Origin of the sequence: Specibacter sp. AOP5-B1-6, assembly GCF_052376555.1 — a bacterium.
Taxonomy (GTDB): Bacteria; Actinomycetota; Actinomycetes; order Actinomycetales; family Micrococcaceae; genus Specibacter.
Genome location: NZ_JBQSVT010000023.1, coordinates 1 through 56,770, shown reverse-complemented (window position 1 = coordinate 56,770; position 56,770 = coordinate 1). Strand labels below are relative to the sequence as shown.

Annotated in this window: 50 protein-coding genes; 29 read left to right on the top strand and 21 right to left on the bottom strand. The window is 65.0% G+C overall.

What is annotated here, in order from left to right; genetic code table 11:
• The first annotated feature begins 44 nt into the window (after positions 1-44).
• The 6 genes from bcp to ACT3TS_RS12700 all read left to right on the top strand — a co-directional run bounded on the left by bcp (position 45) and on the right by ACT3TS_RS12700 (position 6,084).
• A complete protein-coding gene (bcp, locus tag ACT3TS_RS12725; RefSeq protein ID WP_444531888.1) occupies positions 45-512 on the top strand; it encodes a thioredoxin-dependent thiol peroxidase in 468 nt (155 codons plus the stop codon).
• 138 nt (positions 513-650) lie between these two features.
• Complete coding sequence (gene uraD, locus ACT3TS_RS12720; protein WP_444531887.1) at positions 651-1,148, top strand: 2-oxo-4-hydroxy-4-carboxy-5-ureidoimidazoline decarboxylase; 498 nt, start codon at positions 651-653, stop codon at positions 1,146-1,148.
• On the top strand, positions 1,145-1,483 hold the full coding sequence (gene uraH, locus ACT3TS_RS12715) for a hydroxyisourate hydrolase (RefSeq protein WP_444531886.1): 339 nt from the start codon (positions 1,145-1,147) through the stop codon (positions 1,481-1,483). The genes uraD and uraH overlap by 4 nt, the downstream gene beginning before the upstream one ends.
• A 2-nt stretch (positions 1,484-1,485) precedes the next feature.
• Complete coding sequence (pucL, locus tag ACT3TS_RS12710; RefSeq protein ID WP_444531885.1) at positions 1,486-2,391, top strand: factor-independent urate hydroxylase; 906 nt, start codon at positions 1,486-1,488, stop codon at positions 2,389-2,391.
• 110 nt (positions 2,392-2,501) lie between these two features.
• Positions 2,502-3,980 (top strand): nucleobase:cation symporter-2 family protein, encoded by a 1,479-nt coding sequence (locus tag ACT3TS_RS12705; protein WP_444531884.1) that lies wholly within the window; start codon positions 2,502-2,504, stop codon positions 3,978-3,980.
• Between the two features lie 712 nt (positions 3,981-4,692).
• On the top strand, positions 4,693-6,084 hold the full coding sequence (locus ACT3TS_RS12700) for an 8-oxoguanine deaminase (protein ID WP_444531883.1): 1,392 nt from the start codon (positions 4,693-4,695) through the stop codon (positions 6,082-6,084).
• Positions 6,085-6,135: 51 nt separating this feature from the next.
• Here the strand turns inward: ACT3TS_RS12700 and ACT3TS_RS12695 are convergent, their stop codons facing one another.
• The gene (locus ACT3TS_RS12695) at positions 6,136-6,891 is read right to left on the bottom strand and encodes an IclR family transcriptional regulator (protein WP_444531882.1); all 756 of its coding nucleotides are present in this window, start codon (positions 6,889-6,891) and stop codon (positions 6,136-6,138) included.
• Positions 6,892-7,105: 214 nt separating this feature from the next.
• Between ACT3TS_RS12695 and ACT3TS_RS12690 the strand changes: the two genes are divergently transcribed.
• The 9 genes from ACT3TS_RS12690 to allB all read left to right on the top strand — a co-directional run bounded on the left by ACT3TS_RS12690 (position 7,106) and on the right by allB (position 18,778).
• On the top strand, positions 7,106-8,509 hold the full coding sequence (locus ACT3TS_RS12690) for an NAD-dependent malic enzyme (RefSeq protein WP_444531881.1): 1,404 nt from the start codon (positions 7,106-7,108) through the stop codon (positions 8,507-8,509).
• Positions 8,506-10,125, top strand: coding sequence for a malate synthase A (gene aceB / locus ACT3TS_RS12685; protein ID WP_444531880.1), 1,620 nt, complete (start codon positions 8,506-8,508; stop codon positions 10,123-10,125). Before ACT3TS_RS12690 ends, aceB begins: the two co-directional genes overlap by 4 nt.
• Entirely contained in the window at positions 10,122-11,393 is a 1,272-nt protein-coding gene (locus tag ACT3TS_RS12680; RefSeq protein WP_444531879.1) for a DUF6986 family protein, read from the top strand. Before aceB ends, ACT3TS_RS12680 begins: the two co-directional genes overlap by 4 nt.
• 10 nt (positions 11,394-11,403) lie before the next feature.
• Positions 11,404-12,219 (top strand): bifunctional allantoicase/(S)-ureidoglycine aminohydrolase, encoded by an 816-nt coding sequence (locus ACT3TS_RS12675; protein WP_444531878.1) that lies wholly within the window; start codon positions 11,404-11,406, stop codon positions 12,217-12,219.
• Between the two features lie 267 nt (positions 12,220-12,486).
• Positions 12,487-13,281 carry a hydroxypyruvate isomerase family protein gene (locus ACT3TS_RS12670; protein ID WP_444531877.1) on the top strand — a complete coding sequence of 265 codons (795 nt, stop codon included), beginning with the start codon at positions 12,487-12,489 and terminating at the stop codon, positions 13,279-13,281.
• Between the two features lie 137 nt (positions 13,282-13,418).
• Positions 13,419-14,297, top strand: coding sequence for a 2-hydroxy-3-oxopropionate reductase (locus ACT3TS_RS12665; RefSeq protein WP_444531876.1), 879 nt, complete (start codon positions 13,419-13,421; stop codon positions 14,295-14,297).
• Between the two features lie 171 nt (positions 14,298-14,468).
• Complete coding sequence (gene gcl, locus ACT3TS_RS12660; protein ID WP_444531875.1) at positions 14,469-16,247, top strand: glyoxylate carboligase; 1,779 nt, start codon at positions 14,469-14,471, stop codon at positions 16,245-16,247.
• A gap of 7 nt (positions 16,248-16,254) precedes the next feature.
• Positions 16,255-17,421 carry a glycerate kinase gene (locus ACT3TS_RS12655; protein ID WP_444531874.1) on the top strand — a complete coding sequence of 389 codons (1,167 nt, stop codon included), beginning with the start codon at positions 16,255-16,257 and terminating at the stop codon, positions 17,419-17,421.
• Complete coding sequence (allB, locus tag ACT3TS_RS12650) at positions 17,414-18,778, top strand: allantoinase AllB (protein WP_444531873.1); 1,365 nt, start codon at positions 17,414-17,416, stop codon at positions 18,776-18,778. Before ACT3TS_RS12655 ends, allB begins: the two co-directional genes overlap by 8 nt.
• A 259-nt stretch (positions 18,779-19,037) precedes the next feature.
• Here allB and ACT3TS_RS12645 read toward each other — a convergent pair whose 3' ends face one another.
• Positions 19,038-20,507 (bottom strand): NCS2 family permease, encoded by a 1,470-nt coding sequence (locus ACT3TS_RS12645; RefSeq protein WP_444531872.1) that lies wholly within the window; start codon positions 20,505-20,507, stop codon positions 19,038-19,040.
• A 10-nt stretch (positions 20,508-20,517) separates the two neighbouring features.
• The gene (locus ACT3TS_RS12640) at positions 20,518-21,003 is read right to left on the bottom strand and encodes a nucleoside deaminase (RefSeq protein WP_444531871.1); all 486 of its coding nucleotides are present in this window, start codon (positions 21,001-21,003) and stop codon (positions 20,518-20,520) included.
• A 420-nt stretch (positions 21,004-21,423) separates the two neighbouring features.
• Here ACT3TS_RS12640 and ACT3TS_RS12635 point away from each other — a divergent pair, with 420 nt between their 5' ends.
• From ACT3TS_RS12635 to ACT3TS_RS12615, 5 genes are all read left to right on the top strand, one after another.
• Positions 21,424-22,899 (top strand): xanthine dehydrogenase small subunit, encoded by a 1,476-nt coding sequence (locus ACT3TS_RS12635; RefSeq protein ID WP_444531870.1) that lies wholly within the window; start codon positions 21,424-21,426, stop codon positions 22,897-22,899.
• Positions 22,896-25,292 carry a xanthine dehydrogenase molybdopterin binding subunit gene (xdhB, locus tag ACT3TS_RS12630; protein WP_444531869.1) on the top strand — a complete coding sequence of 799 codons (2,397 nt, stop codon included), beginning with the start codon at positions 22,896-22,898 and terminating at the stop codon, positions 25,290-25,292. Before ACT3TS_RS12635 ends, xdhB begins: the two co-directional genes overlap by 4 nt.
• A gap of 9 nt (positions 25,293-25,301) precedes the next feature.
• Entirely contained in the window at positions 25,302-26,108 is an 807-nt protein-coding gene (gene xdhC / locus ACT3TS_RS12625) for a xanthine dehydrogenase accessory protein XdhC (protein WP_444531868.1), read from the top strand.
• 97 nt (positions 26,109-26,205) lie between these two features.
• On the top strand, positions 26,206-26,496 hold the full coding sequence (locus ACT3TS_RS12620) for a DUF4287 domain-containing protein (RefSeq protein WP_444531867.1): 291 nt from the start codon (positions 26,206-26,208) through the stop codon (positions 26,494-26,496).
• A gap of 73 nt (positions 26,497-26,569) precedes the next feature.
• Positions 26,570-27,139 carry a mycothiol transferase gene (locus tag ACT3TS_RS12615; protein WP_444531866.1) on the top strand — a complete coding sequence of 190 codons (570 nt, stop codon included), beginning with the start codon at positions 26,570-26,572 and terminating at the stop codon, positions 27,137-27,139.
• Between the two features lie 45 nt (positions 27,140-27,184).
• Here the strand turns inward: ACT3TS_RS12615 and ACT3TS_RS12610 are convergent, their stop codons facing one another.
• Both ACT3TS_RS12610 and ACT3TS_RS12605 read right to left on the bottom strand, forming a co-directional pair.
• Positions 27,185-27,730 carry a YdeI/OmpD-associated family protein gene (locus tag ACT3TS_RS12610; RefSeq protein WP_444531865.1) on the bottom strand — a complete coding sequence of 182 codons (546 nt, stop codon included), beginning with the start codon at positions 27,728-27,730 and terminating at the stop codon, positions 27,185-27,187.
• Between the two features lie 375 nt (positions 27,731-28,105).
• Positions 28,106-28,237: a hypothetical protein gene (locus tag ACT3TS_RS12605; protein WP_444531864.1), complete on the bottom strand. Its 132-nt coding sequence runs from the start codon at positions 28,235-28,237 to the stop codon at positions 28,106-28,108.
• A 681-nt stretch (positions 28,238-28,918) separates the two neighbouring features.
• On the opposite strand from ACT3TS_RS12605, the gene ACT3TS_RS12600 reads away from it, so the two are divergent.
• The gene (locus tag ACT3TS_RS12600; RefSeq protein ID WP_444531863.1) at positions 28,919-29,212 is read left to right on the top strand and encodes a DUF1905 domain-containing protein; all 294 of its coding nucleotides are present in this window, start codon (positions 28,919-28,921) and stop codon (positions 29,210-29,212) included.
• A gap of 64 nt (positions 29,213-29,276) precedes the next feature.
• Here ACT3TS_RS12600 and bioD read toward each other — a convergent pair whose 3' ends face one another.
• From bioD to bioB, 5 genes are read right to left on the bottom strand one after another with little or no spacing between them, the layout of a single operon-like run.
• Positions 29,277-29,987, bottom strand: coding sequence for a dethiobiotin synthase (gene bioD / locus ACT3TS_RS12595; RefSeq protein ID WP_444531862.1), 711 nt, complete (start codon positions 29,985-29,987; stop codon positions 29,277-29,279).
• Entirely contained in the window at positions 29,984-31,081 is a 1,098-nt protein-coding gene (locus ACT3TS_RS12590; RefSeq protein ID WP_444531861.1) for a cytochrome P450, read from the bottom strand. The genes bioD and ACT3TS_RS12590 overlap by 4 nt, the downstream gene beginning before the upstream one ends.
• Positions 31,078-32,382, bottom strand: coding sequence for an 8-amino-7-oxononanoate synthase (locus tag ACT3TS_RS12585; protein ID WP_444531860.1), 1,305 nt, complete (start codon positions 32,380-32,382; stop codon positions 31,078-31,080). Before ACT3TS_RS12585 ends, ACT3TS_RS12590 begins: the two co-directional genes overlap by 4 nt.
• Entirely contained in the window at positions 32,382-33,764 is a 1,383-nt protein-coding gene (locus ACT3TS_RS12580) for an adenosylmethionine--8-amino-7-oxononanoate transaminase (RefSeq protein ID WP_444531859.1), read from the bottom strand. Before ACT3TS_RS12580 ends, ACT3TS_RS12585 begins: the two co-directional genes overlap by 1 nt.
• Positions 33,757-34,863 (bottom strand): biotin synthase BioB, encoded by a 1,107-nt coding sequence (gene bioB / locus ACT3TS_RS12575; protein WP_444531858.1) that lies wholly within the window; start codon positions 34,861-34,863, stop codon positions 33,757-33,759. The genes ACT3TS_RS12580 and bioB overlap by 8 nt, the downstream gene beginning before the upstream one ends.
• Before the next feature lie 283 nt (positions 34,864-35,146).
• Here bioB and ACT3TS_RS12570 point away from each other — a divergent pair, with 283 nt between their 5' ends.
• Positions 35,147-35,770 (top strand): TetR/AcrR family transcriptional regulator C-terminal domain-containing protein, encoded by a 624-nt coding sequence (locus ACT3TS_RS12570; protein WP_444531857.1) that lies wholly within the window; start codon positions 35,147-35,149, stop codon positions 35,768-35,770.
• Between the two features lie 32 nt (positions 35,771-35,802).
• Positions 35,803-36,819 (top strand): hypothetical protein, encoded by a 1,017-nt coding sequence (locus tag ACT3TS_RS12565; protein ID WP_444531856.1) that lies wholly within the window; start codon positions 35,803-35,805, stop codon positions 36,817-36,819.
• A gap of 9 nt (positions 36,820-36,828) precedes the next feature.
• On the opposite strand, the gene ACT3TS_RS12560 is transcribed toward ACT3TS_RS12565, so the two are convergent.
• On the bottom strand, positions 36,829-37,290 hold the full coding sequence (locus ACT3TS_RS12560; RefSeq protein WP_444531855.1) for a DUF3817 domain-containing protein: 462 nt from the start codon (positions 37,288-37,290) through the stop codon (positions 36,829-36,831).
• A gap of 62 nt (positions 37,291-37,352) precedes the next feature.
• Positions 37,353-38,276 carry an oxygenase MpaB family protein gene (locus ACT3TS_RS12555; RefSeq protein WP_444531854.1) on the bottom strand — a complete coding sequence of 308 codons (924 nt, stop codon included), beginning with the start codon at positions 38,274-38,276 and terminating at the stop codon, positions 37,353-37,355.
• 157 nt (positions 38,277-38,433) lie between these two features.
• Here ACT3TS_RS12555 and ACT3TS_RS12550 point away from each other — a divergent pair, with 157 nt between their 5' ends.
• Both ACT3TS_RS12550 and ACT3TS_RS12545 read left to right on the top strand, forming a co-directional pair.
• A complete protein-coding gene (locus ACT3TS_RS12550; RefSeq protein WP_444531853.1) occupies positions 38,434-38,622 on the top strand; it encodes a hypothetical protein in 189 nt (62 codons plus the stop codon).
• Between the two features lie 89 nt (positions 38,623-38,711).
• Positions 38,712-39,176 carry an SRPBCC family protein gene (locus tag ACT3TS_RS12545; protein ID WP_444531852.1) on the top strand — a complete coding sequence of 155 codons (465 nt, stop codon included), beginning with the start codon at positions 38,712-38,714 and terminating at the stop codon, positions 39,174-39,176.
• An 11-nt stretch (positions 39,177-39,187) separates the two neighbouring features.
• On the opposite strand, the gene ACT3TS_RS12540 is transcribed toward ACT3TS_RS12545, so the two are convergent.
• Complete coding sequence (locus tag ACT3TS_RS12540; RefSeq protein WP_444531851.1) at positions 39,188-40,282, bottom strand: flavin-containing monooxygenase; 1,095 nt, start codon at positions 40,280-40,282, stop codon at positions 39,188-39,190.
• A gap of 77 nt (positions 40,283-40,359) precedes the next feature.
• Between ACT3TS_RS12540 and ACT3TS_RS12535 the strand changes: the two genes are divergently transcribed.
• On the top strand, positions 40,360-40,995 hold the full coding sequence (locus ACT3TS_RS12535) for a TetR/AcrR family transcriptional regulator (protein WP_444531850.1): 636 nt from the start codon (positions 40,360-40,362) through the stop codon (positions 40,993-40,995).
• A 21-nt stretch (positions 40,996-41,016) separates the two neighbouring features.
• Here the strand turns inward: ACT3TS_RS12535 and ACT3TS_RS12530 are convergent, their stop codons facing one another.
• The 7 genes from ACT3TS_RS12530 to ACT3TS_RS12500 form a co-directional block, all read right to left on the bottom strand.
• A complete protein-coding gene (locus ACT3TS_RS12530; protein WP_444531849.1) occupies positions 41,017-41,517 on the bottom strand; it encodes a universal stress protein in 501 nt (166 codons plus the stop codon).
• A 124-nt stretch (positions 41,518-41,641) separates the two neighbouring features.
• Positions 41,642-42,829 carry an acetyl-CoA acetyltransferase gene (locus ACT3TS_RS12525; protein WP_444531848.1) on the bottom strand — a complete coding sequence of 396 codons (1,188 nt, stop codon included), beginning with the start codon at positions 42,827-42,829 and terminating at the stop codon, positions 41,642-41,644.
• A 60-nt stretch (positions 42,830-42,889) separates the two neighbouring features.
• Complete coding sequence (locus tag ACT3TS_RS12520; RefSeq protein WP_444531847.1) at positions 42,890-44,230, bottom strand: MFS transporter; 1,341 nt, start codon at positions 44,228-44,230, stop codon at positions 42,890-42,892.
• Complete coding sequence (locus tag ACT3TS_RS12515) at positions 44,227-46,101, bottom strand: GAF domain-containing protein (protein WP_444531846.1); 1,875 nt, start codon at positions 46,099-46,101, stop codon at positions 44,227-44,229. Before ACT3TS_RS12515 ends, ACT3TS_RS12520 begins: the two co-directional genes overlap by 4 nt.
• On the bottom strand, positions 46,098-47,672 hold the full coding sequence (locus ACT3TS_RS12510; RefSeq protein ID WP_444531845.1) for a class I adenylate-forming enzyme family protein: 1,575 nt from the start codon (positions 47,670-47,672) through the stop codon (positions 46,098-46,100). Before ACT3TS_RS12510 ends, ACT3TS_RS12515 begins: the two co-directional genes overlap by 4 nt.
• Before the next feature lie 236 nt (positions 47,673-47,908).
• The gene (locus tag ACT3TS_RS12505; RefSeq protein WP_444531844.1) at positions 47,909-49,276 is read right to left on the bottom strand and encodes a glutamate decarboxylase; all 1,368 of its coding nucleotides are present in this window, start codon (positions 49,274-49,276) and stop codon (positions 47,909-47,911) included.
• Between the two features lie 134 nt (positions 49,277-49,410).
• The gene (locus ACT3TS_RS12500; RefSeq protein WP_444531843.1) at positions 49,411-50,319 is read right to left on the bottom strand and encodes a methyltransferase; all 909 of its coding nucleotides are present in this window, start codon (positions 50,317-50,319) and stop codon (positions 49,411-49,413) included.
• Between the two features lie 134 nt (positions 50,320-50,453).
• Between ACT3TS_RS12500 and ACT3TS_RS12495 the strand changes: the two genes are divergently transcribed.
• Positions 50,454-51,209, top strand: a complete 756-nt coding sequence (locus tag ACT3TS_RS12495) for a DNA alkylation repair protein (RefSeq protein ID WP_444531842.1) — start codon at positions 50,454-50,456, stop codon at positions 51,207-51,209.
• 9 nt (positions 51,210-51,218) lie between these two features.
• Here the strand turns inward: ACT3TS_RS12495 and mptB are convergent, their stop codons facing one another.
• Positions 51,219-52,895: a polyprenol phosphomannose-dependent alpha 1,6 mannosyltransferase MptB gene (gene mptB / locus ACT3TS_RS12490; protein ID WP_444531841.1), complete on the bottom strand. Its 1,677-nt coding sequence runs from the start codon at positions 52,893-52,895 to the stop codon at positions 51,219-51,221.
• 346 nt (positions 52,896-53,241) lie between these two features.
• Here mptB and ACT3TS_RS12485 point away from each other — a divergent pair, with 346 nt between their 5' ends.
• Together ACT3TS_RS12485 and ACT3TS_RS12480 are read left to right on the top strand one after the other, a co-directional pair.
• A complete protein-coding gene (locus tag ACT3TS_RS12485) occupies positions 53,242-54,513 on the top strand; it encodes a glycosyltransferase 87 family protein (protein ID WP_444531840.1) in 1,272 nt (423 codons plus the stop codon).
• A 40-nt stretch (positions 54,514-54,553) separates the two neighbouring features.
• Complete coding sequence (locus ACT3TS_RS12480; protein WP_444531900.1) at positions 54,554-55,810, top strand: glycosyltransferase 87 family protein; 1,257 nt, start codon at positions 54,554-54,556, stop codon at positions 55,808-55,810.
• The last annotated feature ends 960 nt before the right edge of the window (positions 55,811-56,770 follow it).

Here is a 56,770-nt window from a genome sequence, read left to right as displayed (position 1 = left end):
GTGAAATATTGTACCGTGGATCACCAACAGCACCCAGGAGCGCCATGTCACCGCAACTCACCCCCGGAGCACCCGCACCCAACTTCTCCCTGCCCGATGCAAGCGGCAAACCAGTCTCGCTGGCCGACTACGCCGGTCGACAGGTGGTGGTCTACTTTTACCCCAAGGCGGCAACGCCCGGCTGCACCACCGAGGCCTGCGATTTCCGTGACAACCTCGCCGCCCTGCAGGGTGGCGGCATTGAGGTGATCGGAATTTCCACCGACCCCCAGGAGGACATCGCCGCATTCGCGAAGGACTTTGAACTGAATTTCCCGCTGCTCTCAGACCTCGACCACACAACGGCACAGGCCTGGGGCGCGTGGGGCGAAAAGAAGATCAACGGCACCACCTTGATTGGCACGCTTCGCTCCACGATGGTGGTCAATGGCGACGGCACCGTCGAGTCGGCCGAATACAACGTCAACGCCGAGGGCCACGTGGCGCGGCTGCGGACAAAGCTAGGCCTGTAGGGCAGTATTGACAATAGCAATGTGATCCTGTTCACTATTGCATATGCTGAAATAACAGTTCCACGATACGAAACTTACATGAAGCTCGTATAGCCTACGCCGTGGATGCCAGCATTTGATTTCCAAGGACAGCAAACCATGTTGCTGAAACAATTCAATGACGCCGACAAGGTCCAACTTGTCGAAACGCTCCGCCCCTGTCTGGACATCCAGCGGTGGATTGATGAAATCACCGCCGCCCGCCCTTACGCCAGCCTGGACCTGCTTTTCAGCCAGGCCGGGACAGCTGCCAAACCATTCACGGCTGCGGAGATATCCGCCGCCATGGCACACCACCCACGGATTGGCGAGCAGGCTGCGGGCACCAGCACCGAGGCGGCCCTGTCCCGCAAGGAACAGTCGGCCGTTGACCCGGCCAACCGGAACCTCACCAAGGCCTTGGCCGACGGCAACCGGAACTACGAGGAAAAGTTCGGCCAGGTGTTCCTAATCAGGGCCGCCGGCCGGACACCGCAGGAAATCCTCACAGCACTGGACGGGCGCCTGGCCAACACCCCTGAACAAGAAGCCCCCATAATCGCCGCCCAACTGCGTGAAATTGCGCTGCTGCGGCTCAAAGGAGTGATGGACACTTGAGCTCACACGTCACCACCCACATACTCGACACCGCAACCGGCACGCCCGCGTCCGGGGTCGCCGTCGAACTTCATGCCGGCAGCGGCAACGGCTGGACCCGGCTTGCCTCCGGCACCACGGATCCCAACGGCCGGGTGCAGGACCTTGGCCCGGCGCAACTCCCGGCCGGGAACTACCAGCTCCGCTTCGACACGGGCAGCTACTTTGCCGGCAGCAACACAGAAACGTTCTTCCCCGAAGTCGCACTCACCTTTTCCGTCAAGGCCGGCCAGGAGCACTACCACGTGCCCCTGCTGCTGAGCCCGTTCGCCTATTCAACGTACAGAGGGAACTAGTCATGACCAACAACATCATCCTGGGCGCCAACCAGTACGGCAAGGCCGAGGTCCGCCTCGTCAAGATCACCCGCGACACCGCCCGGCACAGCATCGAGGATCTCAGCGTCACCTCCCAGCTGCGCGGCGACTTCGAGGCCGCCCACCTCGAGGGCGACAACGCCCATGTGGTGGCCACCGACACCCAGAAAAACACCATCTACTCGCTGGCCCGTGACGGGGTCGGCTCCCCCGAGGGGTTCCTGGCGCGCCTCGCCGAACATTTCACCGGCTCCTTTGACTGGGTCACCGGCGGCCGCTGGGCTGCCGAGTCCTACGCCTGGGACAGGATCCAGGCCAACGGCACCGGCCACGACCATTCATTTGTGCGCAACGGCCAGGAGGTGCGCACCGCCGTCGTCGTCAAGGACGGGGCCGCCACGCATGTGCTGGGCGGGCTGAAGGACCTCACCGTGCTCAAGTCCACCGGCTCCGGCTTCGTTGGCTACCCCAAGGACAAATACACGACGCTGGCCGAAACCACCGACAGGGTCCTTGCCACCGATGTGGCCGCGCGCTGGCGCTACAACCCGTCCTCGGTGGGCACCCTTGATTTCAACAAGACGTACGACGACGTCAAGGCGCTCCTGCTCGAAGGCTTCACCGAAGGACATTCCCACGCCCTCCAGCACACGCTCTTTGAGATGGGCAAGAAGGTCATGGCCGCCCATGAGGAGATCGACGAGATCAAGTTCTCCATGCCCAACAAGCACCACTTTGTGGTTGACCTGACCCCGTTTGGCCAGGACAACCCCGGCGAGGTGCTCTTCGCAGCCGACCGGCCCTACGGCCTGATCGAGGCCACGGTGGCCCGGGAAAACGGCTCCGACGCCGGCAACGCCTGGGAAGGCATGGCCGGTTTCTGCTAAACGCATCATCGGTGCCGCGCGCCGCCGGGCGCCGGCACCGCAGCAGCACCGCGCCAGCCCCCAAAGCGGGTTGACCGCATTTCACCGGTAAGCAGACAAGGAGGTCCGCTATGACCAGGTCCCAGAGTTCAATGACCAAGCCAGCACGGCCCGAGGACGAGAAACTCGGCCTCGGTGCAAGTTTCGCCTACGGTTTCCAGCACGTTTTGACCATGTACGGCGGCATCATCGCCGTCCCGCTCATCGTTGGCCAGGCCGCCGGCATGGACACGGCAGAAATTGGCCTTCTCATCACTGCCTGCCTGTTCATGGGCGGTCTCGCCACGCTCCTGCAGACGATCGGCATTCCGTTTTTCGGCTCCCAGCTTCCTCTGGTTCAGGGCGTGTCGTTTGCCGGCGTCGCCACCATGGTGGCCATAGTCAACGGTGACGGCGGCATTCAATCGGTGTTTGGCTCAGTCATCGCCGCGTCCGTGATCGGGCTGGCCATCACGCCGTTGTTTTCCAAGATCATCAGGTTCTTTCCCCCGGTGGTCACCGGCACGGTGATCACCACCATTGGGCTGACGTTGATGCCCGTCACCGCCAACTGGGCCATGGGCGGCAACTCCCAGGCACCCGACTACGGCTCCCCGGCAAACATCGGCCTCGCCGGGCTCACCCTGGTCATCGTGCTGTTGCTCAGCAAACTTGGCAACGCCACAGTCTCCCGGCTCTCGATCCTGCTGGCGATTGTCATCGGCACGATCGTGGCACTGGCCTTTGGCATGACGGATTTCTCGCAGGTCGGGGTGGGACCCGTCGCCGCGTTCCCGGCACCGTTCCACTTCGGCATGCCCACCTTCCACCTCGCCGCCATCATCTCCATGCTCATCGTCATCCTGGTGACCCTGGTGGAGACGTCCGCGGACATCCTGGCCGTCTCGGACATCGTCGAGACAAAGGTGACCTCGCGCCGCCTGGGTGACGGCCTGCGGGCGGACATGCTCTCCAGCGCGGTCTCCCCCATCTTTGGCTCGTTCACCCAAAGCGCGTTCGCACAAAACGTCGGCCTGGTGGCCGTCACCGGCATCAAGAGCCGCTTTGTGGTCGCCGCAGGCGGCGTGATCCTGGTCGTGCTGGGGCTCATGCCGGTCATGGGCCGTGTCGTTGCCGCCGTGCCCACGGCAGTCCTGGGCGGTGCCGGCATCGTCTTGTTCGGCACCGTGGCAGCCAGCGGCATTCGCACCCTGTCGGCAGTGAACTACAAGAACAACATGAACCTGATCATCGTGGCCACCTCCATAGGCTTTGGCGTCATCCCCATCGCCGCACCCACGTTTTACGACCAGTTCCCCGACTGGTTTGCCACGATTTTCCACTCCGGCATCAGCTCCTCGGCCGTCATGGCGATCGTGTTGAACCTGCTGTTCAACCACTTCAAGCGCGGCAACTCGGAGAACCCCTCGGTGTTCGCCGAGGCCGCCGAACGACGCATCTCCCCGGAGGTGCTGGGCCTCCTCAAACACGGTGACCGCTGCGAGGAGGGGAAGCTGATCGACGCCGAGGGCAACGAGATTCCCCTGCTGGAGGCGGACCCGCAGCACTGACCTTCCCGCAGCGCTGCAGCCTTGCCGGACTGCAGCCTTGCCGGACGACGTCGGCACCCGCCTCCCACAGGCTGGTGCCGTCGTCGTTCCGGCCGGGTCAGTGACGGCCGGTCACCCGTGGCGGGCGTTGTTCAAGTGAAGCCCGCGGGCCAAGCCGCAGCCGGCGCTGTGAACACTACAATGCTGTGAGGAGTCGCTTCCTTGGGCCAATGCTCGACCAGAGTTTCCGCTTTGTCGACAGCGACCGTCCATGTCGCTGCCATGATTTAGCGCCAGATTCGGCAAAGGCTGTGTGGTTATTGCAGCCCGGCAACCCAGTTCTGCATTTAGAGCCGGCCTGGAGGACCAGGGCCTTGGAATGGTTCGTGAGTGTGCAGGAAACGCCGCTAAAACCGTCCAGATGAGTCATTACCTGTACTCTCACGGCCGTGACCACCCCAAAATATCCATTACGGGCCAATCACCGCCCAATCCAAGCGAAACTACTTGGATCTGGTGCCCCGTTCGACCCAGGAGCCTACGCTCCGCATCATTGACTTCCCCGGCAGCGTCACATAAATTGCGTACAGGCCCGTCCGGCGGGCCAACCTGGATCAGCAGACAGGGCCTTCCCGCAGAGGCAACACTGAGCTGGCACCCTCGCGGTGCCGGCTTTTTTTGGCACCCGGCACCGCGGCCACACCCCCGCCCCGCCCCCTGCAAGGAGCCACCAATGAATTCCCTCTTCACACCAGAACCAGCCACCCCGACCCGCCCACACCGGCTGTGGCTGAAAAACCCGCTGGCCGTCTTTACAGCCAACGAACTCGACGCCGGTGGCGGTGTCGTTGTTTCCGGCGGCGTCATTGCCGAGGTCGTCGGCACCGGAAAAGCTCCGGCCGCACCCTGCGACGAAGTTTTTGACGCCGGCCGGCACGTGCTCACACCGGGTTTGATCAACACCCACCACCACTTCTACCAAACACTCACCCGCGCATGGGCTCCTGTCGCCGATGCGGAGTTGTTCCCGTGGCTGAAAACCCTCTACCCGGTATGGGCCAGGCTGACGCCGCGGGACCTTGAGCTGGCCACGACGGCCGCCCTCGCCGAATTGCTGCTCTCCGGCTGCACCACTGCCGCCGACCACCATTATTTGTTCCCCCGCGGCCTGGAGGACGCGATCGACATCCAGGTCCAGGTGGTGCGGCAGCTGGGCATGCGGGCCACCCTGACCCGGGGCTCCATGTCGCTGGGCGAGGACGACGGCGGGCTGCCGCCGCAATCGACCGTGCAGGACCCGGAGGTCATCCTGGCCGACAGCGAACGGCTGGTTTCCGCCTATCACGAACGTGGCGACGACGCCGTCATCCAGATTGCCCTGGCCCCTTGTTCGCCGTTCTCCGTCACCCGCGAGGTCATGATGGAAAGCGCCGCGCTGGCCGAGAAACTCGACGTGCGCCTGCACACCCACCTGGCGGAGACCCTTGACGAGGAGGATTTCTGCAAGGAAATGTTTGGCCTGCGCACGGTGGACTACCTCGAAAGCGTGGGCTGGCTGACGCCCCGGACGTGGCTGGGCCACGGCATCCATTTTGACGACGCCGAGATAGCCCGGCTGGGAGCCGCCGGAACCGCCATCGCCCACTGCCCGACGTCGAACATGCGCCTGGCATCCGGCACGGCCCGCATCCTTGAGCTGGAGGCGGCCGGCTCTCCGGTGGGACTGGGCGTGGACGGCTCGGCGTCCAACGACGCGTCCAACATGATCCAGGAAGCCCGGCAGGCGTTGTATCTGCAGCGGCTGCGCTATGGCGCCTCCGCGGTGAGCTGCGAACGGGCGCTGGGCTGGGCCACCCGGGGATCGGCCCGCGTGCTGGGTCGCGAAAGCCTGGGCGAAATTGCGCCGGGACGGCAGGCGGACCTGGCCATGTTCACCCTGGACGAGCTGCGCTTCTCCGGTTCCCACGACCCGGTTGCCGCCCTGCTGCTGTGCGGGGCGGACCGGGCCGACAGGGTCATGGTCGGCGGCGTGTGGCGGGTGGTCGATGGGCAGATCCCGGGACTTGACCTGGGCGGGCTCATTGCCGACCACAGCCAGGCCGCCAGGAAGCTCGTGCAAGGCTGATCCCCACCAGCTCCCCAGCCTGGTGCCTCCACCGGGCCCCGGCGGTCCTGCCTAGTTGCTGTTGAGCTCCGCTGAAATGACGGCGGCCGCCGCCGCCAACATGGGCACCGCCCGGTCGGCAAAGGACTGGTCAACACGGGTGACCGGGCCGGAGACCGAAATGGCGGTGGGGGTGGGCGCGTTGGGGACGGCCATGGCGAAGCACCTGACGCCGAGCTCCTGCTCTTCCTCGTCAATGGAATAGCCGCGGCTCCGGATCAGCTCCAGGTCGGCAAGCAGGCCCTCGACGGTGCCGATGCTTTTGGGCGTGGGTGTTGGCATGCCCTGTCGGGCAACAATCCCGCGCACGGTGTCGTTGTCCAGCTGGGCCAGCAGCGCCTTGCCCACCCCGGTGTCATGGGTGTGTGCGCGGCGGCCCACTTCGGTGAACATGCGCATCGAGTGGGGCGAGGGTACCTGGGCGATGTAGATGACCATGTCGGACTCCAGCACGGCCATGTTGGCCGTCTCCCCCAACTTGTCGACAAGGGTTTTCAGCTGGGGGCGGGCCAGTGCGCCGAGCTGCTTGTTGGCGCCTTCACCCAGCCGGATCAGGCGGGGCCCGAGCGCGTAGCGCCGGTTCGGCAGCTGGCGGATGTAACCCAAAGACACCAGCGTGCGCAGCAGCCGGTGGATTGTTGGCAGCGGCAGGTCGGTGGAACCGGAGAGCTCACTGAGGGTCACGTCCCCGCCCGCATCCGTGATGAGTTCAAGGAGTTCAAACACGCGTTCAACGGATTGCACGCCGCCGCCGGTCTTTGCTGCCATGGTCCAACTCCCAAGTCCCTGGACCGGACTGCCGCCCGGTCAACTTATCCACATCGTGAAAACAACGTTTCACCCTCCAAGATACCGCATCATGAAACTTTTCAGAACATCAAACCGCAAGACTTGTTATTCCATAAGATAGATAATAATATCCAGCATACGAGAACATAAGTGATTTCGGACGGCCCACGGGCCACTATGCAAAGGACGTTCAATGGCGAATACAAGTCCCGGAAATTCCATCACCCTGCGAGTCAGCGCACCCTCGCGCTTCACCACCACCAGCGAACTTGCGGCTGCCGCCGCCGCGGCGGGAGCAGCCGTCACCGCCCTGGATGTTGCGGAGTCCCACCACGAACGCATCATCGTGGACATCACGGCCAACACCACGGACGAAGACCATGCAGCACGCGTTTCCGATGCCCTTGAGGCACTCGAGGGCGTCACCGTCCTGCACGTTTCGGACCGCACCTTCCTCATGCACCTCGGCGGCAAGCTCGAAGTTGTCCCGAAAGCACCCCTGCGCAACCGGGACGATCTCTCCCGGGCCTACACTCCCGGCGTCGCCCGCGTCTGCATGGCCATTGCCGACGATCCCGCACTGGCCCGGAACCTGACCATCAAGCGCAACACCATCGCGGTGGTCACCGACGGCACGGCCGTGTTGGGCCTGGGCAACATTGGCCCGGCCGCGGCGCTGCCCGTCATGGAGGGCAAGGTGGCCCTGTTCAAGCAGTTCGCCAATGTTGATGCCTGGCCGGTGTGTCTTGACACCACCGACACGGAAGAGATCATCAGCATCGTCAAGGCCATTTCCCCGGTGTACGGCGGCATCAACCTTGAGGACATTGCGGCACCGCGCTGCTTTGAAATTGAAAAACGCCTGCGCGCGGAACTCGACATCCCGGTCTTCCACGACGACCAGCACGGCACGGCGATCGTGACACTGGCGGCACTGACCAACGCCCTGCGCGTCGTGCGCAAAAAGATTGCCGACGTGAAGATTGTGGTGGCGGGGGTGGGGGCCGCCGGCAACGCCATCATCTCGCTGTTGGTGGCCCAGGGAGCCACCAACATCATTGCCTGCGGGCGCAGCGGCGCCGTGCACCGCGGCGACAACCATGCCGACCCGCACCGCGCCTGGCTCGCGGAGCACACCAACCCCGAGAACTTCGCCGGCTCGCTGCACGAGGCCATGCCCGGTGCCGACGTGTTCATCGGCGTCAGCGGCCCCAACGTCCTGGGCGAGGAGCAGATCGCCGCCATGGCCGGGGATGCCATTGTCTTTGCCATGGCCAACCCCACCCCCGAGGTCGACCCCGTGCTTGCCGCCCGGCATGCCGCCGTCGTGGCCACCGGCCGCAGCGACTTCCCCAACCAGATCAACAACGTGCTGGCCTTCCCGGGCTTCTTCCGCGGCCTCCTCGACGCCGGCGTGTCGGAGATCACTTTCGATATGCTGGTCGCGGCGGCCGTCGCCATTGCCAACCGTGTCGACGATTCTGAACTCAATGCCAGTTTCATCATTCCCAGTGTTTTCGACCCGCATGTGGCCGATGACGTTGCCTTCGCCGTGACCAACGCGGCAGGTTCACCCCTTGAAAGGACGAACTCATGACCAGTCCCGCCTCCACCCTTGTTGTCACCGACCCCACACCGATCCCCCGGGCCGCGGAAATTCTGACCCCGGAAGCTCTGGACTTCCTGGCCGAGCTCAACCGCCGTTTCAACCCCGCACGGATCGAACGGCTGGCCGAACGCACAGCCAAGCGTGCCCAGGTGGCGGCCACCGGCGGACTGGACTTCCTGCCCGAAACCGCCGACATCCGCGCCGGCGTCTGGAAAGTGGCGCCGGCCCCGGCCGCCCTGACCGACCGCCGCGTGGAAATGACCGGCCCCGCCTCCCCGGCCAAGATGGCCATCAACGCCCTGAACTCCGGCGCCAAGGTTTGGCTGGCCGATCTGGAGGACGCCAGCACCCCGCTCTGGTCCAACGTCATCGACGCCGTCCTGAACCTGCGCGACGCCGCCCTGGGCACCCTTGCCTACACCTCACCCGAAGGCAAGGAATACCGGCTGCGCACGGACGCACCGCTGTCGGTCGTCGTCGCCCGTCCCCGCGGCTGGCACCTGGAGGAAAGCCACATCCTGGTCGACGGCGAGCCTGCCTCGGGCGCGCTGGTTGACTTTGGCCTGCTCTTCTTCCACACCGCCAAGCAGCTGCTGGCCAACGGCCAGGGCCCGTACTACTACCTGCCGAAGATGGAAAGCCACCTCGAGGCACGGCTCTGGAACGACGTTTTCGTCTTCGCCCAGGACTACCTTGGCGTCCCACAGGGCTCCATCCGTGCCACTGTCTTAATTGAAACCATCCCGGCCGCCTTTGAAATGGACGAGATCCTGTACGAACTGCGCGAGCACGCCTCGGGCTTGAACGCCGGCCGATGGGACTACCTTTTCAGCATCATCAAGTACTTCCGCGACGCCGGTGCCGCCTTCGTCCTGCCTGATCGCGCCCAAATCACCATGACAGCCCCGTTCATGCGCGCCTACACCGAACTGCTCGTGAAGACGTGCCACCACCGCGGCGCGTTTGCCATGGGCGGCATGGCCGCGGTCATCCCCAACCGGCGCGAACCGGAAGTGACCGCCGCGGCCTTCGCGAAGGTCAAGGCCGACAAGACCCGGGAGGCCGACGACGGCTTCGACGGCTCGTGGGTGGCCCACCCCGATCTGGTGCCCGTCTGCGCGGAGGTGTTCGACTCCGTTCTGGGCGAGCGCCCCAACCAGCTGGACAAGCAGCGCCCCGAAGTGGACGTCACCGCCGCCGATCTGCTGGACATTGCCTCGGCCAACGGCACAGTCACCGAGGCGGGCCTGCGCCTGAACCTGTACGTGGCAGTCGCGTACACCGCCGTCTGGCTCTCGGGCAGCGGCGCCGTCGCCATCCACAACCTCATGGAGGATGCCGCGACAGCTGAAATCTCCCGCTCCCAGGTGTGGCAGCACATCCACAACTCCGTGACGCTGGCCGACACCGGCAACACCGTCACCCGGGAACTGGTGAAGACCATCCTCGACGAGGAAACCGCCAAGCTGCACGGCGAGGTTGGGGATGCGGCATTCGCCAAGTACTACAAGCCCGCCAGCGACCTCATCGAAGAGATCTGCCTGTCGGAGGACTACGCGGACTTCCTCACGACACCTGCCTACGAACTGGCAGCGCGGGCATGAGCCCGGCGCCTTCGCTGACCGCCGCCGACCTGGCAAGGATCGATGCTTCCCTGCAGGCCACCGACGAGTTGCTGGAACGCAACTATCCGGGCGACGACGGATCCCGCCAGCCGGTGCATACCGTCTATGTCCCGGCAGACCGCTTCACCCCGGATTTTGCCGCCGATTGGGGTGGCCAGGCCTTGGCCGCAGCCGAGGGGCACGGCGGGCTGGAGCGCCTCGGCACCCTGCTGGGCCAGGACGGCGGGCTGGCCGCACCCGTGGCCCAGCGCGTTGGCGCAAAGCTGGCCTCGGAACCGATCGAGGACCTGCGCCTGGATTTTGAGGACGGCTACGGCGATCGCGGGGACGAAACCGAGGACGCTGACGCCGTGGCAGCCGGCACGGCCGTGGCCTCGGCCGTCGCAGCGGGCACGGCGCCGCCGTACATCGGCATCCGCTTCAAATGTTTTGAGGCGGCCACCCGGGCCCGGGGCCTGCGCACCCTTGACCTCTTTGTCTCGACCCTTGCCGCCGCCGGTGAACTGCCGCGGGGACTTGTCCTGACGCTGCCAAAGGTCACCACCGTCGACCAGGTCAAGGCGATGGACTTCGCCGTCGGCCGCCTTGAGGAGGTCCATTCACTTCCCGCCGGCCGGCTCCGCTTTGAGGTTCAGGTGGAGACCCCGCAGTTGATCCTCGACGCCAACGGCACCTCGCCGGTCGCCCGACTGGCCCATGAGATTCCCGGCCGGATCAGCGCCCTGCACTACGGCACCTACGACTACAGTGCTTCACTGGAAATCGCCGCGCAGTATCAATCAATGGAGCACCCGGTGGCCGACTTCGCCAAGGAGGTCATGCAATTGGCCGTTGCCGGCACCGGCATCCGCCTCTCCGACGGCTCCAGCAACGTCATTCCCATGGGCGACGGCACCGAAGACGCCTGGCGGCTGCACGGGAGGCTGGTCCGGCGTTCGCTGGAACGCGGCTTTTACCAGGGCTGGGACATGCACCCGGCACAACTGCCCAGCCGCTTCAGCGCCACGTATGCGTTCTTCCGCCAGGGCCTGCCGGCTGCGGCGGCCCGGCTCGCCAATTATGTCGCCCACACCGAGGGCGCCGTCATGGATGAGCCGGCCACCGCCCGCGCACTGGCCAACTTTGTGCTGCGCGGCGTGGAATGCGGGGCCGTTGGTGCCGGTGAAGTTGCCGCGCTGACCGACATTGACATTCCCCGGTTGACCGCTTTGGCGCACCCGCGGCTGGCACCAGCCACTTCCAAGTAAGGACTCAACGATGACTGGCAAGTACTACTCCCCCCGGGGCGGCCTGCCGCCCCAGACCCACCTCACCACGGAACGGGCCATCGTGAAGGAGGCCTACACGGTCATCCCCAAGGGCGTCATGACCGACATTGTGACCAGCAACCTCCCGGGCTTCACCAACACCCGGTCCTGGATCATCGCCCGCCCCATCTCCGGCTTCTCCACCACGTTCTCCCAGCTGATCGTTGAGATCGGCGCTGGCGGCGGCGCACCGAAGGCCGAATTTGAGCCCGGCGTCGAGGGCGTTGTGTTTGTCACCACGGGCAAGGTCAACCTGACGCTCGACGGCGAACTGCACGCGCTGGAGGAAGGCGCCTACGCCTATCTGGCCGCCGGTTCCACCTGGGGCCTGGAGAACATCTCCGGTGATGTGGTCTCCTTCCAGTGGATCCGCAAGGCCTACGAGCGCCTCGAAGGTTACGAGGCCAAATCCTTCGTCACCAGCGACGCCGAGGTGGAGCCCACGGCCATGCCTGACACCGATGGTGCCTGGCAGACCACCCGCTTCACGGATTCCGCCGACCTGGCGCACGACATGCAGGTGAACATTGTGACGTTCCAGCCGGGCGGGGTCATCCCGTTCCCGGAGACCCATGTCATGGAACACGGCCTGTACGTGCTGGAAGGCAAGGCCATGTATCTGCTCAACAACGACTGGGTTGAAGTGGAGGCAGGCGACTTCATGTGGCTGCGCGCCTTCTGTCCCCAGGCCTGCTACGCCGGCGGCCCCGGCCAGTTCCGCTACCTGTTGTACAAGGACATGAACCGGCAGATCCGCCTGACCTGACACTGCCTGCGCGGTTAATGCCGCCGCTCCCGCATTTTGCCGCCTGTACACCCTGCGGCAATATGCGGGAGCGGCGGCATTTTTGCGTTGCCACGCCGCTTGCACACCACCGCTGCCCCGATTCCGCGCCCCCGGTCTTTGCACAGCCCTTGACTACCACGAACAACCTCCCTAGACTTTTCATAAAGCAGAATCTAAATTCCATCAAGTGAAATTATGGAATGACACACACTCGGAACGACGCCGTTCCACGGGAAGGACCCCCAAATGACCTACACAGTGAATTGCTCCATCCTCCTCACCGAGCTGCCCCTGCTGCAGCGCCCCGCAGCTGCCAAGGCCGCCGGCTTTGACGCCGTCGAATTCTGGTGGCCGTTCACCTCCTCCGTCCCGGCAGATGCCGAAGTGGCAGCCTTTGAACGTGCCCTCACCGACGCCGGCGTCCAGCTCACGGGGCTGAACTTCAACGCCGGCGACATGCCTGCAGGCGACCGCGGCCTGGCCTCCTGGCCGGCCCGCACCATCGAGTTCCGCGACAACATCGATGTTGTCGCCGGCATCGGCGGCCGTCTGGGCTGCAAGGGCTTCAACGCCCTCTACGGCAACCGGCAGGAAGCGAGCACCCCGCAGGAGCAGGACGAACTGGCCGTGGCGAACCTCGTGGCCGCGGCACAAGGAGTTGCCGCGATCGGCGGCACGGTGCTGTTGGAGCCTGTTTCCGGCACTCCCTCCTACCCGCTGAAGAGCGCCCAGGACGCGCTGGACGTCATCGCCAAGACCCGGGCTGCCGGCGTCGACAACGTCAAGCTCCTCGCCGACTTCTACCACCTGGCCGTCAACGGCGACGACGTGCCGGCCGTGATTGAAAAGCACGCCCGGGACTTCGGCCACATCCAGATCGCCGACAACCCGGGCCGCGGCGCACCCGGCACCGGGACTCTCCCGCTCGGCGAATGGATCACCCGCAGCCGGGAACTGGGCTACACCGGCCACATTGGACTCGAATACAAGGCGGCAGCCGAAAGCGCCTTCGCCTGGGCCATCCGCGAACCCGCCGTGTAGCCCCGGCCCCGCAGTCCGGCCCAGCAGTCCGGCACGGCAGCCCGCGGATCCCGACGCCCCGGCCCCGGCACACGTGCTGCGCCGCCACCATCCCGACCACCCCAAAACTTTCGACACTTTTCACTTAAGGACATCTCATGAAGAACATCGCAGTCATCGGTCTCGGCATCATGGGTCTGCCCATGGCAGTGAACCTGGTCAACGCCGGCTACTCAGTGTCCGGCTACAACCGCAGCGAGGCCGCCACCGACAAGCTCGCAGCCGCCGGCGGCAGGGGCGCAAGCAGCATTGCCGACGCCGTCAAGGACGCCGACGCCGTCATCACCATGGTGCCTGACTCCCCCGACGTCGAGGATGTTGTCAGCGGCTCGGACGGCGTCTTCGCCAATGCCCGCAAGGGCACCCTCTGGATCGACGCCAGCAGCATCCGCCCCGATGTGGCCAAGCGCCTCTCCGAGGACGCCGCGGCCGCCGGCATCCGCCCCCTTGACGCACCCGTTTCCGGCGGTGAACAGGGCGCCATCGACGCCGTCCTGTCCATCATGGTTGGTGGTACGGCCGAGGACTTTGCCGACGCCGCCGACATCCTTGGCGCCGTGGGAAAGACCATCGTCCACGTGGGCCCCTCGGGTTCCGGCCAGACCGTCAAGGCCGCCAACCAGCTCATCGTGGCCGTCAACATCCAGGCACTGGCCGAGGCCATCGTGTTCCTCGAGGCCTACAACGTGGACACCGAGGCCGCACTCAAGGTGCTCGGCGGCGGACTCGCCGGCTCCAAGGTGCTGGACCAAAAGGGCCAAAAGATGCTGGAGCGCAACTTCGACCCCGGCTTCCGGCTGGCACTTCACAACAAGGACCTTGGCATCGTCACCGCAGCCGCCCGCGAAGCCGGCATCACCGTCCCGCTCGGCGGAGCCGTGGCGCAGCTTGTCACCGCCATGGTGGCCCAGGGCGACGGCGCCCTGGACCACTCCGGCCTCTTCAAGCAGGCGGCGGCACTCTCCGGCCGCAACTGACGCGCCGGCGCCACAACCAACACAGCCAGCACAGCCAGCCGCCCTGCCAACCGCAGGGCAGGCACCCAACGCAGGATCCGGCGTCGAACATCCCACCGCGGCGCCGGTGCCTGCAGCACACCCAAAAACACCCCACCCAGACTTTCCCACACGCCCTGCAAGGAGCACACCATGACTAAAATGCGCACCGTTGACGCTGCCATCCTGATCCTGGAAAAGGAAGGCGCCACCGAAGTCTTCGGACTGCCCGGGGCAGCCATCAACCCCTTCTACGCCGCCATGCGCGACCACGGCGGCATCCGCCACACCCTGGCCCGCCACGTTGAAGGCGCCTCCCACATGGCGGACGGCTACTCCCGCGCCGCCGACGGGAACATCGGCGTCTGCACCGGCACCTCCGGCCCGGCAGGCACCGACATGATCACCGGGCTGTACGCGGCCTGGGCCGATTCGGTGCCGATCCTGTGCATCACCGGCCAGGCACCTGTGGCCAAGCTGCACAAGGAAGACTTCCAGGCCGTGGACATCGAGACCATCGCGGCCCCCGTGACGAAGCTGGCCATGACCATCAAGGAGCCGGGACAGATCCCGGGCGCCTTCCAGAAGGCGTTTTACCTGATGCGCTCGGGGCGGCCCGGCCCGGTCCTGCTGGACCTGCCCATCGACGTCCAAATGGCCGAGATTGAATTCGACATCGACGCCTACGAGCCGCTCACGCCGAACAAGCCCGCCGCCACGCGCAAGCAGGCCGAGAAGGCACTGGACATCCTGCTGGCCGGCAAGCACCCCTTAATTGTTGCCGGTGGCGGCGTCATCAACGCCGGGGCCTCCACCCGGCTGGTGGAGCTGGCCGAGCTGCTGTCGATTCCCGTCATCCCCACGCTCATGGGCTGGGGCTCGATCCCGGACGACCACCCCTTGATGGCCGGCATGGTGGGACTGCAGACCTCGCACCGCTACGGCAACGCCACGTTCCTGGAATCCGACGCCGTCATTGGCATCGGCAACCGCTGGGCCAACCGCCACACCGGAGGCCTGGCCACCTACACCGCCGGACGCAAGTTCGTGCACGTTGACATCGAACCGACCCAGATTGGGCGCGTCTTCTCGCCGGACCTGGGCATCGTCTCCGACGCCGGCGCCGCCCTGGACAGGCTGCTGGAAGCCGCCCGCGACCGCAAGGCCGCCGGCACCCTCCCCGACTACAGCGAATGGGCCGACGCCTGCGCCGCCCGCAAGGGCAGCCTGCACCGCAAGACCCACTTCGACAACGTGCCCATGAAGCCGCAGCGCGTGTACGAGGAAATGAACCTGGCGTTTGGCCAGGACACCACCTACGTCTCCACGATCGGCCTGTCACAGATCGCCGGCGCCCAGATGCTGCACGTCTTTGGCCCGCGCCGCTGGATCAATGCCGGCCAGGCAGGCCCGCTGGGCTGGACCGGACCGGCTGCCCTGGGCGTCGTCCGGGGCAAGCCCGGTGAGACTGTTGTGGCGCTCTCCGGCGACTATGACTTCCAGTTCATGATTGAGGAACTGGCTGTTGGCGCACAGTTCGGCCTGCCGTACATCCACGTGGTTGTGAACAACTCCTATCTGGGCCTGATCCGCCAGTCACAGCGCGGCTTCAAGATGGATTACCACGTCTCCCTGGCCTTCGAGAACATCAACTCTCCCGAAACCAACGGCTACGGCGTCGACCACGTCAAGGTCGCCGAGGGGCTGGGCTGCAAGGCCATCCGGGTGGAGCGTCCGGAGGACATGCCGGCCGCCTTCGCCGAGGCGAAAAAGTTGATGGCGGAGTTCAAGGTCCCCGTGGTGGTTGAGGCCATCCTGGAGCGGGTCACCAACATCTCCATGGGCACCGAGCTGGACAACGTCACCGAGATTGAGGACATTGCCGAGTACGCCGCCGACGCCCCCACCGCCATCCTGGCCCTCCAGGACTAGGGACCCCATGCGCGTCATCGTGGCCCCGGACAAATTCAAGGGCTCACTCTCCGCACCCGACGCTGCCCGGCACCTGGCCGCAGGGCTCCGTTCGGCGAACCCGGCATTGGAGATCGAGCAGGTTCCGCTCGGCGACGGCGGCGAGGGCACCGTTGATGCCGCCGTCGCCGCCGGTTTCACCCGGGTCACCGCCACGGTCGAGGGACCCACCGGCAGCCCGGTTGCGGCTGACTTCGCCGTCCAGGGACCGCGCGCGGTCATAGAGATGGCTGCGGCATCGGGCCTGCACGTGCTCGACGGCGGCACCCTGGTTCCGCTGACGGCGTCCAGCTTTGGCACGGGCCAGCTGATCAACGCCGCCCTGGACAAGGGATGCACCGACATCGTCCTCGGTGTGGGCGGCAGCGCCTGCACCGACGGCGGCGCCGGCATGCTGGCAGCGCTCGGCGCGAAGTTGCGCGATGCCCGGGGCCGGCCCATAGCCCCCGGCGGCGCCGCACTGGCGTCGGTGGTGCGGATTGCGTTGGAGACCATGGATCCCCGGCTGGCCGGAACACGGTTCACACTGGCCAGCGACGTGGACAACCCATTGCTGGGACCGGACGGCACGGCAGCGGTCTTCGGGCCGCAAAAGGGTGCCACCGGCGACCAGGTCGAGGAGCTGGAGGACGCCCTGGAACGGTATTTCCGGGTGTTGTCCAACGAGCTGGGACTGGCGGCTGTCTCCGCCAGCGACCACCCCGGATCCGGTGCTGCCGGAGGTGTCGGCTACGCGGCACTTGCCGTCCTGAACGCTGTCCGCTGCCCAGGCATCGAGGTGGTCATGGAGCTGACGAACCTGGCGCAGCGCCTGCGCGCAGCCGACCTTGTCATCACCGGCGAAGGCAGCTTGGACCACCAAAGCCTGCGCGGCAAGGCGCCCGTCGGCGTTGCCGCCGCGGCACAGCAGGCGGGAGTGCGGGTGCTGGCGGTTTGCGGGCGCACCACGCTCACTGCTGCAGAACTTCACTCCGCCGGGTTCGCCCGCACCCATGCCCTGACCGAGCTGGAGCCCGACACGTCCCGCAGCATGAGCCATGCAGCGGAGCTGTTGGAGCGGATCGGTGCAACCATTGGAACAGAACTGGCAACAGCACCGGCCCCGGCCAATCAAGAGGAGATTTCCCTTGTCTGACACGAACACCTTCGACCTGGTCATCCGCGGCGCCAGCGTCCTCACCCCCGCCGGCCCCGCCGCGCATGAGGTGGGCATCAAGGCCGGCGTGATTGCCGCCGTCGTGCCTCTCGGCACCAGCCTCTCCGGCCGGGCGACCATCGAGCTGGCAGCGGATGAAACCCTGCTGCCAGGCCTGGTCGACAGCCACGTGCACATCAACGAGCCCGGCCGCACCGACTGGGAGGGCTTTGCCTCCGCCACCCGGGCCGCCGCCGCCGGTGGCGTCACCACGGTCGTTGACATGCCGCTGAACAGCATTCCGCCGACGACGACGGTTCCCCACCTTGAGCTCAAGCGCGAGGCCGCCGCCGGGCAGGCGTTTGTGAACGTCGGCTTTTGGGGCGGTGCTGTCCCCGGCAACACCGCGGAGCTGCGGCCGCTGCACGAGGAGGGCGTGTTTGGCTTCAAATGCTTCCTGATCCACTCCGGCGTGGATGAATTCCCGCACCTGGAAGCCGCGGAAATGGAGCACGACCTCGCGGAGATTGGCTCCTTCGCTTCGCTGCTCATTGTGCACGCCGAGGATTCCCGGACCATTGGCGAAACGGTGCCCGTGCCGGGCCGGCGCTACGCCGATTTCCTGGCCTCGCGGCCGAGCTCGGCCGAGAACACGGCCATCGCCCAGGTCATTGAGGCGGCCCGGCGCACCGGCGCCCGCGCCCACATCCTGCACCTGTCCTCCGCCGAGGCCCTGCCGCTGATTGCCGCCGCCAAGGCCGACGGCGTCCGCATCACGGTTGAGACGTGCCCGCACTACCTCACGCTTCAGGCCGAGGACGTGCCCGACGGCGCCACCGCCTACAAGTGCTGCCCGCCCATCCGTGAGGCCGGCAACCGCGAGCTGCTGTGGCAGGGGCTCGAGGACGGCACCATCGACTGCATCGTCTCGGACCACTCCCCCAGCACCCTGGATTTGAAGGACCTGGAGAACGGCGACTTTGCTGTGGCCTGGGGCGGGGTGTCCTCGCTCCAACTGGGCCTGCCGCTGATCTGGACCGAAGCCCGCAAGCGCGGCATCGCGCTGGAAAAAGTGGTGGGCTGGATGTCTTCAGCCCCGGCCGACCTCGTCGGGCTTCCCGGCAAGGGCCGCCTGGCTGTGGGCGCCGACGCCGACTTCTCCATCTTCGCCGCCGAGGAATCCCAGGTGGTGGATGTGTCCCGTCTCAACCACAAGAACGCCATCACCCCGTACGACGGCGCCACCCTCACCGGGGTCGTACGGCGCACCTTCCTGGCCGGTGCCGAGATCGACGGCGTGACCCCCACCGGCAAGCTGCTGCGCCACACCGCCCACGCAGCCAGCCCCGCCGTGTAGCGATTCCGGGTCGCCAGGCTTCCGCCCGTAAAGGTTGCCGGCGCAAGTCGCTTCCCAGCCAAGCTGCCTAAGGCAGGCCCCCAGTCCCGGGGCCTGCCTTTTGGCTGCCTGCCTCCGTGCCTTCGTTCCGCACGCATGCGTGCCGCTCATGACGGGTCCGCCTGCGACTGGACGGCGTAAGGGAAGGCCCCCGGTATCCGGAAGCCTTCCCTTACGTGCCGGTTCTTTGTCCCTGCTGGCGTCCGCTGCTCGGAGCCGGTTACGAAGCGTTGATGAATTGCTCAATCGGTCCGCGGACAAAGTAGAGCATGAACCCAAACGAGACCACCCACAACAGCCAGTGGACCTTCCTGGCACGTCCCGAAGCCACGTTGATGAGCGACCAGCTGATGAAGCCCACGCCAATGCCGTTCGCGATCGAGTAGGTCAGCGGCATCGTGACGATGGTCAGGAATGCCGGCAGCGCCACGGAGAACTTGTCGAACTTGATCTCGCGGATCTGGGACATCATCATGGCCCCCACGACAACCAGCGCCGCCGAACCCACTTCTATGGGCACCACCAGTGTCAGCGGCGTGAAAAACATGGAGATCAGGAACAATCCACCGGTGACCACGGAGGCCAGTCCGGTCCGGGCGCCCTCTCCGATGCCCGCGGCACTGTCAACATACACGGTGGCCGAGGAGGTGGAGGTGCCACCACCGAGCACTGCGCCGGCGCCTTCAACGATGAAGGCCGCGCGCAGCCGGGGAAAGGTGCCGTCCTTGTGGGCAATGCCGGCATTTTTTGCCAGCCCGGTCATGGTTCCCATGGCATCGAAGAAATTTGTGAACACCAGGGTGAAGACCAGCATGGTTGCGGACAGTGCGCCGACGCGCCCGAAGGAACCGAGCAGGTCGAATTGTCCCACGAGCCCAAAGTCGGGGATCGTGACCAGCTGGGTGGGCAGGGCCGGCACCGTCATGTGCCAGCCGCCCGGATCTTCGAAGCTCGGACCCAGCTTCAGGAATGACTGGGCAACAATAGCCAGGACTGTCGTCGCCACGATGCCGATCAAGATCCCGCCGGGCACCTTCCGTGCCACCAGGATCCCAATCAAGAGCAGTCCCACGAGGAAGATCAAGGTGGGCACCGAAGCGATCGAACCATCGGTGCCCAGCTGGACCGGCGGGCCGCCTTCGGTGCGGCTGACAAAGCCGGAGTCCACAAATCCGATAAAGGCGATGAAGAGGCCAATGCCGACCGTGATGGCAGCCTTCAGGGCATGCGGCACCGCCCTGAAAATGGCGGTGCGGGCTCCGGTTGCACCGAGAAGCACGATGATCAAGCCGTTGATGATGACCAGGCCCATGGCTTCCGGCCAGGTGACCTGGCCAATGACCGCCACGGCGAGGAATGAGTTGATGCCCAACCCGGCAGCAATCGCAAAGGGCAGCCGGGCGAACACGCCAAAGAGTATTGTCATCAGGCCTGCGGTCAGTCCGGTGGCGGCGCCGACCTGGGCCGGATCCAGGAATCCTCCCGACACGTCGGTGGCGCCCTGCCCGCCCAGGATCAGCGGGTTGAGGATGACGATGTAGGCCATCGTAATGAAGGTGACGATGCCCCCGCGAACTTCCCGGGCGATCGTTGAGCCGCGTTTGGTGATCTCGAAGAATTTATCCAGTTTCGTCACCGTGACGGTGTTGTTCGGCGCTGCAACTTTCTCTTTGGAGGTGCTCGTTGACATCGCAAGCCTCCTAATACGTGATCTTGTCGAGGTTGCTGCGCCATTGGTCGAAGGGGTCCACGGCACGTCCCGTCTCGGGCGTCACCTTGGCCACCGGCATGAGGAGCCTGTCGCTGTCCGCGTCAAAATACTCATAAAAGACCGCATCGTCGAAACCGGCGTCGGCGGCATCGTGCCGGTCAGCGGCGAAGTAGACCTGCCCGATGCGGGCCCACAATGAGGAGGCAAGGCACATCGGGCAGGGTTCGCAGCTGGTGTAGAGGGTGGCGCCGGACAGGTCGAAGTCGCCCACTCCCTGGCAGGCGTTGCGGATGGCAGTGACTTCGGCATGTGCGGTGGGGTCAAGATTTGCCGTTACCCGGTTGAGGCCTTCAAACTCACGCCCATCGGCCGTGACGACAATGGCACCGAATGGCCCGCCGTTGTTCCGCACGTTTTCGGTGGCCAATTCCACCGCCTTCGCCAAATAATATGCGGGCTGTTGTGACTTATCCATGGAGACACGTCCTTGTGGTCTGGGGAACCGAATCATCATTGATCCGGCATCATCTGTTGCCTAAGGTTGAGGCGCCGCCAGTAAACTGGAGGCAAATGCTGTTGCACAGATGAGACTAACAACACATGGGCAGCGTGGCAATGATTATGGAATTATTTTTCTGCATCGTGAAAGTTTGCAGAGGTCCACCGCGACATCGAGGGCCGCGCCGAGGGGGCCATGTGTCCTTGACCACACCCGGCAATGGACGTAAACTTTCATAATCCAATATATGAATTTCAAGTTGCGGAAAAGTTGGGAGCTCGCGATGATGCAATCCCCTACAGCCGGCCCGACCGACAGCCCCCGGGCCGGCCACGCCCGGTCCAACTGGAATCCTGCCAGCACCCACTGCGACGACAAAGAAGCCGGAGCACGACAATGAACACTCCCGAACCCACCCCGGGCTCAGAACCAAGCTTCACCATCAACGGTGCCGAGCGCGCCTTCGGCCGGTCGGCCTCACACACCACCGCCCTTGATTGGCTGCGCGAAAACCGCCTCACCGGAGCCAAGGAGGGGTGCGCCGAAGGTGAATGCGGAGCCTGCGCCATCCTGGTGGCCCAGACGGACCGGGACGGCAGGACCAGCTGGACGGCTGTCAACTCGTGCCTGGTGCCGATGGCGGCGATGGACGGGCAGGAGCTGCTGACCGCGGAGGGCCTTGGAACTCCGGAACAAATGCATCCGGTCCAGGAAGCCATGGCTGCCGCCGGCGGCTCCCAATGCGGCTACTGCACCCCGGGCTTTGTCTGCAGCATGGCGTCGGAATTTTACCGCAAGGACCGCGAACCCGCCCCCGAACAACTCGCGGAGTGCAGCCACGGCGAACACGGCCCCAACGGATTCGACCTGCATTCGCTCAGCGGCAATCTCTGCCGGTGCACCGGCTACCGCCCCATCCGGGATGCCGCATATTCCTTGGGGGAAACCACCGACGAGGCGTTTGCCCGGCGCAGGGACGAGCCCGCCCCGGCCTACCCAAAGACCTCATTCACACGCTCCGACGGCCGGTTCATCCGGGCCACCACATTGGCCCAGGCAACCGCGCTGCTGGCGGAAAATCCGACCGCCATCCTCGTCGCGGGAAGCACTGACTGGGGAGTTGAGGTCAACCTTCGCGCGCGCCGCGCCCCGTTGGTCATCGCCATCGACCGCATCCCTGAGCTGGACTCCATCGTGGTGGGCGACGAGACAGTCGAGATTGGCGCCGTCGCCCCGCTCTCCGAGATTGAACGGGTGCTGGCCGGCAAAGTTCCGCTGCTCGCCCAGCTCATCCCGCAGTTTGCCTCCCGGCTCATCCGCAACCGGGCAAGCCTTGGCGGCAACCTCGGGACGGGCTCCCCCATCGGCGACAGCCCGCCCGCACTGCTCGCCCTCGACGCACAAATCGTCCTGGCCGCAGCCGGCGGGGAGCGGGTGCTGCCCCTTTCGGACTATTTCACCGGGTACCGGGCAACGCTCAAGGAACCCGGCGAACTCATCAAAAGCGTGCGCATCCCGCTGCCGCTGTCGAACCTGACGGCATTCCACAAGATCGCCAAGCGCCGCTTCGACGACATCTCAAGTGTCGCCGTCGCCTTCAGCCTGCAAATTGACGACGGCGTGATCACCCGGGCCCGGATCGGTCTTGGCGGCGTCGCGGCCACCCCGCTGCGTGCCTACGCCACGGAAGAAGCCCTGGCAGGACAACCCTGGACCCGCGACACGGTGAAGCGTGCCGCCGCGATCCTGGGCGGCGAAGGCACACCCATGAGCGACCACCGCGCCAGCGCCAGCTACCGCTCGATCATGCTCTCGAGCGCCCTCATCAAGCTGTACACGCAGAACACCATGATCCTGGAGGCCACCTCATGAGCCAGCTGTCACGCCGCCCCAGCGCGCCCGTCGTCGGCGAATCGGTGCCACACGAGAGTTCCCGCCTGCATGTGACGGGGCAGGCGCTCTACACCGACGACCTTGCCCAGCGCACCTCGGATGCGCTCACCGCCTGGCCCGTGCAGTCCCCGCACGCCCATGCACTCATCCGGTCCATGGACACCTCCGCGGCACTGGCGGTGCCCGGCGTCGTCCGGGTCCTCACGGCAGCCGATGTTCCCGGCGTCAACGACTGCGGGATCAAGCACGACGAGCCGCTTTTCCCCTCGGAAGCCATGTTTTATGGCCACGCCGTTGCCTGGGTGCTGGGCGAAGACCAGGATGCGGCGCGTGCCGGCGCTGCTGCCGTCATCGTCGACTACGCACCCCTCCCCTCGCTCGTCTCGGTCGCCGACGCCATCGAGGCCGGCTCGTTCCAGGGCATGCCGCGAACTGTCAGCCGTGGCGATGCTGACGCGGCGCTGGCCACCGCGGACAGGGTCATTTCCGGTGTCACGGAATTCGCCGGCCAGGAGCATTTCTACCTGGAAACCCAGGCTGCGTTGGCCACCGTCGATGAAGGCGGGCAGATCTTTGTGCAAAGCAGCACCCAGCACCCCTCCGAAACACAGGAAATCCTGGCCCATGTGTTGGGCCGGGCCAACCATGAGATCACCGTCCAGAGCCTGCGCATGGGCGGCGGCTTTGGCGGCAAGGAAATGCAGTCCCACGGGTTTGCCGCCATTGCCGCCATCGGCACGCTGCTCACGGGCAGGCCGGTTCGGGTCCGGCTCAACCGCACCCTCGACATGACCATGACGGGGAAACGGCACGGATTCCACACTTCCTGGGAGGCCGGCTTTACCTCGGACGGAAAATTGCTGGCCCTGAAGGCAATGCTCACGGCCGACGGCGGCTGGTGCCTGGACATGTCGGAGGCGGTGCTGGCCCGGGCCCTGTGCCACGTCGACAACAACTACTTCATTCCCAATGTGCACGTCGACGGCCGGGTGGCCAAGTCCAACAAGACCTCCCAGACAGCCTTCCGCGGCTTCGGCGGGCCACAGGGCATGCTGGTCATTGAGGACATCCTGGGGCGCAGCGCACCCCTGCTCGGCTTGGCGCCGGAGGACTTGCGGCGCAAGAACTTCTACCGCGAGGGTGACAGCACCCCGTACGGGATGCCCGTCCGGCATGCAGACCGTGTGACGACGCTGTGGGAACAGGTCCTTGAGCGCAGCGGCTTCAGTGAACGCCGGCGTGAAATTGATGCCTTCAATGCAGCCCACCCGCACCGCAAGCGCGGCTTGGCCGTCACACCCGTCAAGTTCGGCATCTCCTTCAACCTCGTGGCGTTCAACCAGGCCGGTGCGCTTGTGCACGTCTACAAGGACGGTTCCGTGCTGATCAGCCACGGAGGCACGGAGATGGGTCAGGGCTTGCACACCAAGATGCTGCAGGTTGCCGCCACCGCCCTTGGCATCCCGCTCTCGGGTGTCCGGCTGGCCCCTACCCGCACCGACAAGGTGCCAAACACCTCGGCCACCGCAGCCAGCTCGGGTACCGATCTCAACGGTGGCGCCGTCAAGAACGCGTGTGAGCAAATCATTGAGCGGATATCGGCCGTCGCCGGCGGCATGCTCGGCGTCTCCGGCAGCGATGTCCGCTTCTCCAACGGCGTGGTGACGGCCTTGGGGGTCCGGGACCGCAGCTTCACGTTCGCTGAAGTCATCATGAAGTCCTACATGCAGCGGGTGCAATTGTGGGCCGCCGGTTACTACCGGACCGAAGGCCTGCATTGGAATCCCGAGCTCATGCAGGGGGAACCGTTCAAGTACTTTGCCGGAGGTGCCTCAGTCACCGAGATCGAGGTTGACGGCTTCACCGGCGCCTACACGACCCGCCGGGTGGACATTGTCCACGATGCCGGTGATTCGCTCTCGCCCATGATCGATATTGGGCAAATCGAAGGCGGCTACGTGCAGGGTGTCGGCTGGTTGACGCTGGAAGACCTGCGGTGGGACGAAAGCGACGGCCCGCATCGCGGCCGGCTGCTCACCCAATCGGCCAGCACCTACAAGCTGCCGAGCTTCTCCGAAATGCCCGAGGTGTTCAACGTGCAGCTGATGGAGCACGCTGAAGAGGAGGGTGTTGTCTACGGTTCGAAGGCAGTGGGCGAGCCCCCGTTCATGCTGGCGTTCAGCGCCCGCGAGGCAATTCGTGACGCCGTCAGGGCCTTCGGTCCGGCGGATTACAGTGTGGAGCTTGCATCTCCGGCCACACCCGAGGCCGTCTTTTGGGCGATTCAGCAATCCTGTGCGGCAGCCGGCAGCTCGTTCGACGAACTGGATCTCAACGTTGCCGCTGTCGAGCCCGTAACCGTTGGCCTCTAGGAGTTTGCCATGGACTGGTTGGCAGCGCTTGTGCAGCTGCGTGAGCGAAACGAACCGGCGGTTGTCGCCACGCTCGCGCAGGTGCGCGGCCATTCGCCACGCAACCCGGGGGCGAAGCTGGTGGTCTCGGCGGATGAACTGTGGGGAACGATCGGCGGCGGAAATTTTGAGGCCAGTGTCATCGACCGGGCACGGGAGCTCATCGCCCTGGGCAACGGCACTCCCGAGCTCATGGCGTTTGCCCTCAACGACAAGGTTGCCACCACCCATGGCGTGCAGTGTTGCGGCGGCGAGGTCAGTGTCCTGCTTGAGATCCTGAACCCGAGGCGGACGGTGGCAATATTTGGACTCGGCCACGTTGGCTATGAAATCGCCCATGTTCTTGCCCGGCAACCGGTGAACCTGCTGCTTGTCGACTCACGCGAGGAGGCAGTCTCCCCCAGCCGGCTCCAGCCGCTGATGCACGGGCTGGCCACGGTGTCCGTCCACCACGAGCCGGCGCCCGAGGTGGTGCTGCGCGACCTTCCCGATGGAGCCACGGTTCTCGTGCTCACGCATGACCACGCCGAGGACCTGATGCTGTGCGAAGCTGCGCTGCGGGCCAAGCCCTCCTACATCGGACTCATCGGCTCACGCAGCAAATGGTCGCGCTTTCGCAAGCGGCTCCACGACGAGGGGCACGACGACACGGAGATCGACAGGATCACCTGCCCCATTGGTGCCCCTGACATAACAGCGAAAGATCCGGCAAGCATCGCCATCGGCGTTGCCGCCGACCTTCTCACCCGTTGGGAAGGTGCAGTTGCCGCCGATTGATGACTGCTGGGTTTGAGCGCGCTGCCAGCTGCCAACCGAAACCGCACGGCCGCACCAGCCGCCGTCCGAAACAAAAGAATCCGATGGGAAGCCAACCATGTCATTTCAGGCGTATCTGGACACGATCGAGAACAAGACCGGACTCACTCCGCGGCAGTTGCTGGCACTGGCCCACGACCGCGGACTGGACAAGGAACCAGTGAAGGCCGGCGCCATCATCGATTGGCTCAAGGAGGACTACGCCCTTGGCCGCGGGCACGCGATGGCCATCGTGCACATTGTCAAAAACGGTCCCACCATCAGCGACAAACATGTGGCCACCGGCGGAACACACAGTGATGAGTCAACCGAGTTGTGGCTTGACGGCCAAAACAGCCGGCCGGCGTAGCCCTCCCCGCCAGGGACCACTGCTGGGAGCACGGCCCGGCGGATCGCATGGGGGTCGTCGCCACTGAAATTGGATGAGGATGCAACGCCTGAGTGAACAACCCGCACGATGGACAAAGTCGACCATTTATCCCGACATGTGGGCCGACCCCGGCGACGATCCCCGCGAGGGTGCAAGCCCAGACGGTGAGTTGGCGACGCTGCAGGATTACTTGGCGAGCTACCGCATGACCATCCTGATGAAATGTGAGGGCCTTGACCCGGACCAACTGGCCACCCGGTCCGTGCCGCCGTCGAGCATGTCTCTGCTTGGCCTCCTGCGCCACCTGGCCGAGGACGAAAGGGACTGGCGCAATTGGATCAGCGACGGCGGCCCGCTGCCGAAAATTTATGGACCACGCGATGCAGACTTCGATGACCTCGTGGCGGTGCAGGCCGAGGTGGATCTTGCCCTCTCCACTTTGGCGCGCGAACAGTCGGCCACCGATGCCGCCCTGGCCGGGCACCCGGATCTTGGTGAGCGGCTTGGAAAAGACCGGATTTCGGTTCGTGAACTGCAGGTGCACAGGATCGAGGAGTATGCCCGGCACAGCGGGCACGCCGACTTGCTGCGCGAATGCATTGACGGCAGGGTGGGCCAGTAGCCGCGGGTTGCCTCGGGCCCACACGGTCCTGGCGACCCGGCCGGACTAGAGTCCCAGCCGGACAATAATGCGGGCGATGGCACCTGCCCGGCCGCGGGGCGTGTGGGCCTTGAGCAGTGGCAGCATCAGGAGGTACCGCTCGGACCGGCCAAGGCCCTCGAAGGCAGCACGGGCAGTCGGGTTCGCTGCCAGCGCCGCCGTCAGCTCTGCCGGCACACCGGCGGTGCGTTGCGGTTCGTAGGCGCCGCCCCAGCGACCGTCGGCCTTGGCCGCCTCGATCTCCTGAATTCCGGCCGGATGCACGCGCCCGGCCAGGAGAAGCGCCTCAACACGATCCACATTGACCTTGGACCAGGCGCTCCCCGCCCGGCGGCGCGAATAGCGCTGCAAAAATGACCCCTCGTCGCAGGTCTTGCGCTGGCCGTCTATCCACGCGAAACACAGGGCCACGCCACCTGCCTCGTCAATCTTGATGCGTGCTTCCGTGGAATGAAGCCAGCCGATCCGCAGCCACGCCTCGTCCTGCTGGTCATGGAACTTTTCCAGCCAGGACTCCCATTCGCCACCGTCGCGGAATTCCAGCACGTCCATGGTCAGTGTCCGGCCGGGCTCAGGCAGGCATCGGTGCGCGTCCGCCGGGCAGTCTCGAGGTCCATGGCGCAGCAGCAGTTCGTGGCGACTTCCGGAATGCTCATGGGTTCGTCCTTGCGGCTCGGTGGTTGGAACCAGCGTAATGCCTCACTGCAGGCTGCGCGAGACCTCCGGCAGCCGCACGGCTGCGCTTTCAGCTTTGGCCGTTTAAATGAAACAGCCCGTGCTGGTCAGCACGGGCTGTTCACGGTGTCCGGCAGGTGCAATGTGCACCGTGCCTGCGGTGGGAATGGGGTGTACGAAATGTGTAATGGCCATCTCGCCCCTCCTTTCAGCGGTGTGCCGTCGCTGGCACGCCATCGTTGGCAGAAGGGTTTAGCGGATGTTGAACAGGTCAACCCGGACGATCTCGCGATACTGGCGTTCGCGAAGCTCGGTGAATTTTTGGTGGTCAACGGGGGTGAAGAAGATCCGTTTGATGGACGACTTTGTGGGCTTGGGATTCATGGTGGCACCCCCTTTCGATGCTGGCTGTGAATTGCTGGACATATTGTGGCGCGACAAATAAGGCCTCTATTTCATTGTGAAATGAATGGAAAACGGCGTTATCAGAGCACAAAAGAGCGCGAGTTGTTTTGTGCGTATTATCCGCCCGGCAGTCAAGAGTCTTCACCACCGGCAAGCAAGAACCTGTCAATCGCGCCGACGGCGTGATTGCAGAGCTGTGCCTACAGAAAGTGTGGAAAATGACCAGTGCTGATCGGTCGGAATGCGGCTGCCGAACGACAGCCTGACTCGGGCAGCCTTGCGGCGGCGGCCCTACGCGGTGACGGCGCTAGCCGTGACGGCGATCGACAGGCGTGCCGGGCAAGGCATGACGAGATCCGATAACTCCGGACTTGATAATTGTAAACATCATGGCCTCCCTTCAATTGCACGCGGACATCCCGGAGGGTTCTCGGGACTGATAATAAAGCTACAGCACCGAGAGTGCATTTATCCAGTCCATTTCCAAATATTCTCGAATATTTCTTTGTGACCACATTTTCAGCAGTTTTCAAGCCGGCCGCACCTTGCCGGACGAACGTCACCGCAGCGCCATCACCTGCCCGCCAGCGCCGCTGCGCCCCACTTGCCGCGCCGTCTATCCTGAAGGGGACCGATCCCACACCGAACATAGGACCGCCCATGGCAGCCCCCAAGGAACCGCAGGCGCTGGACTTCACCTTTACTGCGCCGATCTGCAAGGAGGGCGCCTTTGCCACGTATCTGGTGGTGGCGGGCTCCGATGAACTTCTGGGCACGCGCCGGGCCATCAAGGTTTCAGGCACCCTGGACGGCAAAACACCGTTTCAGGCCACGCTGATGCCCTCAGGCACCGGCCCGCACTGGCTTCCGCTGCGGGCAGCCCTCTGCAAGGCAATTGGCAAGTCCGACGCCGGCGAGCAGGTCAGCGTGCACCTGCAGCAGCGTTTGAGCTAGCGCCCCTGCCAAAGCCCCGTGCCGGCACCGCGACGCTCCCATCAGCCCACCGGTGCGGCAGTGTTCATCGCTGTGCCAAACCACCCCGGATGCCCAACCATCCCGGGGCTGCGGCGCGGAATTGTGCCCCGTTCAGCCTCGAGGCGCCTGCTGGCAGCCTGCCCAGCAGGGGCACGGTCAGCTGTGCCAGGAATTCCGCGTTGTCCAGTTCCACCATGCTTGGCTCCCGGGGCCATGAACCCACCACCAGCCCGGCGGCAGCAATCCCACGGACTGCGAGCGCCTCCAGTGTCAGCATTGTGTGGTTGAGTGTGCCCAGGCCGCTGCGGCACACCACGACCACCGCCGCGTCCGGGAATTCGGCGGCCAGGTCGGCAAGGGTGTTCCCCTCCCCGTCCAGCTCAACCAGCAATCCGCCGGAGCCTTCCACCAGGACGTGGTCATGCCGGACGGCCAGTCCCCGGATGGCAGCGACATGGTCGACGAGCGCCGGCAGTGCCGCTCCCTCACGCACAGCCGCAGCAACCGGCGCCATGGGCAGCACCAACCGCACCCCGTCACTGCAGGCAACAGTTCCAGCCAGCCGACGCACCTCTCCCACATCGCCGGCTTCCGCGGCAACCACACCTGTCTGGACCGGTTTGTACACGGCCACGGCGGCGCCTTCGGCCTGGAGCGCCGCGGCAAGTGCCGCCGTCGTCAGTGTCTTGCCCACGTCCGTGTCGGTGCCGGTGACAACCACGACGGCGGGAAGCCCCACCGGGGCCCCGCTCACCGCGGGCTCCTTGCAACCGTGACGGACCTCGGGGTTTGGAAGGAAAGCAGCCGCAACCACCCGGGTTCCGGTCCCGCCAGTTCCAGGTCCGGCAGGCCTGCGGCCGTTTCCTGCAGCACGACGGTGGTTTCCAGTTCGGCCAGTTTGGCACCAAGACAGCGGTGCAGCCCGTGCCCAAAGGCCAGGGAGTAGGCCGTGGGCTGCGCATCGGGGCCATGCCGGCCCGAAAGTTCCAACAGGATCTCGGCTCCGGCAGGCAACGCCACGCCGTTCAGTTCCGTTGCGTGCAGGGCGGAACGGCGCCAGGTGTGCACCGACGATTCGGCAGCCAATACTTCCCGCACATGCCGGACGGCACCATCTGCTCCAGTGAGCTCCTGCCAGCCCGCGGCCCCGAGGCCGATCCCCCGGTACAAGGCCGTATTGATCAGCTGGGAGGTGGTCTCCTGCCCGGCGATGACTAGGAAGTAGCCCAGCGAGCAAACTTCGGCGGTGGAAAGCCCGGCTGCCAGCAACACCCCGTACAGGGAGTCCTTGCCGCGGCTGGCGTTCACCTCGCCGCGCAGCCAGTCGTAGAACGACGCGGCACTGGTGGCCAGCTCGATCTGCCGTTCGGCGTCGGGCCAGCCCCAGAACAGCTCCAGTGAATCCCTGCTCCATGTCTTCAGCTCGCCAAGGGGCGGGTTCCGCTGTCCGGTGAGCTCTGCCATGATGACCGGCGGAACGTGGCGGGCAAGGGACAGGGAAAGGTCAACGGGTGCGGGGTTCAGCGCGGCGGGATGCGACGCCGCCGCGTCCAAGGCGGAGGCCGTCGCTGAAATATGGTGCCGGGCCAGCGCCCGCACCCGCGGAGTCACGGCGGCCACCTTCGCCGGGGTGAAGAACCCGGCCACCACCTTCCGCACGGCGCGGTGCCGCTCCCCCGTGGCAGATGCCAGCACCGGTGGCAGGGCGAATCCGGCCTTGCTGAGAATCCGCAGTGTGGCCGGCGCCAGTGGCACCACCGAGGTCAGGGCGTTGGTGGGTGCAAAGTCGCCGGTGCGCCGCATGACTTCCCTGACGGCGGCGGGCTCGCCCACAACGTGGTAATTCATGTTCGTGTCCTCTCCCTGTGTGAGTCGTCTCCGACGGCACTTCCTGCGGTCAGCGCCGGCACCAGCTGCCGAAACAGCCCGGCCGCGCGTTCGATCTCGCCGGGAACGAGATCTGCCCGTGCGGTCAGGCGCAGTCGGGACACGCCGTCGGGCACGCTGGGCGGCCGGAAACAGCCCACCAGCACCCCGGCGGCCCGCAAGCCGGTGGCCACGGACACGGCCTCCCGGGCTGACGACAGCGGAATGGACTGGACGGCGCCCGGCGAGCGCATGATGCCGCACAGTTGGGCCAAGGTGGCAGCGTTGCTGTGCAGCCGCCCGGCCAGTTGCGGCTCGGCGAGAATGATCTGCGCCGCCCTGGCGGCGGCTGCTGCAGCTGCCGGAGCCAATGCAGTGTCGAAAATGAAGGGCCGTGCGGTGTTGACCAGATGCTCGCGCAGGGCAACCGGTCCCACCACGGCCCCGCCCTGGGATCCCAGAGCCTTGGACAAGGTCACCGTCAGGACAACGTGCCCGGCACCCGAGTGCCCGGCACCCGAGAGCCCGGCACCGGAGAGACCCGCCGCATGCACGGCACCGCGCCCCTGCCCGGCCACTCCGATCCCGTGCGCCTCATCAACCAGCAGCCAGGCATCGTGACGTGCACACAGTTGGGCCAGGGCACCAAGGTCCGCAGCATCCCCCAGCACCGAATAAAGTGATTCAACCACGACGACGGCTCTTGGCTGGGTGCGTGTCTTCAGCGCCGCTTCCACCGCCGCCAGATCTCCGTGTGCAACGGTGGCCACCGGGGAACGTGACAGCCGGGCGGCGTCCAGCAGTGAGGCATGCACGTGGGCGTCCAGGACCAGAAGTGTTCCCGGGCCGCCCAGTGCCGTCAGCACACCGAGGTTCGCCAGGTAGCCGGAAGAAAACGCCAGGGCGGACTGCCCGCCAGTCAGGCGGCACAGCTGCTCTTCGAGATGGGTGTGCACCGGCAGCGTTCCGTTGACCACTCGAGACGCCCGGGCACCTGAACCGTATTGTTGGACGGCTTCGATGGCCGCATCCGTGAGCCGATGGTCCCGGGACAGGCCCAGATAGTCATTGGATGCCAGATCCAGCACCGCTTCGGATCCGGCCGTCACGGCACCGCCGGATGGGGGCGTTGGCACCGTAGCCCCGGCGACGGGCATTGCGGCGGGTGCTGGCACTGCGGCACGGACAAGGCCCCGGCGCTCGCGGACTGCCGCACGACCAAGCAGCCACTCTTCCATGGCACCGGTTCCTGTCTCCGGTGAACCGTACGCTGCTGCTCCCATCAGCCGTGCACCTGCTCCACGGCCGCACAGAGGCCGGCCCCGATGACGGCGACGTCCGCGGCGGTGCTTACATAGGGAGGCATGGTGTAGACGAGGTCCCGGAACGGGCGGACCCACACACCGTGCTCCACGGCTGCCCGGGTGAGTGCCGGGACATTAACTGCACTGTGCAACTGGATGACGCCCACCCCTCCGAGCACCCTGACGTCCCGAACCTGCGCCAGCCCGGTCGCCGGTGCCAAGGCCGCAGCCAGGCCGGTCTCGAGGGAGGCCACCTGCCCACGCCATGGCACCTCGTCCAACAGTTTTAGCGACGCCACGGCCACGGCGCAGGCCAAGGGGTTGGCCATGAACGTGGGCCCGTGCAACAGTGCCCGCAGCGGTGACGCCGTGATGACGGACGCCACCTCGCGCGAACACAGCATCGCCGCCAGCGTGAGGTATCCCCCGGTCAGGGCCTTGCCCACGCACATGATGTCAGGGGCCACAGCGGCCCATTCGGCGGCAAAGAGCTTTCCTGTGCGGCCAAGACCGGTGGCAATTTCGTCCAGGATCAGCAGCAGGCCATGTTCGCTGGCCACGCGCCGGGCGGCCTGCACACACTCTGGTGCATAGCTGTGCATTCCGCCGGCACCCTGCAACACAGGTTCAAGCACGACGGCGGCCAGCTCGTCCCGGTGGCTGCGGACGGTTTCCTCAAGAACATCAATCCACGCCTGCACCTCCCGCGGATCGGAGACCAGTTCGCCGCCGACCAGCCGGGCTGCCGGTGGCCGGGGCAAAAACAGCTGCCGGGCCACGAGGCCCGGAAACTCGGCGTGCATGCCGTCCACCGGATCGCACACGCTCATGGCGGCAAAGGTGTCGCCGTGGTAGCCGCCGGCAAGTGCCAGAAAGCGGCTTCGCCCCGGGAACCCCGCAGCCCGCTGGTACTGCACCGCCAATTTCAAGGCCACTTCAACCGAGACGGACCCCGAGTCGGCCAGGAACACGTGCTCCAACCCCTCAGGCGCCAGCTCCACGAGCCGCTCGGCCAGTTCCACGGCGGGGGCATGCGTCAAACCACCGAACATGACATGCGAGAAGCTGCCGACCTGTTCCAGCAGCGCGGCGTCGAGCGCCGGATTCCGGTAGCCGTGCACTGCCGACCACCATGAACTCATGGCGTCCACCACCTCAAAGTTCTTCCCGTCCGCTGCCTGCAGCGCCAGCCGGGTCCCGGCCGCCCCGGTCACGGCATAGGGTGCGGGGCCGTCCAACGGGGCGTAGGGATGCCACAGCAGTCCGCGGTCGCGCTCCACCAGGGAGCGGTTTTCCACAGTCGGGGCTGCCCCGCTTGCCCTGTGGCGGGAGGCGGGTTCGACGTCGGACCGGCTAAGCATTGGGGGCAAGTTCCGTACCTGCTCCCCGGCGCCTGATGGCGGGCTGGGCTCCGGCGGCGACATGGCCTGATGGCCCGGAGTCGCCGTCGTCCTGGGGCACGCCACCGGGGGTGGAAGTGGCGCTGCCCAGGATAGTGAAGCCGGCGTCGGCGATCATCTCGAGGTCGGCCTCTCCGGGCTGGCCTTCGCTGGTGAGGTAATCCCCCAGGAACAGCGAGTTGGCAATGTTCAGGGCCAGCGGTTGGAGGGTGCGCAGATGCATTTCGCGTCCGCCGGCCATGCGGATTTCGACGTCCGGGCAGGCGAATCGGACGGCGGCGAGGATGCGCACGCATTGGGCGGGCGTCAACAGCCAGGTTCCTTCCAGCGGGGTGCCGTCGAAGGGCATGAGGAAGTTGACGGGGATGGAGTCGCTGCCGAGCTCGCGGAGGGCGAAGATGGCGTCGATCAGGTCATCATTGCTTTCACCCATGCCCACGATGAGGCCGGAGCACGGTGAGAGCCCGGCGTTTTTGGCGTGCTCGACGGTGCGCACGCGATCCGAGAACTCGTGGGTGGAGCAGATCTCCTTGTACATTTCCTCGCTGGTGTTCAGGTTGTGGTTGTACGCGTCCACACCGCAGGCCTTGAGACGCTCGGCCTGGCCGTCCTTCAAAATGCCAAGGCAGGCGCAGACTTCCACACCCGGGTGCTGCTCCTTGAGCCCTTCGACCATGCCGGCGACGCGTTCCACGTCACGGTCGGAGGGGCTCTTGCCGCTGGCCACCAGGCACACGCGGGAGGCGCCCGCTGCGACGCCAGTCGCCGCCTGTTTCAATGTTTCGTCCGTTTTGAGCCACGTGTATTTCAGGATTTGCGCGGCCGAGCCCAGCCGCTGGGAGCAGTAGGTGCAGTCCTCGGGGCACAGCCCGGACTTGAGGTTGACCAGATAGTTCACCTTCACGGTGTTGGCGAAGTGGGCGCGCCGCAGGCGGGCCGCAGCGGCCACCACATCGAGCAGCTGGTCATCGGAGGAAGTCAGGACGGCAAGGGCGTCCTGACGGGTCAAGGTGGCGCCGGACAGCTGGCGGTCGGCAAGGGCCTGAAATTTATTGAACACTGTTCAAGTATCAAAATTGGGGGCTGTTCTGTCAAATGCCGGGAGTTTGCGTGACGTTCCTGCGCGGCCTCTATACCTGGATCCATGGTTCCCCGACTCGGCATCGTCAAGACAAGCCACCCCTTCCATCGTGACTTCGCAGTCCTGGCCCCCAAACAGCCCTCAAGCAGGGCCGCAACGGCATTTCAAGGGCCAAAACTGCACACTCACCGCTCGGCCAGCAACCTCAGGGAGAGCCGAGTGGGTGCCGCTGCCGGCATGAGGCAAAATGGAGGTGGGCCCGATGGCCCGCCAGCACAAGTCCGACGAAAGATGGCTGCCCATGCCCCTCACCCGTGACCAGGTCATTGAAACCGCGTTTGGAATCCTGCGTGACTTTGGGCTGGCCGACCTGTCCATGCGGCGGCTGGCCCGGGACTTGGATGTGCAGCCTGGCGCACTTTACTGGCACGTGAAAAACAAGCAGGAGCTGCTCGGCGTCTTGTCAGTCATGATCCTGGCACCGGCGACGCCGGGTCCCGCGGACGAGGTCCGGGCGACGGACGCCTTTATGAACCTGCGGCTGCAGGCCCGGGCCATCCGCCAGGCTCTCCTGAAAGTTCGAGACGGTGCCGAAGTGGTGGCGCTGACCCACTCCCTTGACCCTGGATCCCTCAGCGCCCTCCGCCAGCCGGCCCATGAATTTGCCTCCGCCGGCCTTCCCGAGCAGCAAGCTGACTGGGCCGCCCGGGCACTCGTACACTACATTCTGGGAACAGTCTCTGATGAGCAGACCCGCAACGGCCTGACCGAGGCCGGTGTGCTCGAGGCCAGCCTGGATGGTGCCGACGAGGAAGCCGCCTTTGACTTCGGACTGGGGCTGTTGCTGGCCGGCGCCGCCACAAGCCCGACGCCCGGCAGCCAATGACCCTGCGCTTGTGAAACGGTAGGCTACCGGGCATGGACACTCCGCACACGGCCAAGCTGCACCTTGAAATTGACTTGATGTTCGACGATCCGGCAGCCGTCCAGCGGCATGCCGGAGCCTGGGCGCGCGAGCAGTCCGACGGTGGCACCACACAGGTGGCCGAATTGCTGTCGCAAGCGGCGGAGGGGCCGGAGTCCGCCTTGATGATGCTGATTGAGCCCGACGACGTGGTGGGAGCAGTCCCCGGCGTCACGGCACTTGGCGCCAGCCTGTGGATCGACGGTTCCTCCGAGGCTGCCGCACCGCGGCCAGCCGCATCCAGCAGCGATTACGAATCGGACCTCGAAGAGTCTGAGACCGGGGAACTGGACCTTGGCGACCTGGATCCTGACGAGCTGGATCTTGGGGGTTTGGAAAGTGAGGAGGACTGGCTCCGCACCATTTTCCAGTCCGCCGACAAGCTGCCCGGCCTTGAGCTGGAGCTGCTCGGTTATGACCAGGAGGAACCCAGCCCGGACCTCCGGAGCCGGTCCCTGCGCCGGGCCACCAACCTGCGCGGTGCCATGCACTGGGCCTTCGAATTTCTGGTTGATCAACTCTTTGATGACGTTTCGACGCTGCGCACCGAGCCCGAAGCCGTTGCCGAAACCATGCAGCTTGGTGACCTTCCACCCCTGCACAGGGCCCACTACGGCCCCTTGTTTGCCCAGAGATTTTTGGCCGTGACACTGGATTTGGGCACCTCGCTTGCCACCTCATACCGCTCACCCACGTGCGTGGCGCAGGAGCTCGCCCTCAGGCTGCTGCTTGACTGCGTGGAAATTTTGCAGGACATGCTCCCGGCCCTGGAATTAGCCGAGGACTGGCGGGGCAGCGCCGAAGACAACTTGTTTGAGGACCTTGACCATGAGCTGCTTTACGATCCCGCCTTTGACGGGATCGCCAGCAGCCCCCTGGCCGGGCAGCTCGGCATGGCCAACCTCGATGTGTCGTCGTGGTTCACGCCGTTCTTTGACCGCGCAGTCAACCCCTACGCCGCCAACGAATAGCGAAAGCGCCTAGGCGCGGCCGCCGGGCGGGCCCACAAACATCATCGTGGCCATGATCCCGCCAACAAACACCACAAACACCACGCTCAGCAATACCGGACGGTTCAGCATCCAGCGCAGCACAAGCTGCACCCAGTGCCCGTCGCGCGGGTGGTCGGTCGCGGTGGTGCGCCATCCGCCGTCGAGCCTGCCCTGCTTTTCCAGCCGCCTGTCAAAGGGGATGGTCAGGTACGGCACAAACGCGGTCAGCGCAGCACCCACGATCATCCGCGGGCGCCAGCGCTGGTTCAGCCCGACCAGGACGGCCGTGGTCACGTAGGCGATGAACACGAGACCGTGCGCAAAACCGCCCACCGTGACGGGCCAGTCCCCCAGCTTCAGCGCGTACTTCATGATCATGCCGGCAATCAGCAGCGTCCAGGTGACGGCCTCTGCGATGGACAGGGTGCGGTAAAAGGTGCGGGGTGTCATGGGCTGGGTGCAGTCCTTGGTTAGTTGGTGACAGGTAGTCGGCAAAAGGCGCCGTAAATATCCTAGCCGTGCTTGCTGGGCGTAGGCTCCACTCCCAACCGCGTCCTGCGGGCACGGGCGGATGCTTCGCTGGGCCCGGGTGAGCCCAAACTCCAGCCCACGACGGCGAGCACTGCCTTGGCGGGCAAGGTCACCGGAAGCGGGACCGGGCCAAGCCGAGGGGCGCGCAGCTGCAGCAGCTCCCGGTAGTGCCGCGGAAGGGAGGCCACTGCGGCGGCAAAGAGGACCTTGTACCCGGCCTGCTGCGAGCGCGGCAGCGGCGGGTCCTTGATGAACGCGACGGTTTCGGCAACCCGTTCGTCGTGGCGCAGCTCGGGCATAAAGTCGGCAAGCTGGGCGTCCAGTTCCGCCCGGGTGGTGGGCGGATTGGCCACGTGCATGAGGGCCCCGGCCACGGCCCAGTCGGCCACATAGGCGTCCGCGCCTCCCGGGATGGCGCTGCCGTACGCTTCGTGGGTGGCAAGGAACGCCTGGGTGAACGCCAAGTGCACCCAGCGCAGCAGGTCCGGGTCGTTGGCCATGTAGGGCCGGGCTTCGCCGCTGGTTGCCGTGTAGCTCCCCCGGATGAAGTCGTGAATGTGCAGCACCTTGTTGGAGGCCGCCTGTGCCGCCACGGTGTCCCCGTAGCTGACGGTGAAGATCCAGCGGATGGTCCCGGCCAGCCTGCCCAGCGGGTCGGTGCGGTAGTTGGAATGGTCGTGGACCCCTGCGAGCGCGCCCGGGTGCAGGGCCTGGATCAACAGCGACTGGATCCCGGCCACGAGCGTCGTCATGGAACCGTGCACAGCCCAGGCCGCCGATTCCGGGCCAAAGTACCCGCCGTCGTCGCCCTTTTCCAGGTCAAGCTCCCACTGCGGGACCGTGGGAGAGTTGTTGCTGAAGGTGCCGCGCAGCTCCCTGCGCCACCGTGCCACGAGGTTTTCCATGTCCCCAGTCTGTCGCTTTCGCGGTCCAGATGCACGACGGCGGGACCCGCCACCTCCCCCGGCTGCCGGGTCCGATGACAAACCCGCAGGGAAGGGCCACAATGAAGGTGGGGCCGCCTGGCCGTCAGGTGCCGGCGGCACAAGAGAAAGCCAGACCATGCCCAACTCAGAAGCACCCAGCGCCGACGCTGCCGGGACGGCGGAAAACACGGCAAGCGCGGCCGGAGGTCCTGCTACCCCGCGCGTGCACAGCGAAATTGCGGCCGAAGGAACCGACGGCCTGGAGATGCCTGAAATCCGCATGCACTCCCAGGAAGCCGCAGAGGGAACCGACACTGCCGGCTGACCTGCCACGATGCTGCGGCTTACCGGCACGGTCATTATTGTCGATTTGGTGTTACAGACATGGCGGCTGCATCGGCATAAGCTTGCGCCATGTCGACTTTCAGCGTTTCGCGCAGTGCCTTCATCCCGTCGCCTGCGGAGGAGATTTTCCCCTTGGTCGCCAGCTTCCGGGAGTGGCTCCACTGGTCGCCGTGGGAAAGCGTCGATCCGTCCATGCAGCGCACGTATTCCGGTCCCGTCGAGGGCGTGGGCGCCAAATACGCGTGGAAGGGCAACCGCAAGGCCGGCGCCGGCACTATGGAAATCCTGGAGGCCGCGGAGCCTTCACGGATTCACCTCCGCCTGGAATTCATAAAACCCATGAAGGCCGTCAACCCCACCACGTTCTCCTTTACCCCCGAAGGCGGGGGCACCCGTGTCACGTGGACCATGACAGGGGAAAACAAGGGCCTGAGCCGGGTGTTCATGCTGTTCATGAACATGGACAAGATGGTGGGCGGCGACTTTGAAAAGGGGCTGGCGCAACTCGCGGTGGCCGTGGCTGCGAAAAACTGACAACGCATGCCTCAGGCCCGGCGCACTTCCCGTGCCGAACCGGCTCCTCGTTTTTGCCGCAGGGCGATACGGTCCGCCACATGGGCTGCGTCCCGTCCGACGCCTCCCAGCAGGGTCGAGGTCAGCCCATATTGGAAGGGCATCCCCACAAAATACAGCCCGGGAAGTGTCTCAACTTCTCCGCGGTTGGTGACCGGCCAGCCCCTGCCGTCAACCGGCACGTCGTCCACCCAGTCGAATCGGGGCTGGTACCCGGTGGCCCAGATGATGGTTGCCACGTCCAGGGGCGGGTGGTTGGCGAAGACGGGATGCCCGTCGTCCGCCACCTCTGCCAAACGCGACAGGCAGGCCACCCCGGCATTTTGGGCATCGGCAATGGAAATGGAAATCAACGGCCCGCCCTGCGCCGTAAAATCCCTGGCAATTTTCTTCCCCAGCGGAGTACTGCGCGTCAGCACCCGGTGGATGAAATGCCAGTACGCACCACCGGCATGGTTAATGACTGCATCGGGGATGTGGAAGGGCACCCGGCCCGCCAGCCATACCCGGCGGTCCGCAGCCAGCTCGACGGCGATTTCAATGCCCGAGGTTGCCGCACCCACCACCAGCACGCCGCCGTCGGGAAGTGCCGGCGCGTTCCGGTACCCGCTGCTGTGCAGCTGGTGGATGGCGGGGGAAAGTTTGCTCGCCATGTCCGGAATGAAGGGTGTTGAGGTCGCCCCGGTGGCGATGACCACCTGGCTGGCGGTGAGTGTTCCGGCAGAGGTGTCCACGGTGAAACCCGCACCGTCACGGTGAATCCCGGTGACGGAAACTCCCGTGGTGACGGGCAGGGCCTCCGCATACGCACTCAGGTATGCCGCCACCTGGTCCCTCGTGGGAAAGCTTCCGCCGGGTGCCGGAAATTCCATGCCGGGAAGTGAGCAGTACTGTGCCGGGGTGAACAGCCGCAACGAGTCCCAGCGATCCCGCCAGCCCTGGCCGGGCGACTCTGCGGCTTCCAATATTCTGCAGCCGATGCCCCTGGCCCGGAGCTGAAACGCGGCTGCCAGGCCGGCCTGCCCCGCACCAACAATGATCGTCCCGCCCAACTGATGTCCAGCCATGATGCGCCTCCGTGGAGCTGGAGTGGATTTATTTCATTAGAATACGCTTCCAGTGACTGGAATGCTATTCTTTTTTTATGGTTGAGCCAGTGGATAAAGCAGCACGCCCGGGTCGTCGCCAGATCCAGTCAATGCAGACCCGCGAGGTGGTCGTGGCTTCGGCCGGGGAGCTGTTTTTGGCCAACGGCTACGTCGGCACCTCCATCGAGGCGATAGCTGCCCGGGCAGGCGTCGCCGTGCAAACCATCTACAACTCCGTGGGGAACAAGCCGGCCCTGCTCTCAGCCGTTCTCGATGCCGCGGTTGCCGGGCCCAACGCACCATCAACCGTGCCGGAATTCATGCAGGATCGGGTCGCGCTGGCGCCCGACGTGGAGGGTGTCATCGCCGTGCTGGCAGACTGGTTCGCCGAGGGCATGCCCCGCAGCCAGGCGGTCTTCACCGCCATCAGCCAGGCGGCCGCCGTCGACCCCGCCGTGGCAAAGTTGCGGGACGAACGCGCCCAGCAGCGGCTGGCCCACTACCGGCTGGCCGCGGCCGCCATCCGCCAGCGTGGCGGGCTGGCCAATGGCATGAGCGACGACGACGCCGCAGCGGCAATCTTCACGCTCGGACATCCCGACAGCTACGCCACACTGGTCGCACAGTTCGGCTGGAGCCTGGCCCGCTATCGCGACTGGATCCACACCTCACTGCTGGGCATCCTGTCCTAGCGCGGTGCCAGACCGGGCAGTTCAGCCGTGCAACGGAGGGTGGGCATCGACGCGGGGTACGGCCAGCACCGGCAGGCGCTGCGTCGCCAGCAGTTTGCGCACCACGGATCCCGCCAGGACCTCGTTGACGCCGGCAAGCATCCCCGGCCGCCGGGCACCGACCACGATGACGGCCGCCGACATGGCCTCGGCCAACCTGCCAAGGGCCATGGCCGGGTCCCCGCCCAAAACCCGGAAGCTGCAGCGCAGCTGATGGGCCCCGGCAGCCTCCTCGAACAACGGGCCAAGCTCGCGAACCGCCGATGCCGCCTCGTCCTCGGGGTCCAGCGCCCTGTCCAGGGACTGGCCCATCACATTGCCGCTGGGGTCCCACTCGATGAGGTAGCTGCCGGGATCAACATAGGCGCCCACCAGTTCAGCCCCGGATGCTGCCGCGAGCGCTGCCGCATACTCCAGCACCGCGGGGTCCTGCTCCGGCAGCAGCCCCACCACCACTGCGCCTTGGCCAAATCGAGGTTTCACGGTGTCCCCGTTTCCTTGGGCCCGCCCCTTGGCATGCGGGTTGTTCCCCCCATTTTCGCGCACTTTCCGCCAATGCGAAAGGACAGCTGTTCCGGCCAGGGCACGGGACGGCCCTGCATCTTGCTTACATTGATTCAAGCACGCTGACGTAGTTGGCAACGCCCAGTCCGCCCATGTTCTGGACTGCTGCGCGTCTCGCCTGCGGCAGCTGCATGGCGCCGGCGGTGCCGCTGAGTTGCATGGCCGCAATGACGTGCTGGGACACCCCGGTGGCTCCCACCGGGTGGCCCTTCGCCTTGAGTCCGCCCGAAACGTTGACGGGCAGGCGCCCTTCCCGATGAACCCAGCCCTCGGTGATGGCACGGGAGCCCTGTCCTGCTTCCGTCAAGCCCGCGGCTTCGTACATCAGCAGCTCGGCGATCGTAAAGCAGTCATGCACTTCCAGGAAATCCAGCTCGTCAAGGCGGGTTCCGGCCATGGCGAATGCCCGTTCAAAGGACATTCTGGTGGCCGCGAAGGCTGTGGAGTCCCGCCGTGCCGCCGGCAGGAAATCGTTGGCATGGCCAAATCCTGTCAACCTGACGGGGCTGGTTGCAGCTCCCGAAGTGCGGGAGGTGGAGAGCACCACTGCGGCCGCGCCGTCGGAAACCGGGGAGCAGTCGGTGCGGCGCAAGGGATCCGCGACCATCGGGTTCCGCTCCGACACTGTGCGACAAAATTCCTCGCCCAAGTCCTTGCGCAGTTGTGCGTAGGGGTTGTCCACGCCGTTGCGGTGGTTCTTGGCAGCAATGGATCCCAGCACGTCACCGACCTTGCCATATCTTGCTTCATAGTCCTTGGCGACGGCAGCAAAGAGGCCGGTGAACCCGGTCGTGGATTCCTTGCCGGCTGTGTCGTAGTCGGCACCCAGCAAGGCCGCACCCACCACAGAGGCCGGGGCCTGAGTCATCTTTTCCGCCCCGATCACCAGCACATTGCGCGCTGTCCCGGCCAAAAGGGACTTCACACCTTGCTGGACGGCTGCCGAACCCGAGGCGCAGGCATTTTCCACTCGGGTGGCAGGCACGTTGGCCAGTGCCGGATCGGTCTGCAGCGCCAAGGAGGAGGTGAAGGACAATGGCATCATGCCTGAATTGAATTGGCCGAGCACAATTTCATCAATGCTGCCGGCGTCGAGGCCGCTGTTGGCGATGGCCTCCGTTGCGACCTTGACAATCAGTGATTCCAGGGTCTCCTCAGAGAGCTTCCCGAACCGGGAATGCCCCCACCCCGTCAGCAGCACGTCCTTGCCAAATTCGTGTGCAATGGTCATGGCAGATACCTCTTTTTGTCGATCGGGTTTCGTCGGTCTTGCACTTCGGCGGGCCCGGAGTCAGGACCGGGAGTCCGCCATTTTCGGCTCGGCCTGTGGAGCGTGCGCAATGGAGGCGTTGGCTGCACGGGCGAAATCGCTGGGCTTGAGGACCAGCAGCGCGACTATGGAGGCAACTCCTGTGGCAACGAAGAAGATCCAGGGCGAGCTGATGTCCCCTGTTGCGGCAATGAGCCAGGTGGCGATCATGGGTGCACTTCCACCGAATAGGGCCACGGGGATATTGTAGGCGATGGCAATGCCCGTGGAGCGGATGCGTGTGGGCAGCAGTTCGGTCATCACTGCGTAGGTCGAGGACGCGTACAGCCCGAACAAAACGGCTACGGCCATCAGGGGCGGCAGGAATGTTTCCGGGGTTGCTCCCGGAGCCACTGCAAAGAGCCAGTACATTGCCGCGGTGGCGGCGATTCCGATGACCAGCAGGAAGTTCTTGCGGCCGTATTTGTCGGTGAACATTCCACCAAATGGCATGACGATCGCAGCTGAAACGCTGGCAAGGAATACGTACAACAAGGTGGTCCCTGAATCAAAGGACAGGGTTTTCGCCATGAAGGTGGAGACGAATGTCAGCACCAGATAGAAGATGGATGAGTGCAGGGTAATGATGAAGAACACCAGTGCCATGGGCCGTTTCCAGCTGAACACTTCCCGCAGTGGTGCCTTGGACGTGTTCCCGGCCGCCTGCAGTGCCTGAAATTCCGGGCTGTCCTCCAGCTTCATGCGAATGTACAAAGCGATCATGCCCAGTGGGCCGGCCACGAGAAATGGTATGCGCCAGCCACCGGCAGCGATGGCTTCGGTGCCCATGAGGACTATGAGCCCATTCGCCACCACACCACCAAGAACCAACCCCAGCACGGCTGTGACCATCAGCCAGCTGGTGGAAAATCCGCGGCGCCCCGGTCCTGCGTATTCGGCAATGAAGCTTGTTATGGTCCCAATTTCCCCACCCGCCGAGAAGCCCTGGATGCACCGCACCAGAATGAGCAGGATTGGTGCTGCGACTCCCACCATCGCCTGGGTCGGCAGCAAGCCAATGGCAAATGTTGACCCGGCCATCAGAACCAAGACCATGAGCAGTGTTTTCTTGCGGCCAATCTTGTCGCCCAGGGGCCCGAAGAAGATGCCGCCGAGCGGCCGGATGAAGAAACTCAGGGCGAAGACGGCAAAGGCGCTGATCAAACTGACTGTCGGATTGGAGGCGTCAAAGAATGCCTGGCCAATGTACACGGCCAGGAAACCGTATATGCCGTAGTCGTACCATTCGATGAGATGTCCGGTTGTGGCGCCAATGAAGGCGCGGCGCCGCCGGGCGGCGGTTGTCTTGGAGCTGCTTGTCATGATGCTGTTCCTTTGGAAGTGGAGGCTGCCGCTGCGTCAGGTCCCATCAGGTCAAGGACCTTCAGGGCCAGTTGCCTGCGCATGGTGACGTCACTGTCACGCCAGCTCTCGGAGGTTATTTGGTCGATGCGTGCCAGCCGCTGTTGCACGGTGTTGGGGTGGACCAGCAGCGTGTCTGCGGCGCTGCTGGCGTTGGAGGAGTTGGCGTAGACGGTCTTGAGTGTTGCTACCAGTTCGGAACCGTGCCGGCTGTCATAATCCAAAAGCGTCCCCAAAACGCTGTGGACAAATTCGGTCAGTTCAGCCGGGCTGCTGTTGGACAGGATGCTGGGGAACGGCGCCACGGCATTGCTGAGGCTGCCCGTCCCGCCGCGTCCAAGCGCCACGAGTGCGCGGACGGTGTTGTGCGCCGTCGTGGCGGCTGCAGCCAATGCCTGCGGTGCAGCCACCACGGCGGCACCCGCTGTTACCGGTTGGCCGATGGCACCCGTCATGGACAGGGCATACTGCCCGGCCACCGTTCCCGGCTCGGCAGCTGGCATCCACAGCAAGACCGATCCCCTGTAGTTGCAGGCCATGCCTCCGGTGCGTTCCACCTTCTGCTGTACAAGCCTCAGCAGCGCCGGCGTCGAAGACTCTTCAACCTGCAACACGAGGGCGGTGTTCAAGTGCCCGAGTCCGGATGCCGCTCCCGGATTCCTTTCGAGGGCGCCGCCAGGGTCCTCCAGCCATTCCATGACCATGGCGGCATTCCTTGCCCTTGCCGTGGTCAGTTCCGACTGAAGCTTCGTGATGAGCAGGGCGGCGACGGTGGCGGCCCGTCCCAGAATTTGTCGTTGTTCAGCACTGGGAGATGGCCCTTCCAAGATGGTGTTGCCTGCCGGCAGGTGTTTCAACGTCCCCACCGGAGGGCCCTGGTGTCCAAGCGGTTCGACGTTCCACAACGCGTCAGCGGCATTCGGCCCGGTGGGGCCCGGCTGCGCGTCCGGGCCGGAGCGCGCGAGGAGGCGTCCGCCGTCGTCCTCCACAACGACGGTGCCACCGATCGAGGCCTGAACAAGCTCCGCAAGGTCGCCCAGCGAACCATTGGTCATCAGGATTCCCAAAAGCCGGTCCTGAAAATCCATGATGCTGTGGGTTGCGATTTCACTGGATTCCAGAGAGTCCAATGCGCCCTGAAGATGTTCCACCGTCTGCCGGCCGGCCTCATGCACCGTGGCATTTTCAATGGCGACGCCGGCGTATTGAGCCAGTGAAAACAACAGCTCCACATCCTGCGGGCGGTAGTCGTGCACACGCCTGTCGGCAGCCAGGAGCAAGCCGACAACCCGGCCGTTGCGGAGGACCGGTACGCCAAGGATTGCCCGCAGGCCCTCATCAACTGTGGCGGTGTCGATGGTGTTGTTGTGACTGTATCGGACGTCATTGAGGTAATCCCGGGTCCAGCTGGGCTTGCGGGATGCGGCGATGAAGCCGGAAATGCCTTCGTTGCGAGGAACAACCAGGCGCGCGAAGTCGTCGCTGAGAATGCCTTCCGAGGTGATCATGCGGGACAGCCCGCTCTCCTGTTCAAACTTCAGGAAGTAGGCGACGTCGGACATGAGCAGACGCCGGCTCCTGGCCACGATGGCGGAGAGCACACTGTCCACGGCATCAAGACCTGCCAGTTCGCGACTGGATTCGACCAGCTGAACCAGGTTCCGCTCGCGCTCGGCGAGATCATCAAGTTGCTGGCGGACCAACACGGCGTCGTTGGCAAACTGCGGTGCCGCGGTGCTGAGCATCATGCGCAGCTCCGCCATGGATGTGCCGTTGGCCAGCGCGGTCAGCACGGCGCCTTCCGTGGCGGCGGCATCAGGTGGTGTGGTCATGACTGGACAAGAACTTCCGTCGGTGCGGTCAACTTGAAGCGGCGCAGTTTGCCCACGCTGGTTCGAGGAAGCTCGGCAATGATGGTCCACTGCCGGGGACGGCTTTGCGGAGTGAGGTTTGCTGCAGCCCACTGCTCCAACGCATCGACGTCTGGAGGGTTCAACGGATCGCTCGGCACCACAAAGGCAATGGGAACCTGGTCGCGGATGGGATCCGGCTTGGCCAACACGGCGACCTCGAGGATGCCTGGGGCCTGTGCCAGGGCTGCTTCCACTTCGGTCAAGCTGACGTTTTCCCCGGCCACCTTGATGACATCGTCAATGCGGCCGACGAAGCGGTACACCCCCGCGCGATCCACAGTCGCCAGATCGCCGGTGCTAAACCATGTGGTCCCGTCAATTTCGCTGAAGCAGGCGTCAGTCTGGACTGGATCGTCCAGGTAGCTGTCAAACAAGTCGACACCCCGGGAACCCGCGACGGTGATGACCCCGGGCTCCCCCTCCATTGCTTCCCTGCCGGTGGCCTGGCTGATCAGGCGAATCCGCCGAGACAGGGCAGGCGTTCCAATCACGTCCGGGCGGGGAGAGGAGCTGAAATCACCGGTGGCGATGGCCGTGGTCTCCGTCATGCCGTACAACTGACGGGGTGCACACCCCGTCAGCTCGCTCATTTCCTCGTAGTGCGCCTGTCCCAGGCTCTGCGCAAACCACAGGTGTTTTAGTGCCAGCGTGGGTGCATCATGGGGACGCCGGGCCAGGATCATTCGGATGGGAGCGGCAAAGAGGCTGGCATGCGTCACCCCCATTTCAGCAGCCTGCGCGAACCATCCTGAGGCAGAAAACGTAGCGGTGAGAGCAACGGAAGCACCGACAGCGATGGCGGAATTGAAGCAATAGAACTGGGCATTTGCATGAAACAGGGGCAATGAGACGAACCATTTGTCATCGCTACCGAGTCCGATGGTGGAGGACATGGTGGCGGCGATGTACGCATAATTGGCCTGCGTCAGCACGACACCCTTGGGTGCGGAGGTGGTGCCGGACGTGAACATGACAGCCAAGCGGTCACAGGCATCCACGTCCGCGGCGACGACCGGCACACCAAGAAGCAGTGACGGGGGAAGGGTGTCCTGCGTCGTTTCGGTCAGGGTGACCACGATGCAGGCGCTTCCCTCAGCGCCCGCCCTGTACGTGTCCTCGCGGCTCGCCGCGCAGAATCCCATCTTGGGGGCCGTGCGCCGCAGCTGCAGTGCTATGTCGCTTTCAACCGACGCCGGGTCCACCGAGACCATCCAGGCGCCCAGCCGGGCCGCGGCCAGCCAAATAAGCACAAATGCCGGCGAGTTGCGCAGGGCCACATGCACGGCGTCTCCGCGGCCCACGCCGTGTGCGGCCATCATGCCTGCGGTTCGTGAGACCAACGCGTCGAACTCGGCGTAGGTCCACGACACTGTGCGGCCCGTTATCTCCCGGAAGGTGAGGAATTCGTTGTCCGGGCAGTTTGCCACAGTAGTGTTCCACAGTCCCTGAAAAGTGGTGCCGGGCAGTGTGGCTGTGTGACTTGCGGGCATGGTGATATTTCCTTTGTGATGCACGTCCCATAGTGGTTTGATGTACGTCACATTACCGGTCGGCCCGTCAACAAACTATGTTAAGAACTCACACATTCACTTCCAACCAATGTTAACAAACACATAACCTCCGTTATGAGGCCTGACCGGCTGACCGCGACGGTGGAGACAACCGCACTTTCCGCCCATGCGAGGTGGACGGGCATTCCGCCCACTCGCGGGAACCACTGGAAACATCAGTGGTGGAACGCCACCCGTGCCGGCTGCCTTCCCGAAAGCCGCTCGACCGATTTCGCCAGGTCGGCCAGAAACATTCCTGCCAGGTCAAAGGTGAAGCCGTTGCGCACCACCACGCGCAGCACATCCACATCCGCCATGCCCTCGGGCATGGGGTAGGCGGGCACAATCCAGCCAAAGCTGCGCAGTTCATGCGAGAGGTCATAGACGGACCAGGCATCCGGCGTCGTCAGTTTAAAGGCAAGCACCGGCAGCTCGCCGCCACGGCTGAGCAGGGTGAACGGTCCCAGCGCCTCGACTCCATCAGCGATGGCCACTGCGATGTCCCGGGAGCGCTGCTGGATGCCGCGGAACCCGTCGAACCCGTAGCGGACCAAGGTGTAATACTGGGCGATGACTTGGGCTGCGGGCCGGGAAAAGTTGAGCGCGAAAGTGGGCATGGAGCCGCCCAGGTAGTCGACGCTGAAAATCAAGTCGGCCGGCAGTTCCTCGGCGCTGCGCCACAACACCCAACCAACACCGGGGTAGACCAGACCATACTTGTGGCCCGAGGAATTGATTGACTTCACCCGGTCCAGCTTGAAGTCCCACAGCAGCCCCTCGTCCAGGAAAGGGGCAATGAATCCTCCCGAGGCGGCGTCGACATGGACCGGCACGTCCAGCCCGGTCTCTGCCGCGAGCGCATCCAGGGCTGCGGCGATCTCCTCGACGGGTTCGTAGGATCCATCGAAAGTCGATCCCAGCACGGCGACGACACCAATGGTGTTTTCGTCACACGCGGCAGCGGCCTGGGCGGCGGTCAGGTGGGTTGCGCCGTCGAGCGGGATCAGCCGCGCCTCCACATCCCAGTACCTGGCAAACTTTTCCCAGCACACCTGAACGTTGGCGCCCATCACCAGATTCGGCTTGGCAGCATCCAGCCCGGCAGCTTCCCTGCGGGCCCGCCAACGCCATTTCAATGCCATCCCGGCCAGCATGGCAGCCTCCGAGGATCCGGTCGTGGAGCAACCCACGGCATCCGCTCCCCCTGTTGGCTCCGGCGCATGCCACAGATTCGCCAGGATGTTCACGCAGCGACGTTCTATTTCGGCCGACTGCGGGTACTCGTCCTTGTCGATGATGTTCTTTTCCAGCGATGCCTGCATGAGTTTGGCTGCCTGTGGTTCCATCCACGTGGTGACAAAGGTGGCCAGGTTTTGCCTGGCATTGCCGTCGAGCATCAGCTCGTCCTGGATGAACCGCATCACAGCATCGGCATCCTGGCTGCCCTGCGGGAGCGCGTGCTTGGGAATCGCACCCAAACCCGAATCAAAGGCGCTCTCCACCATGGTTTCGTCGCGGCTGGTGTGCTGGCTGTGCAAACTCATGGAATGCTCCCCCGTTGAATTTTGGCTGGTGCCGATATACCGAGGCTAGCCAGTTCCGACGCCGATAAGAAGACCCGCAGGCTGGCACGCGCCGGCTGGCACGCGCCGGTTGGCACGAACCGGCTGGCGCCCCGCTACGGCAGCTGCCGGGGCGCCAATCTGCCTGTCACCACCGTGCCGTCAAAATCCACGCTGCTTGACGTGCTGGCGGAAAATCCGTTCGAGGCCAAAATGGCGGCGCTTGCGGGAGCCTGGCGGGCGCTGCTTTCCAGCAGCAACACTCCGCCGGGACGGAGCCACAACGGAGCCTGAGCCGCAATGCGGCGATGCAGCTCGAGTCCGTCGACACCGCCGTCAAGCGCAATCTCAGGCTCGTGGACCCTGGCTTCCTGTGGCATGAACATGATGGCAGCGGAAGGCACATAGGGTGCGTTGGCCGCGATCACATCAAAACTGCCGCGCAGCCCGTCCGGGACGGCAGCAAACAAATCCCCGCAATATGCCCGCCCATTGAACGCTGCAATATTTCCGGCGGCACAGTCGACGGCGGCCCGGTCAATGTCGCTGGCATGCAGCTCGCACCCGGGCAGAACATGGGCCAGAGCCGTGCCCACAGCACCACTGCCGGAGCACAGATCCAGTACCGTCAGCTGTTGCGTGTGGGGCTCGGCGTGGCTTGGCGGAACGGGCACACGCTGCGGCCCGGGCCCCGGCTTTCCGGCATGACTTTCGGGTCCGTTGGATCCGTCCAATGCGGCCAGTCCGGCCAGCGCCGCAAGTGTTTGGGCGACCAGGAACTCGCTGCGGCGGCGGGGCACAAACACCCCCGGGGCGACGGCAATGCGGAGCCCACAGAATTGTGCCCAGCCCACAATGTGTTCCAGCGGATACCCCTGAACCCTGAGGTCCAGCAGGCGTGCAAGGTCAGTGGCGGAGTCGGCTGCCTCCAGCAGGATGGCTGCTTCTTCTTCGGCATAGACGCACCCGGCCGAACGCAGAGTGGAAACCAGTGTCTCGTCCGGCTGCTGGGAAGTGTGCTTCATTGCAACCACATAATAGTTCAGTGCGTCTCCTGCGTCGCCACGGCGTCGGCTTGCCGGGACCCTGCAGCTGACCGCCGCCGGGGTTCAGGTGCCGGCGTTCAGGAGCCGGTCCCCCGCACAGCTACGCTGGTTCCATGATCCCGCCCGGCACGTCACCCGGCACCACCTCCCCAGAGAGCATGCCCGCCAACACGGCCTTCCTGCACGCCCTCGGCCCTGCCCTGGCGAGGCTTGCCGAACCGGAGCGGGCGGACGGGATGGCAAGGTACATGAAATCGTCCATGCCGTTCATGGGGGTGCGCTCCCCGGAGGTGCGAAAAACTGTGCGTGCGCTGACCAAGCAGCATCCCTTTGCCGGTGTTGACGAGCTTCATGCCACCGCAATGGAGCTGTGGCTCAACGCCGGGCACCGCGAGGAGCGGTACGCGGCCATCATGCTCACAGACTCACGCCTCGGCCGGGGCGAGCGCCGGCTCCTGCCGTTTTACGCCGTCGTCATTGAGGCCGGGCAGTGGTGGGATTACGTTGATTCCGTTGCCCCGCGCCTCTGCGAGCTGCTGCTCAAGGACAACGGGAAAGACACAAACAGCGGCAAGGACCTGGACAGCATGGACCGGCTGCTGCGCCAGTGGAGTGTGCACCCCAATTTCTGGTTCCGCAGGGCCTCGATCATTGCGCAGCTGCCGGCCCGGGCGGCCACCGACACGGGCCTGCTGGCCGATGTGATCCGCCCGAATCTGGCGGACAAGGAATTCTTCATCCGCAAGGCGATCGGCTGGGCACTGCGCCAGCATGCCCGGACGGATCCGGACTGGGTGCGCAGTTTTGTTGCCGACCATGAGGGCCGGCTCAGCCCGCTGTCCCGCCGCGAAGCGCTCAAGCACCTTTGAGGCGGTCCGTTACACGGCGCTGCGGCGGGCAGCAATTTCGGGCTCGCAGCGCGGCACGAACTCGCCGCGCGTTTTCTTGTCCAGGAACATCACATACAGGACGCTGACCAGGCCCACACCGATCGCCACGGCCCGGACCAGCACCACGGGGATCCACGGGAAGACGCTCAACTGGTCGGTCAGGGCAATCAAGGTGAAGAACGCTGTCAAATACAGCACCGTGCGCATCTGCCACCCCTCCCGGATTCCGGTGACGGCGAAGAACGCCAACAACCACAGCATGTACCAGGGCTGGATCATGGGCGCCATGAGCACGACGGCGGCGAAGGCCCACGCCATGCGGTACAGGACCGCCTGGCTGTAGCGCCGCGAATCATCCAGGGTTTCCGGACTGCCAAGGAACCCGCCGCCGCCAGCCGGGCCCGACTTCCCGGCTCCGTCCCCCGTGCCGGCGGCGAAACGTCCGCCGACACCGGCAGCCTTGGCCGGCGGCAGGCTGATCTTCAGGAAGGCCAGGGCCATCACGATCAAGATGGAGGCACCCTGGCCGATGGTCTGGATGACATCGGTGACGGCGGCGCCTGCACCGCCGAGCAGCAGCACCACAAAGCCAACGGCGTTGGAGAGCAGCCCCACGGGGGCGTACCAAATCCACACCGTGCCCGGGGTCTGCAGTGCGGCAAGCCAGCCGAACCCCAGCCCGTTGACGGCACCCATGGCCGCCATGATGCCCATTGAGATGCCCAGGGTTGCCGCCCACAAGCCAAACTTTCGCACCCACCCGGCCTGCGAGCCCGCCCACAGCAGCCCAACAAAGGGCAGGGCAATCAAGGTGATGGGCTTGATGGCAATGGAGGCCGTCACAAACAAGATGCCCACCACGGGGCGTTTGGCCGAGGCATGGTAAATGCCGGCCACGACCAGGCCCAGCATGAGTGAATCGTTGTGCACGCTGGCCACGAAGTTGATCAGAACCACCGGGTTCAAAACGGTCAGCCACAGTGCACGGTGGGGGTTGAAGCCGTGGCGGGCGGCAAGTTTTGGCACGTAGACGGCGAGCAGCACCACCCCAGCCAAACTGGCCAGCCGGAACGGTATTAACGCTATTTCGGGGCTGCCGGCCGGCAGCAGCACGGCAAAGTGTTCCAGCCACAGCCACAGCGGCCCGTACGGTGTGGGCGCCTCGGTCCACAGCGTGTCGGGGCCAAGGGAGAAATAGTTGTTGAGCGCGGAAATGCCGTTGGTGTAGGGATCCAGGCCCTGCTGCATGAGCCGGCCCTGGCCAATGTAGGCGTAGGAGTCACGGCTGAACAAGGGCAGGGCCACCATCATCGGGGCCACCCACAGGATCAAGGCTTTCTTCAGTGCGGGTGCGGCGTCATCGTCCCAGCCGGCCAGGTGCTGGCGCAGCCGCAACCAGGCGCGGAGCATCAATGCCGCGCCGACGCACAGCATGACGGTGGCGGTGACAACAGCCACAGGCGTGGTCCTGGCCAGGATGAACAGCGGGTTCCTGATCAACACCGAGCTGCTGGCCAGCCATCCCACGCCCAGGGAGCCAAGCAGCAGCAGCATGGATCCGGCAAACCCCTGCCAGATGGCCGATGTGGCTGTGCCAGTGCGAAAAGGGAGCTTGCTCAACACCTTCTTCTTCACCTCCGGCAGGGCAACGCGCGTGCTGGTCAACAACTAACTCCTGAAATTTTGACGCCTTAAAGGCAGGACTGGTTGGCGTCCACATGGGTGGGCTGGCCCGGGCAGCAACAAGGTGCTGCGCTAATATGTAAACAGCCAAGGATTCCGTTCTTGGCAGTCTACCCACTTCAGCCGGGCAGTTCATTGGAAAAGACGCCACGCAACGCACAGCGTCGACCGGGACAGTCCCCGGCCCAGCCCGCGGCACCACCTCACGCCACACCTCTTCACGAAGGACCGGACCATCTCCACGGACACGTTTTTTGCCGCCCTCGCCCGATGCCGGGATGCGCTGCTGCCCACCCGGACCCAAAACTGGCTGACCACCCCGCGCGGCATGTGGACCGTGTTTGCTGTCATCCACGGGGTGTTCCTGCTGCTGGCGGGCATCCTTTCCCTGCGCGGCGAGGCTTTCAGCGACACGTTCATCTACCGCATCTGGGCCTCCGTGGACTTCAACGAAACCCTCGTTGTGGGCCCCAGCCCCTGGGTGTATCCGATCCTGGCGTTGATCCCCATGGCCATCGCAGACCTCTTTGGGCCGGCCCCGTTCCTGTTCATCTGGGTCCTGATGATCGCAGCACTGAACACGGTGGCCGTGGGCAAGCTCACCAACTGGGGAAAAAAGCGCGAAACCATTCCGGCGGGCCTGTGGTGGATCGCCTTCACCGCACTGCTGGCCTGGCTGGGCTTTGCCCGCGTTGACGGACTGACGGCCCCGGTCGTCTTGATCGCCTTGTCCATTGGTGTCGCCAGCCCGTTCCTGACCTCGGTCATCCTCAGCGTCGCCACGTGGACGAAAGTCTGGCCCGCCGCCGTCGTGCTTGCGCTTTTCACGGTGGTCAAGCAGCGTGTGCAGGTGGTGCTGGCCGGCGTGCTCGTCACGGCCGTCGTTGTGGCCGTGGCGCTGGCCATGAATGCGCTGCCCAAGCTGTTGAATTTCCTGCTTGAACAAGGCGACCGCGGCATGCAGCTTGAGGCCACGTTCACCACGCCCTGGCTGTGGATGAGCGTGCTGGGCCTGGGCGGGGCGCGCATGTACATGAACCAGGACATCAATTCCATGCAGGTCGACGGCCCCGGCTCCGAGGTCATGAGCTTCCTCATGCAGCCGCTTCTGATCGCCGCCGCACTGCTGGTTGCCGCCCTGGTTTTCTGGGCGCTGCACACCGGCAAGCGCAACGGCGGGGCCGACCGCACCGCCCTGCTCCTCTTTGGATCCCTCGCCCTGGTCACGGCATTCGTGGTGTTCAACAAGGTGGGCTCCCCGCAGTTCATGGTGTGGCTCGCCCCGGCCGTCGCCGTCGGTCTGTCCTACCAGTGGAAGGCCTGGCGCGTCCCGGCCACCATGCTCATCGGCGTGGCCATCCTGACATTCCTGGTCTACCCGCTCTTTTACGACGCCCTGTCCCACAACAACCCGGCCATGGCCGCCGTCCTGACCTTGCGAAACCTCCTGCTCGTGGTGTTGTTTGTTTGGAGTGTCCGCCAGCTGTTCCTGATGGGCCGCAACCCCTCCCGAATTCCCAGGCACGACGCCGGACCCTCCTCCGCCGCCAACCCGGCTCCCGCCGTGGCCGCCGAGGCGACGCTGACCAAGGAGCCTTGAGATTTCAGCTCCGTTGTTTGACCGGGTTCTCGACCGGGCCGTGACCATCCGCGGCAGGTTCCTCTCCCCCACGGCGATTGCCTGGTTCCGCACGCCCGCCAGCGTGTGGTGGGGCTTCGCCGTCGTCCATGTCTTCTTCCTGGCCTGGATGATGAGCTTCATCGTCCACGGCGACACGTTCAGCGACACCGAGCAATACCGCCAGTGGGCGCTGCTGGGCTACAACCCGTCGGAGCTGGGTGGGGCGATCAGTCCGTGGGTGTATCCGCTGCTGGCGCAGCTGCCCATTTTTGCCGCGAACATGTTTGGCCCGTCGCTGTACCTGCTGGGCTGGACGCTGATCATCATTGTGCTCAACGCTGTGGGACTGGCGTTCCTGACCCGCGGCAAGCGCGCCCGCAGCGGCATTGCCCCAGCCTGGTTTTGGCTGTTTTTCACCTTGTTCATGGGTTTCCTCAGCTTTGCCCGGGTGGAGGGCATCACCACGTCCCTGGTGCTGATTGCCCTGCTTTACGCGGCGGAGCGGCCCGTGGTCGCGGCGGTCCTGCTGTCGGTGGCAACCTGGATCAAGGTCTGGCCCGCCGCTGTCATCGCCCCGCTGCTCATTGCCAGCGCGAAACGGGTCCAAGTGTTCCTTGCCGGGTTGGCCGTCAGCGCAGCCGTGGCCGCCGTCGCCGTCCTCACGGGGGCCGGATCGCATTTGCTTGACTTTGCCATCAACCAGGGCGACCGCGGCATGCAGCTGGAGGCCACTTTCTCCACGCCGTGGGTGTGGCTCAGCGTGTTCCATGTGGGCGGGTCGAAAATTGCCGACAACGTGGCCATCAACTCCACCGAGGTGTATGGGCCCGGCGCCGACGTGGCCGCCTGGCTGATGCAGCCGCTGCTCATCGCTGCCGCCCTGTTTGGCGCAGCCCTCATGGTGTGGGCCCTGCGCCGCGGCGCCCAGCGCGAGGAGCTGCTCCTTGAAGGCTCGCTGTTGATGGTCACCGCGTTCATCGTTTTCAACAAGGTGGGTTCGCCGCAGTTCATCATCTGGCTGCTGCCCGTGGTGGTTGCCGGCCTGGTGCACGACTGGGACAGGTGGAAGGTCCCCGCGACTTTGCTGATGGGCATCGCGTTCACCACGTTCATCATTTATCCGTTGTTCTACACGCCGCTGATCCATGCAAACCCCATCATGGCGGCGGTGTTGACAAGCCGCAACGTCGTGCTTGTAACGCTGCTGGTCTGGGCTGTGCGGCGCACAGTGGAGCTGGGCCGCAACGCCGTGCCCGCAACCGCCCCCGCCGGGTGAGCGTCGCCGCGGGGCTGGGTCCAGCCCTTGGATTTTGGAGGTGTCTCGCAGGTTGGACTCGTTCTCGCCGTGGGCACCTCACGGCCCAACCTAAATGTAGGATTCGGAGCTACTCGTCACTAGTCCGGAATGCGTGTCACGCGACAATGGACTGAATGATGTTGGCAGCACTACTCGGGCTTGCCGGCTTGGGATTGTTTCTGCGTCCCGCAAGCGGAACCTCCTGCGGAACATCCGAATTCCCACGATACCGGTTCAGGCACTATTGGCTCGGTTGCGGTGCCAGTCTGCAATGGCGTCCACACCGCGGGAGAAACGGGGGTCGACGTCACCACCAGTCGAGGGGGCTCCTACGGTTGGGTGGGGTGTCCCGATGACTGGAAAGCGCGGGGTTTCCTCTGACCGCGACGGACCATGCGCCGAGCGCCAGCGCGCCGGCAATCACGGCGTCAAAGAGCACTTGGGTCGCCCCGGCACCGGTGAGCGCGTGGAATAGCCCGATGACTAGAAAAGTAGCTGCCGCTGCGGCCACGCAAAGCGATAGCACAGTCGCCCACAGGGGCAAGTTCCGAAGTTCTTTCACAGTCACCAACTCCTTGAGTCCAGCGCGAATGGGACACTGATCAACAACCTATACGTGTCGACCTTCTTCTGGCCAGAGTTCGCTCAGCGCTCTGGCCGCTGCCAGAACACCGGCTAGTTGCCATAGGCAAATGAGAAAGCGTTCCGCAGGGGAACGCGCTCTGCGGGACCAATGGTCGCGGTTCAGAGTGCCCCATGTGAACAGCGGGCAAAGACTCCGTCCGCGCGGCCAGCAACTAGTTCAGTAGAGTAACTGTAGAGATCGAGAGTGAGGGGGACGCATTGTGAAGAGAATTGCCATTGTCATCGCTGCGATCGTTGTGGCCTTGGTGGTCGGATTTTTGCTGAGTCCGCCCGTCCCTGCGAACCCGGTAATCA

What these genes read in the sequence shown, in the direction of transcription:
- ACT3TS_RS12500 (WP_444531843.1), bottom strand. Translation starts at nt 50,319, where the DNA reads ATGAAGCACACTTCCCAGCAGCCGGACGAGACACTGGTTTCCACTCTG.
- ACT3TS_RS12605 (WP_444531864.1), bottom strand. Translation starts at nt 28,237, where the DNA reads ATGAATCCCAAGCCCACAAAGTCGTCCATCAAACGGATCTTCTTCACC.
- ACT3TS_RS12590 (WP_444531861.1), bottom strand. Translation starts at nt 31,081, where the DNA reads ATGAATTACCACGTTGTGGGCGAGCCCGCCGCCGTCAGGGAAGTCATG.
- ACT3TS_RS12520 (WP_444531847.1), bottom strand. Translation starts at nt 44,230, where the DNA reads ATGACAAGCAGCTCCAAGACAACCGCCGCCCGGCGGCGCCGCGCCTTC.
- ACT3TS_RS12515 (WP_444531846.1), bottom strand. Translation starts at nt 46,101, where the DNA reads ATGACCACACCACCTGATGCCGCCGCCACGGAAGGCGCCGTGCTGACC.
- ACT3TS_RS12565 (WP_444531856.1), top strand. Translation starts at nt 35,803, where the DNA reads ATGGACACTCCGCACACGGCCAAGCTGCACCTTGAAATTGACTTGATG.
- ACT3TS_RS12705 (WP_444531884.1), top strand. Translation starts at nt 2,502, where the DNA reads ATGACCAGGTCCCAGAGTTCAATGACCAAGCCAGCACGGCCCGAGGAC.
- ACT3TS_RS12545 (WP_444531852.1), top strand. Translation starts at nt 38,712, where the DNA reads ATGTCGACTTTCAGCGTTTCGCGCAGTGCCTTCATCCCGTCGCCTGCG.
- ACT3TS_RS12700 (WP_444531883.1), top strand. Translation starts at nt 4,693, where the DNA reads ATGAATTCCCTCTTCACACCAGAACCAGCCACCCCGACCCGCCCACAC.
- ACT3TS_RS12510 (WP_444531845.1), bottom strand. Translation starts at nt 47,672, where the DNA reads ATGCCCGCAAGTCACACAGCCACACTGCCCGGCACCACTTTTCAGGGA.
- ACT3TS_RS12540 (WP_444531851.1), bottom strand. Translation starts at nt 40,282, where the DNA reads ATGGCTGGACATCAGTTGGGCGGGACGATCATTGTTGGTGCGGGGCAG.
- ACT3TS_RS12535 (WP_444531850.1), top strand. Translation starts at nt 40,360, where the DNA reads ATGGTTGAGCCAGTGGATAAAGCAGCACGCCCGGGTCGTCGCCAGATC.
- uraD (WP_444531887.1), top strand. Translation starts at nt 651, where the DNA reads ATGTTGCTGAAACAATTCAATGACGCCGACAAGGTCCAACTTGTCGAA.
- xdhB (WP_444531869.1), top strand. Translation starts at nt 22,896, where the DNA reads ATGAGCCAGCTGTCACGCCGCCCCAGCGCGCCCGTCGTCGGCGAATCG.
- ACT3TS_RS12670 (WP_444531877.1), top strand. Translation starts at nt 12,487, where the DNA reads ATGACCTACACAGTGAATTGCTCCATCCTCCTCACCGAGCTGCCCCTG.
- ACT3TS_RS12620 (WP_444531867.1), top strand. Translation starts at nt 26,206, where the DNA reads ATGTCATTTCAGGCGTATCTGGACACGATCGAGAACAAGACCGGACTC.
- ACT3TS_RS12570 (WP_444531857.1), top strand. Translation starts at nt 35,147, where the DNA reads ATGGCCCGCCAGCACAAGTCCGACGAAAGATGGCTGCCCATGCCCCTC.
- ACT3TS_RS12550 (WP_444531853.1), top strand. Translation starts at nt 38,434, where the DNA reads ATGCCCAACTCAGAAGCACCCAGCGCCGACGCTGCCGGGACGGCGGAA.
- pucL (WP_444531885.1), top strand. Translation starts at nt 1,486, where the DNA reads ATGACCAACAACATCATCCTGGGCGCCAACCAGTACGGCAAGGCCGAG.
- gcl (WP_444531875.1), top strand. Translation starts at nt 14,469, where the DNA reads ATGACTAAAATGCGCACCGTTGACGCTGCCATCCTGATCCTGGAAAAG.
- bcp (WP_444531888.1), top strand. Translation starts at nt 45, where the DNA reads ATGTCACCGCAACTCACCCCCGGAGCACCCGCACCCAACTTCTCCCTG.
- ACT3TS_RS12610 (WP_444531865.1), bottom strand. Translation starts at nt 27,730, where the DNA reads ATGGACGTGCTGGAATTCCGCGACGGTGGCGAATGGGAGTCCTGGCTG.
- ACT3TS_RS12640 (WP_444531871.1), bottom strand. Translation starts at nt 21,003, where the DNA reads ATGGATAAGTCACAACAGCCCGCATATTATTTGGCGAAGGCGGTGGAA.
- ACT3TS_RS12635 (WP_444531870.1), top strand. Translation starts at nt 21,424, where the DNA reads ATGAACACTCCCGAACCCACCCCGGGCTCAGAACCAAGCTTCACCATC.
- ACT3TS_RS12690 (WP_444531881.1), top strand. Translation starts at nt 7,106, where the DNA reads ATGGCGAATACAAGTCCCGGAAATTCCATCACCCTGCGAGTCAGCGCA.
- ACT3TS_RS12495 (WP_444531842.1), top strand. Translation starts at nt 50,454, where the DNA reads ATGATCCCGCCCGGCACGTCACCCGGCACCACCTCCCCAGAGAGCATG.
- ACT3TS_RS12585 (WP_444531860.1), bottom strand. Translation starts at nt 32,382, where the DNA reads ATGGGAGCAGCAGCGTACGGTTCACCGGAGACAGGAACCGGTGCCATG.
- ACT3TS_RS12680 (WP_444531879.1), top strand. Translation starts at nt 10,122, where the DNA reads ATGAGCCCGGCGCCTTCGCTGACCGCCGCCGACCTGGCAAGGATCGAT.
- ACT3TS_RS12615 (WP_444531866.1), top strand. Translation starts at nt 26,570, where the DNA reads ATGAGGATGCAACGCCTGAGTGAACAACCCGCACGATGGACAAAGTCG.
- ACT3TS_RS12655 (WP_444531874.1), top strand. Translation starts at nt 16,255, where the DNA reads ATGCGCGTCATCGTGGCCCCGGACAAATTCAAGGGCTCACTCTCCGCA.
- aceB (WP_444531880.1), top strand. Translation starts at nt 8,506, where the DNA reads ATGACCAGTCCCGCCTCCACCCTTGTTGTCACCGACCCCACACCGATC.
- ACT3TS_RS12485 (WP_444531840.1), top strand. Translation starts at nt 53,242, where the DNA reads ATGTGGACCGTGTTTGCTGTCATCCACGGGGTGTTCCTGCTGCTGGCG.
- ACT3TS_RS12560 (WP_444531855.1), bottom strand. Translation starts at nt 37,290, where the DNA reads ATGACACCCCGCACCTTTTACCGCACCCTGTCCATCGCAGAGGCCGTC.
- ACT3TS_RS12580 (WP_444531859.1), bottom strand. Translation starts at nt 33,764, where the DNA reads ATGCTTAGCCGGTCCGACGTCGAACCCGCCTCCCGCCACAGGGCAAGC.
- ACT3TS_RS12505 (WP_444531844.1), bottom strand. Translation starts at nt 49,276, where the DNA reads ATGAGTTTGCACAGCCAGCACACCAGCCGCGACGAAACCATGGTGGAG.
- xdhC (WP_444531868.1), top strand. Translation starts at nt 25,302, where the DNA reads ATGGACTGGTTGGCAGCGCTTGTGCAGCTGCGTGAGCGAAACGAACCG.
- ACT3TS_RS12555 (WP_444531854.1), bottom strand. Translation starts at nt 38,276, where the DNA reads ATGGAAAACCTCGTGGCACGGTGGCGCAGGGAGCTGCGCGGCACCTTC.
- ACT3TS_RS12645 (WP_444531872.1), bottom strand. Translation starts at nt 20,507, where the DNA reads ATGTCAACGAGCACCTCCAAAGAGAAAGTTGCAGCGCCGAACAACACC.
- ACT3TS_RS12695 (WP_444531882.1), bottom strand. Translation starts at nt 6,891, where the DNA reads ATGGCAGCAAAGACCGGCGGCGGCGTGCAATCCGTTGAACGCGTGTTT.
- ACT3TS_RS12525 (WP_444531848.1), bottom strand. Translation starts at nt 42,829, where the DNA reads ATGACCATTGCACACGAATTTGGCAAGGACGTGCTGCTGACGGGGTGG.
- ACT3TS_RS12600 (WP_444531863.1), top strand. Translation starts at nt 28,919, where the DNA reads ATGGCAGCCCCCAAGGAACCGCAGGCGCTGGACTTCACCTTTACTGCG.
- ACT3TS_RS12675 (WP_444531878.1), top strand. Translation starts at nt 11,404, where the DNA reads ATGACTGGCAAGTACTACTCCCCCCGGGGCGGCCTGCCGCCCCAGACC.
- ACT3TS_RS12665 (WP_444531876.1), top strand. Translation starts at nt 13,419, where the DNA reads ATGAAGAACATCGCAGTCATCGGTCTCGGCATCATGGGTCTGCCCATG.